Origin of the sequence: Methylovorus sp. MM2 (assembly GCF_001648895.1) — a bacterium.
Classification (GTDB): Bacteria; Pseudomonadota; Gammaproteobacteria; order Burkholderiales; family Methylophilaceae; genus MM1.
On sequence record NZ_LXUF01000001.1, the window covers coordinates 1207068 to 1264738 of the forward strand.

Annotated in this window: 59 protein-coding genes and 3 tRNA genes (1 of these 62 only partly in view); 42 read left to right on the plus strand and 20 right to left on the minus strand. The window is 45.9% G+C overall.

The genetic code is table 11. The annotated features are described in order from the left end of the window. The first annotated feature begins 147 nt into the window (after nt 1-147). The 12 genes from A7981_RS12075 to A7981_RS05820 all read left to right on the plus strand — a co-directional run bounded on the left by A7981_RS12075 (nt 148) and on the right by A7981_RS05820 (nt 11103). On the plus strand, nt 148-303 hold the full coding sequence (locus A7981_RS12075; protein WP_165595543.1) for a hypothetical protein: 156 nt from the start codon (nt 148-150) through the stop codon (nt 301-303). A 10-nt stretch (nt 304-313) separates the two neighbouring features. Beyond that, nucleotides 314-508 carry a hypothetical protein gene (locus A7981_RS12000; RefSeq protein ID WP_131800942.1) on the plus strand — a complete coding sequence of 65 codons (195 nt, stop codon included), beginning with the start codon at nt 314-316 and terminating at the stop codon, nt 506-508. A 152-nt stretch (nt 509-660) separates the two neighbouring features. Continuing rightward, the gene (locus A7981_RS05775) at nt 661-1014 is read left to right on the plus strand and encodes a hypothetical protein (RefSeq protein ID WP_067265251.1); all 354 of its coding nucleotides are present in this window, start codon (nt 661-663) and stop codon (nt 1012-1014) included. A 15-nt stretch (nt 1015-1029) separates the two neighbouring features. Continuing rightward, on the plus strand, nt 1030-2037 hold the full coding sequence (locus A7981_RS05780) for a site-specific integrase (RefSeq protein ID WP_067265255.1): 1008 nt from the start codon (nt 1030-1032) through the stop codon (nt 2035-2037). Nucleotides 2038-2279: 242 nt separating this feature from the next. Further along, a complete protein-coding gene (tig, locus tag A7981_RS05785; RefSeq protein ID WP_067265259.1) occupies nt 2280-3584 on the plus strand; it encodes a trigger factor in 1305 nt (434 codons plus the stop codon). Nucleotides 3585-3590: 6 nt separating this feature from the next. Beyond that, on the plus strand, nt 3591-4229 hold the full coding sequence (gene clpP / locus A7981_RS05790; RefSeq protein ID WP_371440343.1) for an ATP-dependent Clp endopeptidase proteolytic subunit ClpP: 639 nt from the start codon (nt 3591-3593) through the stop codon (nt 4227-4229). Between the two features lie 45 nt (nt 4230-4274). Then, the gene (gene clpX, locus A7981_RS05795) at nt 4275-5540 is read left to right on the plus strand and encodes an ATP-dependent Clp protease ATP-binding subunit ClpX (RefSeq protein ID WP_067265265.1); all 1266 of its coding nucleotides are present in this window, start codon (nt 4275-4277) and stop codon (nt 5538-5540) included. A gap of 152 nt (nt 5541-5692) precedes the next feature. Continuing rightward, nucleotides 5693-8128: an endopeptidase La gene (gene lon / locus A7981_RS05800; protein WP_067266617.1), complete on the plus strand. Its 2436-nt coding sequence runs from the start codon at nt 5693-5695 to the stop codon at nt 8126-8128. Nucleotides 8129-8249: 121 nt separating this feature from the next. Beyond that, nucleotides 8250-8525: an HU family DNA-binding protein gene (locus A7981_RS05805; RefSeq protein WP_067265268.1), complete on the plus strand. Its 276-nt coding sequence runs from the start codon at nt 8250-8252 to the stop codon at nt 8523-8525. Between the two features lie 21 nt (nt 8526-8546). Then, nucleotides 8547-8622 (plus strand) — tRNA-Val (locus A7981_RS05810). A 51-nt stretch (nt 8623-8673) separates the two neighbouring features. Next, nucleotides 8674-8750 (plus strand) — tRNA-Asp (locus A7981_RS05815). A 451-nt stretch (nt 8751-9201) separates the two neighbouring features. Then, nucleotides 9202-11103 (plus strand): SurA N-terminal domain-containing protein, encoded by a 1902-nt coding sequence (locus A7981_RS05820; protein WP_067265271.1) that lies wholly within the window; start codon nt 9202-9204, stop codon nt 11101-11103. A gap of 80 nt (nt 11104-11183) precedes the next feature. On the opposite strand, the gene fabI is transcribed toward A7981_RS05820, so the two are convergent. The 6 genes from fabI to gloB form a co-directional block, all read right to left on the minus strand. Further along, nucleotides 11184-11969, minus strand: coding sequence for an enoyl-ACP reductase FabI (gene fabI / locus A7981_RS05825; RefSeq protein ID WP_067265274.1), 786 nt, complete (start codon nt 11967-11969; stop codon nt 11184-11186). A gap of 23 nt (nt 11970-11992) precedes the next feature. Further along, on the minus strand, nt 11993-12832 hold the full coding sequence (locus tag A7981_RS05830; protein ID WP_067265277.1) for an ABC transporter permease: 840 nt from the start codon (nt 12830-12832) through the stop codon (nt 11993-11995). After that, a complete protein-coding gene (locus A7981_RS05835) occupies nt 12829-13848 on the minus strand; it encodes an ABC transporter permease (RefSeq protein WP_067265280.1) in 1020 nt (339 codons plus the stop codon). Before A7981_RS05835 ends, A7981_RS05830 begins: the two co-directional genes overlap by 4 nt. After that, a complete protein-coding gene (locus tag A7981_RS05840; RefSeq protein WP_088178050.1) occupies nt 13841-15349 on the minus strand; it encodes a peptide-binding protein in 1509 nt (502 codons plus the stop codon). Before A7981_RS05840 ends, A7981_RS05835 begins: the two co-directional genes overlap by 8 nt. Before the next feature lie 177 nt (nt 15350-15526). Next, on the minus strand, nt 15527-17164 hold the full coding sequence (locus tag A7981_RS05845) for a LysM peptidoglycan-binding domain-containing protein (protein WP_067265284.1): 1638 nt from the start codon (nt 17162-17164) through the stop codon (nt 15527-15529). 123 nt (nt 17165-17287) lie between these two features. Further along, nucleotides 17288-18040, minus strand: coding sequence for a hydroxyacylglutathione hydrolase (gloB, locus tag A7981_RS05850; RefSeq protein ID WP_067265287.1), 753 nt, complete (start codon nt 18038-18040; stop codon nt 17288-17290). A gap of 29 nt (nt 18041-18069) precedes the next feature. Between gloB and A7981_RS05855 the strand changes: the two genes are divergently transcribed. Genes A7981_RS05855 through dnaQ form a run of 3 tightly spaced genes read left to right on the plus strand, consistent with a single transcriptional unit; the run spans nt 18070 to nt 19941 of the window. Then, nucleotides 18070-18792: a class I SAM-dependent methyltransferase gene (locus A7981_RS05855; RefSeq protein WP_067265290.1), complete on the plus strand. Its 723-nt coding sequence runs from the start codon at nt 18070-18072 to the stop codon at nt 18790-18792. Then, nucleotides 18785-19243: a ribonuclease HI gene (rnhA, locus tag A7981_RS05860; RefSeq protein WP_067265294.1), complete on the plus strand. Its 459-nt coding sequence runs from the start codon at nt 18785-18787 to the stop codon at nt 19241-19243. Before A7981_RS05855 ends, rnhA begins: the two co-directional genes overlap by 8 nt. Next, the gene (gene dnaQ / locus A7981_RS05865; protein WP_067265297.1) at nt 19240-19941 is read left to right on the plus strand and encodes a DNA polymerase III subunit epsilon; all 702 of its coding nucleotides are present in this window, start codon (nt 19240-19242) and stop codon (nt 19939-19941) included. The genes rnhA and dnaQ overlap by 4 nt, the downstream gene beginning before the upstream one ends. A gap of 38 nt (nt 19942-19979) precedes the next feature. On the opposite strand, the gene queD is transcribed toward dnaQ, so the two are convergent. From queD to A7981_RS05880, 3 genes are all read right to left on the minus strand, one after another. Further along, nucleotides 19980-20420, minus strand: a complete 441-nt coding sequence (gene queD, locus A7981_RS05870) for a 6-carboxytetrahydropterin synthase QueD (protein WP_067265300.1) — start codon at nt 20418-20420, stop codon at nt 19980-19982. A gap of 68 nt (nt 20421-20488) precedes the next feature. Then, nucleotides 20489-21385 (minus strand): ribosome small subunit-dependent GTPase A, encoded by an 897-nt coding sequence (rsgA, locus tag A7981_RS05875; protein ID WP_254258506.1) that lies wholly within the window; start codon nt 21383-21385, stop codon nt 20489-20491. Further along, nucleotides 21385-22665, minus strand: coding sequence for a M48 family metallopeptidase (locus A7981_RS05880; protein ID WP_067265303.1), 1281 nt, complete (start codon nt 22663-22665; stop codon nt 21385-21387). Before A7981_RS05880 ends, rsgA begins: the two co-directional genes overlap by 1 nt. Before the next feature lie 101 nt (nt 22666-22766). On the opposite strand from A7981_RS05880, the gene orn reads away from it, so the two are divergent. After that, nucleotides 22767-23315 (plus strand): oligoribonuclease, encoded by a 549-nt coding sequence (gene orn, locus A7981_RS05885; protein ID WP_174545137.1) that lies wholly within the window; start codon nt 22767-22769, stop codon nt 23313-23315. A gap of 230 nt (nt 23316-23545) precedes the next feature. Here orn and glgA read toward each other — a convergent pair whose 3' ends face one another. Beyond that, entirely contained in the window at nt 23546-25003 is a 1458-nt protein-coding gene (glgA, locus tag A7981_RS05890; RefSeq protein ID WP_174545138.1) for a glycogen synthase GlgA, read from the minus strand. Between the two features lie 126 nt (nt 25004-25129). On the opposite strand from glgA, the gene crcB reads away from it, so the two are divergent. From crcB to radA, 8 genes are all read left to right on the plus strand, one after another. After that, on the plus strand, nt 25130-25513 hold the full coding sequence (crcB, locus tag A7981_RS05895; RefSeq protein ID WP_067265313.1) for a fluoride efflux transporter CrcB: 384 nt from the start codon (nt 25130-25132) through the stop codon (nt 25511-25513). A 135-nt stretch (nt 25514-25648) separates the two neighbouring features. Continuing rightward, complete coding sequence (gene rpsF / locus A7981_RS05900) at nt 25649-26026, plus strand: 30S ribosomal protein S6 (protein WP_067265316.1); 378 nt, start codon at nt 25649-25651, stop codon at nt 26024-26026. Beyond that, on the plus strand, nt 26027-26323 hold the full coding sequence (priB, locus tag A7981_RS05905) for a primosomal replication protein N (protein WP_067265318.1): 297 nt from the start codon (nt 26027-26029) through the stop codon (nt 26321-26323). A 12-nt stretch (nt 26324-26335) separates the two neighbouring features. Continuing rightward, entirely contained in the window at nt 26336-26563 is a 228-nt protein-coding gene (gene rpsR, locus A7981_RS05910) for a 30S ribosomal protein S18 (protein WP_067265321.1), read from the plus strand. A gap of 10 nt (nt 26564-26573) precedes the next feature. Next, a complete protein-coding gene (gene rplI, locus A7981_RS05915) occupies nt 26574-27023 on the plus strand; it encodes a 50S ribosomal protein L9 (protein ID WP_067265324.1) in 450 nt (149 codons plus the stop codon). A gap of 114 nt (nt 27024-27137) precedes the next feature. Beyond that, nucleotides 27138-28508, plus strand: a complete 1371-nt coding sequence (dnaB, locus tag A7981_RS05920) for a replicative DNA helicase (protein ID WP_067265328.1) — start codon at nt 27138-27140, stop codon at nt 28506-28508. 14 nt (nt 28509-28522) lie between these two features. Beyond that, on the plus strand, nt 28523-29590 hold the full coding sequence (gene alr / locus A7981_RS05925; RefSeq protein WP_067265331.1) for an alanine racemase: 1068 nt from the start codon (nt 28523-28525) through the stop codon (nt 29588-29590). Further along, nucleotides 29590-30948: a DNA repair protein RadA gene (radA, locus tag A7981_RS05930; protein WP_067265333.1), complete on the plus strand. Its 1359-nt coding sequence runs from the start codon at nt 29590-29592 to the stop codon at nt 30946-30948. The genes alr and radA overlap by 1 nt, the downstream gene beginning before the upstream one ends. A gap of 12 nt (nt 30949-30960) precedes the next feature. Here the strand turns inward: radA and A7981_RS05935 are convergent, their stop codons facing one another. Genes A7981_RS05935 through hpnC form a run of 4 tightly spaced genes read right to left on the minus strand, consistent with a single transcriptional unit; the run spans nt 30961 to nt 34362 of the window. Continuing rightward, the gene (locus tag A7981_RS05935; protein WP_067265335.1) at nt 30961-31356 is read right to left on the minus strand and encodes a phage holin family protein; all 396 of its coding nucleotides are present in this window, start codon (nt 31354-31356) and stop codon (nt 30961-30963) included. Further along, entirely contained in the window at nt 31353-32714 is a 1362-nt protein-coding gene (gene hpnE / locus A7981_RS05940; RefSeq protein WP_254258507.1) for a hydroxysqualene dehydroxylase HpnE, read from the minus strand. Before hpnE ends, A7981_RS05935 begins: the two co-directional genes overlap by 4 nt. Further along, nucleotides 32681-33517, minus strand: a complete 837-nt coding sequence (gene hpnD, locus A7981_RS05945) for a presqualene diphosphate synthase HpnD (RefSeq protein ID WP_067265339.1) — start codon at nt 33515-33517, stop codon at nt 32681-32683. The genes hpnE and hpnD overlap by 34 nt, the downstream gene beginning before the upstream one ends. Next, a complete protein-coding gene (gene hpnC / locus A7981_RS05950) occupies nt 33514-34362 on the minus strand; it encodes a squalene synthase HpnC (protein WP_067265343.1) in 849 nt (282 codons plus the stop codon). Before hpnC ends, hpnD begins: the two co-directional genes overlap by 4 nt. Nucleotides 34363-34458: 96 nt before the next feature. Between hpnC and A7981_RS05955 the strand changes: the two genes are divergently transcribed. From A7981_RS05955 to A7981_RS05965, 3 genes are all read left to right on the plus strand, one after another. Beyond that, nucleotides 34459-35205, plus strand: a complete 747-nt coding sequence (locus A7981_RS05955) for an S-methyl-5'-thioinosine phosphorylase (RefSeq protein ID WP_067265346.1) — start codon at nt 34459-34461, stop codon at nt 35203-35205. Continuing rightward, entirely contained in the window at nt 35195-35728 is a 534-nt protein-coding gene (def, locus tag A7981_RS05960) for a peptide deformylase (protein WP_067265349.1), read from the plus strand. Before A7981_RS05955 ends, def begins: the two co-directional genes overlap by 11 nt. A 25-nt stretch (nt 35729-35753) precedes the next feature. Continuing rightward, a tRNA-Ser gene (locus tag A7981_RS05965) sits at nt 35754-35843 on the plus strand. A gap of 62 nt (nt 35844-35905) precedes the next feature. On the opposite strand, the gene A7981_RS05970 is transcribed toward A7981_RS05965, so the two are convergent. Both A7981_RS05970 and map read right to left on the minus strand, forming a co-directional pair. Then, entirely contained in the window at nt 35906-38491 is a 2586-nt protein-coding gene (locus A7981_RS05970; RefSeq protein ID WP_067265352.1) for a [protein-PII] uridylyltransferase, read from the minus strand. A gap of 9 nt (nt 38492-38500) precedes the next feature. After that, entirely contained in the window at nt 38501-39298 is a 798-nt protein-coding gene (gene map / locus A7981_RS05975) for a type I methionyl aminopeptidase (protein WP_067265356.1), read from the minus strand. Between the two features lie 338 nt (nt 39299-39636). Between map and rpsB the strand changes: the two genes are divergently transcribed. The 15 genes from rpsB (at nt 39637) to rnhB (ending at nt 54101) form a co-directional block, all read left to right on the plus strand. Continuing rightward, on the plus strand, nt 39637-40386 hold the full coding sequence (gene rpsB, locus A7981_RS05980) for a 30S ribosomal protein S2 (protein ID WP_067265359.1): 750 nt from the start codon (nt 39637-39639) through the stop codon (nt 40384-40386). Between the two features lie 108 nt (nt 40387-40494). After that, the gene (tsf, locus tag A7981_RS05985; protein ID WP_067265362.1) at nt 40495-41370 is read left to right on the plus strand and encodes a translation elongation factor Ts; all 876 of its coding nucleotides are present in this window, start codon (nt 40495-40497) and stop codon (nt 41368-41370) included. Between the two features lie 150 nt (nt 41371-41520). Continuing rightward, nucleotides 41521-42237: a UMP kinase gene (gene pyrH, locus A7981_RS05990; protein WP_067265365.1), complete on the plus strand. Its 717-nt coding sequence runs from the start codon at nt 41521-41523 to the stop codon at nt 42235-42237. A 68-nt stretch (nt 42238-42305) separates the two neighbouring features. Beyond that, on the plus strand, nt 42306-42863 hold the full coding sequence (gene frr / locus A7981_RS05995) for a ribosome recycling factor (RefSeq protein WP_067265368.1): 558 nt from the start codon (nt 42306-42308) through the stop codon (nt 42861-42863). 70 nt (nt 42864-42933) lie between these two features. Next, entirely contained in the window at nt 42934-43686 is a 753-nt protein-coding gene (locus tag A7981_RS06000) for an isoprenyl transferase (RefSeq protein WP_067265372.1), read from the plus strand. A gap of 1 nt (nt 43687) precedes the next feature. Then, on the plus strand, nt 43688-44521 hold the full coding sequence (locus A7981_RS06005) for a phosphatidate cytidylyltransferase (RefSeq protein WP_067265377.1): 834 nt from the start codon (nt 43688-43690) through the stop codon (nt 44519-44521). Continuing rightward, complete coding sequence (gene ispC / locus A7981_RS06010) at nt 44521-45738, plus strand: 1-deoxy-D-xylulose-5-phosphate reductoisomerase (protein ID WP_067265386.1); 1218 nt, start codon at nt 44521-44523, stop codon at nt 45736-45738. The genes A7981_RS06005 and ispC overlap by 1 nt, the downstream gene beginning before the upstream one ends. Further along, nucleotides 45735-47087 (plus strand): RIP metalloprotease RseP, encoded by a 1353-nt coding sequence (gene rseP / locus A7981_RS06015; RefSeq protein ID WP_067265389.1) that lies wholly within the window; start codon nt 45735-45737, stop codon nt 47085-47087. The genes ispC and rseP overlap by 4 nt, the downstream gene beginning before the upstream one ends. Nucleotides 47088-47092: 5 nt before the next feature. Next, the gene (gene bamA, locus A7981_RS06020) at nt 47093-49480 is read left to right on the plus strand and encodes an outer membrane protein assembly factor BamA (protein WP_067265392.1); all 2388 of its coding nucleotides are present in this window, start codon (nt 47093-47095) and stop codon (nt 49478-49480) included. 71 nt (nt 49481-49551) lie between these two features. Continuing rightward, nucleotides 49552-50031, plus strand: coding sequence for an OmpH family outer membrane protein (locus A7981_RS06025; protein ID WP_174545153.1), 480 nt, complete (start codon nt 49552-49554; stop codon nt 50029-50031). 26 nt (nt 50032-50057) lie between these two features. Then, the gene (gene lpxD / locus A7981_RS06030; RefSeq protein WP_067265399.1) at nt 50058-51113 is read left to right on the plus strand and encodes a UDP-3-O-(3-hydroxymyristoyl)glucosamine N-acyltransferase; all 1056 of its coding nucleotides are present in this window, start codon (nt 50058-50060) and stop codon (nt 51111-51113) included. Nucleotides 51114-51122: 9 nt separating this feature from the next. Further along, nucleotides 51123-51584: a 3-hydroxyacyl-ACP dehydratase FabZ gene (fabZ, locus tag A7981_RS06035; protein WP_067265402.1), complete on the plus strand. Its 462-nt coding sequence runs from the start codon at nt 51123-51125 to the stop codon at nt 51582-51584. 10 nt (nt 51585-51594) lie between these two features. Continuing rightward, nucleotides 51595-52377, plus strand: a complete 783-nt coding sequence (lpxA, locus tag A7981_RS06040; protein WP_067265405.1) for an acyl-ACP--UDP-N-acetylglucosamine O-acyltransferase — start codon at nt 51595-51597, stop codon at nt 52375-52377. 5 nt (nt 52378-52382) lie between these two features. Next, complete coding sequence (gene lpxB, locus A7981_RS06045) at nt 52383-53519, plus strand: lipid-A-disaccharide synthase (protein WP_067265409.1); 1137 nt, start codon at nt 52383-52385, stop codon at nt 53517-53519. Between the two features lie 3 nt (nt 53520-53522). After that, entirely contained in the window at nt 53523-54101 is a 579-nt protein-coding gene (rnhB, locus tag A7981_RS06050; protein ID WP_067265414.1) for a ribonuclease HII, read from the plus strand. Here rnhB and A7981_RS06055 read toward each other — a convergent pair. The 4 genes from A7981_RS06055 to oadA all read right to left on the minus strand — a co-directional run. Next, on the minus strand, nt 54093-54782 hold the full coding sequence (locus tag A7981_RS06055) for an SAM-dependent methyltransferase (RefSeq protein WP_254258508.1): 690 nt from the start codon (nt 54780-54782) through the stop codon (nt 54093-54095). The two genes, rnhB and A7981_RS06055, sit on opposite strands and share 9 nt — an antisense overlap. A 17-nt stretch (nt 54783-54799) precedes the next feature. After that, the gene (locus tag A7981_RS06060) at nt 54800-56248 is read right to left on the minus strand and encodes a DUF4139 domain-containing protein (protein WP_067265421.1); all 1449 of its coding nucleotides are present in this window, start codon (nt 56246-56248) and stop codon (nt 54800-54802) included. 31 nt (nt 56249-56279) lie between these two features. Next, nucleotides 56280-56867, minus strand: a complete 588-nt coding sequence (locus tag A7981_RS06065) for a Maf family nucleotide pyrophosphatase (RefSeq protein WP_067265425.1) — start codon at nt 56865-56867, stop codon at nt 56280-56282. A 149-nt stretch (nt 56868-57016) separates the two neighbouring features. Then, a protein-coding gene (gene oadA / locus A7981_RS06070) for a sodium-extruding oxaloacetate decarboxylase subunit alpha (RefSeq protein ID WP_067265428.1) crosses the window boundary here: on the minus strand, nt 57017-57671 show its 3' portion. The gene runs 1184 nt beyond the window's last position; 655 of the gene's 1839 nt are visible here — the last part of the coding sequence; its start codon lies off the right edge, out of view; its stop codon occupies nt 57017-57019.

Below are 57671 nucleotides of genomic sequence, written 5' to 3' on the forward strand. Positions count from 1 at the left end.
TGGCCTCTGAGGGTGCTGATGAATTAATCGAAGCTATCAAAGAGGGTACAACCAATGTTTGCCTCGGCTGAAGTGACTGAGGTAAGGCACCTAAAGAAACACGATGTGGTTATGCATCAAGGGCTACGAAAGACTGTGGAAACAGTTATGCATCCTGAAGATTCACCCATCGTGCGCCTGTACTTCAAGGAGCCGCAATACAAATACTTTGAGGCAGAGGCATCAACCCGAATAGTTACGGTGCCTAAGGAGCTTCCAGCGCCTAAGAAGCGGTACCCATCCATCATGCAATCTAACGTATAAAGGGCACCACATGAAACTAACTGTTATAGCTTTAGCCTTGATACTATCCGCTTGTGTCTCCACACCTAACTACGAGTGTGCAGCATGGGAGGCGCACGAGGAAACACAAACAATCCAGATAGGCTCAGGGGCTAACTACAATCGGGTGGATTTTCCGAAGGTAGAAGGTAAGCACTGCGTTAAATGGTCAAAGATTGGCAAGTAACACCAAGATAGTAAAGTAACAGGGGGAGTTAGTGTAGCGATTTTACACTGGGACAAAGTGAGTGATGGGGAGTCCCGAAGGGTTATGAATTGCGATAGAATCAATACCTCAGGGTATTTAATAATTTAAAGCATAATAAAAGGGACTTCATTATGAATACAAAGTTATTGCGTATCGTCATCGACTCACTAGAGGCACTTAAGGATGAAACAGGACGTGAAGACCTTAGGTTGCCTTTAGTTCTCACCTTGCTACACGTAGCGGATAGAAAAGAAGTGTCACACCAAGAACTGAGCAAGTTAACACGGGTATCTCAATCAGCGACAGCTAAGAATCTGATGACGCTAGGAGAGGGTACACCAGCTAAGGGATTGGAAGGTTTTGGGCTAGTAGATTCATTTGAAGACCCATTAGAGCGCCGGAGAAAGCTGGCAAGATTAACAACCAAAGGAAAGGAGGTAATGAAGGCAATAGAAACTAAAGCCGGAAGGTTCATCAACGCTTAAACATAGGAGGTATTTATGTTAGTTTTGAGAGAAGGTTTTTGGTACATAGACCTAACTCACCCAGTAACAAGTAAGCGGGTTCGGAAGTCCACCAAGACGACCGATAAGAAACAGGCCGAAGCTCTACACGCTAAGATTCAAAACGATATGTTTATGAGTCAGTGGGAAGGGGATAAGCCTAAAGAGTGTGAACTGACGCTACAGGAGGCTTACGATAAGGCCGTTAAACAACGCTGGAGCAGGAGCGGTACCCCTGACACAGTGCAGTATAACTTCAACCGACTTGTAAGGTTTCTGGATAGAGCTACGTTGATAAGGGATGTCACCAGCCCTTTGATATGGGAAGTAATCGGAGAGTTAAGGGATGACAGTTACCCTGATTCCACGATCAATCGAAGTCTAGCCGTACTCAGTACAATCCTAAAGATGGCAAGGGATGATTGGGAAGTGTTAGGCAAGATACCCAAGGTTCCTAAACTAGACGAAGGTTCGGGAAGGCTCAGGTGGCTCCAAGAAGGGGAAGAAGAGGTAATCACTGATTGGTTCAGAGCTAAAGGTGACAACGATATGGGCGACCTAATCGAAGTACTGTTAGATACTGGGTGCAGAGTTAGTGAAGTGTTAGAGCTTCGGAACAATGATGTTCTACTCGATGACCGTATGCTGGTGCTAAGAAAGACCAAGAAAGGGTCATGGGATACACAGCCTTTAACAAATCGTGCATTGCAGATATTCGCAAGACGCACTAAAATGTTTGACTTGCCCTTCGGAGGACTAACAAGACACGCAGCAATCCATAGGTTTCACACTATGAAGAAACACTGCGGGTTTGAAAGCGACAAGGAACTAATCCTACACACGATGAGACACACTACAGCGTCCCGTCTAGTGATGAAGGGTACAGACCTCAAGCGAGTCCAAGAGTTTATGCGTCACGCGGACATTAACACTACGTTAAGATATGCGAAACTCTCTACCAAAGAGAAGCTGAAAACAGCCGAAGTATTAGAAATAGTAGTGTGACGTAAGTGTGTCACAAGCATTGGCAGTGTGGCTAAAACTGGCAGTGTAATATAGTGGGTGTTTATACCAAGTTTATAATACAAGTTGTTGAATTAAGACAACTAATAGAGATGGTCATAAAGGTAAACGGTAGTGTTCCACTGGATTTAGGTTCCAGCGCCGCAAGGTGTGAGAGTTCGAGTCTCTCCGTCCCCACCATTTATTTAATGACATCAAAATTCATGATTTAAGGAACTCAGCACATGGTCGCAACCGTTGAAACCATCAGCAGTCTTGAGCGTCGCATTACAGTCACCGTCCCGTTAAAACCAATCCAAGAAGAAGTCAGTCAGCGTATTAGCCGTTTATCACGCACGGTGAAACTTTCTGGTTTCCGTCCGGGTAAAGTGCCGCTAAAGCTTGTCGAACAGCAGTTTGGTCCACAAGTGCGTGATGAGGTACTTTCAAGCACTGTTGAGCGTACTTTTGGTGAAGCCGTGGAAGAAAATAAGCTACGTGTGGCTGGCTTCCCTGATATCGAACATAAGCCATTCTCTGAGACTGCTGAGCAGTTTGAATATACCGCTACTTTTGAAGTATTCCCGGAAGTGCAAATTGGCGATCTGAGCAAAGTGAAGATCGAACGTCCAGCGCTTGAAGTGGCAGAGGCTGATGTTAAAAGAACGATCGATGTATTGCTGCGTCAGCGTGCTACTTATGAAGCGGTAAAACGCGCTGCCAAAAAAGGCGATAAAGTGACAGTAGCACTGACTGCTTCTGTTGATGGTCAGGAAGTCGAAAGCACCGGCGAAGAAGGTATTCAGTTGGTGCTTGGTGAAGGTGGTCGCGTGCCTGAATTTGATGACAGCATCATCGGTAGCAAGGCTGGTAGCGATAAAACCTTTGAAATTACATATCCTGCAGATCACAAGCCGGAACAATTAGCGGGTAAAACGGTCTCTTATAACGTAATCATCAAGAATGTCGAGCAAGCTATACTGCCTGAACTGAATGCTGATTTTGCTCGTGGACTTGGTGTTGAAGATGGCGATGTGGAAAAGATGCAAGCTGAAATCAAGCAAAGCTTGGTTCAGGAAGTAGATAAACGTATTCGTGCAAAGCTTAAAGAGCAAGTATTCCAAGCGCTGATCGAGAATGTCACTGTTGATTTGCCAAAGGCGATTATCAACGCTGAGATCAACCGTTTGATGGGTGCTACACAAAAAGATTTAGAGCAACGCGGTGTTGATTTGAGTAATGTAACGCTTGAGCCAAGCATGTTTGAAGATCAAGCTAAACGCCATGCGAGCCTGCGATTGATTCTTTCAGAGGTAGTAGTAAAGAATGAGTTGCAAGCGAATGCAGATCAAGTGCGTGCGATGGTTAATCAGTTCGCACAAAGTTTTGAGCGACCAGAAGATGTAGTACGTTGGTATTATGATGATAGCAAACGTCTGGATGAGCCTGCAGCATTAGCAACTGAAGAGAATGTCGTAAGTTGGGTTTTGGCTGCTGCCAAAGTAGCAGACAAAAAAGTGAAATTTGAAGAATTGATGGGAAATTCCTAAATGGTCATGCAAAACCGTACTGACTTCCAAAGCCAATGGGAACCGCAAGGTCTCGGCCTTGTTCCGATGGTTATCGAACAAAGCGGCAGAGGCGAGCGCGCTTATGATATCTACTCACGTTTATTGCGTGAGCGTATCGTGTTCCTAGTCGGTCCTGTGAATGATATGACAGCTAATCTTGTCGTAGCGCAATTGCTATTCCTGGAAGCTGAGAATCCAGATAAAGATATCTCGCTCTATATCAACTCACCAGGTGGTTCGGTGACTGCTGGTATGGCGATCTATGACACGATGCAGTTCATCAAACCTGATGTCAGCACACTTTGTATCGGTCAGGCAGCCAGCATGGGCGCATTCCTGTTGACTGCTGGTACTAAAGGCAAGCGTTTTAGCTTGCCTAACTCACGCATGATGATCCATCAGCCTCTTGGCGGTTTTCAAGGCCAGGCTTCTGATATCGAGATCCATGCGAAAGAGATTTTATATCTGCGTGAAAAGTTGAATGGCATCATGTCTCATCACACAGGTCAGCCAATAGAGGTTATCGATCGTGATACAGATCGCGATAACTTCATGAGCGCTGAGCAATCAGCCACATACGGCTTGATTGATAAGGTGATTGCCAATCGCGCTGATGCCGCATAAGATAGAAGCGTCAAAAAAACCACTCGTATTCATTGGGAATATTGCATGAGCGACAAAGAAAGCGAAAAATTACTTTATTGCTCTTTTTGCGGTAAGAGCCAGCATGAAGTAAGAAAGCTAATAGCAGGGCCATCCGTATTTATCTGTGATGAATGCGTAGACCTATGCAATGACATCATCCGTGAAGAGGTGCAGGGCGAGAGCGGCCTGAAAGCACGTGATGGTGGTCTTCCCACCCCTAAAGAAATCTGCGACATCCTTGATCAGTATGTGATCGGTCAATCTCAAGCCAAGAAAAATCTGGCGGTCGCAGTCTATAACCATTACAAACGTCTTGACCAAAGTGCTAATAAAGACGATGTCGAGATCGCCAAAAGTAACATTCTTATCATCGGGCCGACTGGTTCCGGTAAGACATTGCTCGCACAAACCTTAGCGCGTTTGTTGGATGTGCCTTTTGTGATGGCAGATGCAACGACGCTGACAGAAGCAGGTTATGTCGGTGAAGATGTCGAGAACATCATGCAAAAGTTATTGCAGAAATGTGATTACGACATTGAAAAAGCACAGCGCGGCATTGTGTATATCGATGAAATCGACAAGATTTCACGTAAGTCTGATAACCCATCTATTACGCGTGATGTATCCGGTGAGGGTGTGCAACAAGCATTACTCAAACTTATTGAAGGTACGATTGCTTCAGTGCCGCCTCAGGGTGGCCGTAAGCACCCAAATCAAGAGTTCGTTCAGCTTGATACGAAGAACATACTGTTTATCTGCGGTGGCGCTTTCGATGGCCTAGATACAGTTATTCGTCGTCGCTCTGAAAAGGGCGGTATCGGTTTTGGTGCAGAAGTTAAAAGTAAGAGTGATGCACGTGCAATCGGTGAAGTCTTGCGAGACGTAGAGCCTGAGGATTTGATCAAGTTTGGTTTGATTCCAGAATTCGTAGGCCGCTTGCCAGCGATTGCGACTTTGGAGTCTCTGGACGAAGATGCTTTAATGAAGATTCTCGTTGAACCAAAGAATGCGCTGACCAAGCAATATGCCAAATTATTCAAAATGGAAGGTGTTGACCTCGAGTTCAGAGAGTCTGCATTGAAGTTGATCTCTCAAAAAGCGCTGGAAAGAAAAACCGGCGCACGTGGTTTACGTTCGATCATGGAACATTCATTGCTTGAGATTATGTTCGATCTGCCATCGATTCCTAACTTAAGTAAAGTTGTGGTCGATGATGGTGTGATTCGTGGCGAAACGCCACCGATTATGATCTACTCTGATGAAGGCCGTCTGGCTGAATCAGCAAGCTGATTTTATTTAAGCTGGTTCTATCCTAGTTTAGTAGTTGAAAGCTTAGTAGTTGAAATAGTGCGCTGGCACTTGAAGCACCAGTGTTTGCCCCCACTTGAAAAACATACGCGCATGGTATGTTGCCATGCGCGGCCAACACTGAAGGTTTTTCCATGACAGAACAGACTTTGCCAGTTTTTTCCGCCGACTCTGGCTTGATGCCACTGCTTCCATTACGTGATGTAGTGGTCTACCCGCATCTTGTTATCCCGCTATTTGTTGGCCGTGCCAAATCTGTTAAAGCGCTTGAGCTCGCCTCAGAAAATGACAAGCAGATATTGCTTGTTGCGCAAAAATTCCCCAATAAAGATGAGCCGGATGCTTCTGACCTCTACGAGGTAGGCACTATCGCTACGGTTCTGCAAATGCTCAAGCTGCCAGATGGCACCGTAAAGGTGCTTGTTGAGGGTATTGATCGCGCAAAAGTCATTAGGTTTGTTGAAACTGAAGAGTGCTTTGCGGCTCAGGCTGAGCGTATCGATAATGCAACCGATGATGATAATGAACTACAAGCGCTCATGCGTACTGTTTTTACGCAGTTTGATCAGTACGTCAAACTGAACAAGAAGATTCCCCCCGAGATTCTTACCTCGCTTGCAACCATCGATAATGCAGGCCGCCTTGCAGACACGATCACTGCACATCTCACATTGAAATTGGAAGAGAAGCAAAGCATTTTGGAGATGTTTAGTGTCTCTGAACGTCTTGAACATCTATTGAGCTTGCTCGAAGCTGAGATCGATATTCTTCAGGTAGAAAAACGTATCCGTGGCCGTGTTAAGCGCCAAATGGAAAAAAGTCAGCGCGAGTACTACTTGAATGAACAAGTGAAAGCGATTCAGAAAGAACTTGGCGAGCAGGACGAAAGTGCCGAGATCGATGAGCTTGAGAAGAAAATCAAGATGGCGCATATGCCTAAAGATGCGGCTATCAAAGCGAATGCTGAGCTTAAAAAACTTAGGTTAATGTCTCCCATGTCAGCCGAGGCAAGTGTGGTGCGTAATTACATTGATACGCTCGTTAATCTGCCGTGGAAGAAAAAGACCAAGATCAGTAAGGATCTATTAGTCGCTGAGAATATCCTGGACGAAGATCACTATGGTCTTGATAAGGTAAAAGAACGTATCGTCGAATATCTTGCTGTGCAGCAGCGAGTAGACAAGTTGAAAGCCCCCATCTTATGTCTAGTTGGCCCTCCTGGCGTGGGTAAGACTTCGCTTGGCCAAAGTATCGCTAAAGCAGTCAACCGTAAGTTCGTGCGTATGGCATTGGGCGGTGTACGCGATGAGTCTGAGATTCGCGGGCATCGTCGTACCTACATCGGCTCTATGCCGGGTAAGGTATTGCAAAGCATGACCAAGGTAGCAGTCCGCAACCCATTATTCCTGTTGGATGAAGTGGATAAAATGGGGCAGGATTTCCGTGGAGACCCATCCTCAGCCTTGCTTGAGGTGCTTGATCCTGAACAGAACCACACATTTGTCGATCACTACGTCGAAGTCGAATATGACTTATCCGATGTGATGTTCGTTGCGACGGCTAACTCATTGAATATTCCAGGCCCGTTATTGGATCGTATGGAAGTGATTCGTCTTGCCGGTTATACAGAGGCTGAAAAAGTGAATATCGCGATGCGATATTTATTGCCGAAGCAGCTTAAGACGCATGGCTTGAAAGAAACTGAAATCAATGTATCTGAAGCTGCTGTAAGAGATATCGTGCGTTATTTCACTCGCGAGGCGGGTGTACGTAGTCTTGACCGTGAAATCTCAAAAATTGCGCGTAAGGTCGTCAAAGAACTGCTGACGGCTAAGGCAAAATCAAGCAAAGTGGTGCGTAAAATCACTGTTACGCCAAAGAATCTTGAGAAATATCTTGGTGTACACAGATTTGATTATGGCGTTGCTGCTAAAGATAATCAGGTCGGACAAGTCACAGGCTTAGCTTGGACAGAAGTGGGCGGCGAATTGCTGACCATTGAATCGGTACTATTGCCCGGTAAAGGTAAAGTAATCACCACAGGTAAACTCGGTGAGGTCATGCAAGAGTCTATTCAAGCCGCAATGAGCGTGGTACGTAGCCGTGCGAAATTGTTAGGTATCTCTGAAGACTTTTATGAGAAGAGTGATATCCACATTCACTTGCCTGAAGGCGCAACGCCTAAAGATGGTCCGAGTGCGGGTATCGCCATCTCTACTGCGTTGGTATCAATCCTGACCAAGATTCCAGTGCGGGCTGATGTTGCCATGACAGGTGAGATCACTTTGCGTGGCGAGGTATTACCTATCGGTGGATTAAAGGAGAAGCTTCTGGCGGCACACCGTGGTGGCATTAAGACCGTCTTGATTCCTGATCAGAATGTGAAGGACTTGATCGAGATTCCAGATAACATCAAGGATCATCTTGAGATACATCCAGTAAAATGGATCGACGAGGTCTTAGAGTTTGCGCTGGAAAGAATGCCGCATGCCATTGAAAGTGAAGTGCCGGTGGCGGATGTTGCAGCAGAAGCAAAACCAGCAGATTCTCTGCTTGTCACTAAACATTAAATAATAATTAGCGGGAAAGGCTTGACACGGCCTTTCACCGCTTGCTATAAAGCCAAACACAGGTGCAGTATCCTGTCTTCTTAAACAAATAGTCTTTAATAATGCCCAAAAGGGGATTCACATGGCAAATAAGTCTGAATTGATTGATCAAATCGCAAAAGCTGCTGGAATTTCAAAAGCTGCTGCTGGTCGTGCTTTAGATGCAACTACTGCTGCAATCACCAAGTCTTTGAAGAAAGGTGAGCTCGTTACTCTGATTGGTTTTGGTACATTTTATGTAGGTAAGCGTGCTGCTCGCAATGGTCGTAATCCACGTACAGGCGCAACTATTAAGATCAAGGCTGCAAATTCTCCTAAATTTAGGGCTGGCAAAGCGCTCAAAGATGCTGTAAACTAGCGGTCTTCGTTGGTGATGAACGGGTGCTTAGCTCAGTTGGTAGAGCGTCGCCCTTACAAGGCGAATGTCGGCGGTTCGACCCCGTCAGCACCCACCAAATCATCAACAGAAAGTCGTAGTAGTCTAAGTAGCTACCGCGCATAGTTTTGGAGTGGTAGTTCAGTTGGTTAGAATACCGGCCTGTCACGCCGGGGGTCGCGGGTTCGAGTCCCGTCCACTCCGCCAATGACGATAAATCCCGTTTTACTAGACTTTTAAATAAGTCATAGGAAACGGGATTTTTTCGTTTCTGCTAATGAGGCACTAAAAATAGTGAAGCAATACAATCGAAAATGTAAGGCTTTGTCCTACAAATGTATCAGACAAACTCCACTTAGCTAATGTGGTAGAACCCGATATCATGTCTTCACATCATCTCCCCTGATAGATGTGTGTTATTTTATGCCCGTATCGTTTCCCCGCGATGCGGGCATTTTTTTGCCTACAGAATGTGAAATGTTTAAGCGGTTCTATTATTCATAGTCGATGTTTCAAATCCTGCTGTACAAGACCTGTTATATCAGCCTGTCATGACCTATCTGAGTATGGTATATTGACCGACTAATTTTATTGGCTGGGCAAGCGCTTTGTCGCATTTTCAGCTGTTTTTTGGCATCGAATTCAGAAGGTGTACGTTATGTTGGACGCAATCCGTGAACATTCCAAAGGTTGGCTGGCTAAGGTAATTCTTGCAGCGATTACTATTCCATTTGCATTGGTCGGTATAGATACATATTTACGTGACGCTGGATCAAACGTACCGATAGCTAAAGTCGGTAGTGAGTCGATCTCAGTACAGGAATACGGAAATTCGCTGCAAAAGTTACGCAATCAATTACAGGAGGAAGGTAAGACTGATCCTTCTGTACTGGATAACCCGGATGTTAAGCGCTCGATACTTGATCGCTTGATTGCGACCAAGTTGATTAACGCTGAGGCAAATCATTTGCGCTTTATTATTAGTGATGATCAGGTGCATCAATACCTGCTCAATATGCCTCAATTCCAGCAAGATGGCGCATTCTCGGAAGACCTGTACTATCGTTTGCTTTCAAGCAACCGTATGAGTGCATCACAGTTTGAGAACTCCTTACGTGCAGACATGTTGTTGCAACAAACGCGTCAAGGGATCGTGGCTACGGCCTATAACACTAAAGCGGCGGCTGAGCATGCTTTGAGTATTGAGCATCAGCAACGTGAAGTTAGCGTGGCTGAGATCAAGACAGCAGATTTCTTAACGCAAGTAAAAGTGGATCCTGCTGAAGTAAAAGCATTTTACGATAAGCACCAAGATAATTTCCGCGTACCAGATCAAGTGAAGCTTGAGTTTGTCTTGATGTCAGCGAGTTCTTTGATTCAAGGTATTCAAGTGACTGATCAGGAAGTAAAACAAGAGTTTGAAAAAAACGCTTCAAAATTCCAAGGTGATGAGCAGCGGCAGGCTAGCCATATCCTGATTGGTTTCGGCGTAAGCGCTACACCAGAGACAAAGCAGGCTGCGAAGAAGAAAGCCCAGGAAATATTGGCTGAGGTTAAGCAATCTCCAACTAAATTCGCAGAACTCGCCAAAAAATATTCACAAGATCCTGGTTCAAAAGATAAAGGTGGTGATTTAGGTGCATTTGGCCGCGGTATGATGGTTAAGCCTTTTGAGGATGCTGTTTACTCAATGCAACCGGGGCAGGTGAGTGATCTTGTTGAGTCAGAATTTGGTTATCACATCATCAAATTGACCGGCATTACAGGCCAAGCACAAAGTTTTGATGCGGTAAAAGCGCAACTCAAGGGCGATTTGTTATATCAAAAGGCCTTGGCAAAGTTCTCTGAGCAGGCTGAGAATTTCAGCAATATGGTATATGAGCAATCTACCAGCTTGCAGCCTGTGGCGGATGCGTTTGGTATACAAGTACAAACGTCAGCATGGCTGACGCGTGCTGATGGCGCTAAATTCTTCAAGAGCGATAAGTTGATGAATAGCGTATTCAGTGATGAGGTATTAAAAGACCGCCGTAATACTGAGGCAGTTGAAGTGTCATCGAATAATCTTGTGGCAGCACGTGTTGTTGATTACAAACCTGCTTCACCTCGTACATTTGATGAGGTAAAAGCTGGAATTGAGGATTACCTTAAGCTTGAGAAGGCTTCTAAACTGGCAGCAGAAAAAGGCGAGGCTGCGCTTGCAGGCTTAAAGCAAGGTAAAGATGCAGATCATTTGGAGTGGATTCCACCTGTGACAGTTGATCGTAAGAATGCACAGGGCTTGACTGAGTTGACTATGTCAAATGTATTCAAGATCGACACAAGTAAGCTACCAGCTTACACAGGTGCGCTTAATAGCAACAAGGGATACCAGTTGATTAAAGTCACCAAGGTGAGTTCTGAGTTGGCTGAGGATGATAGTGCCAAGAAAGCGGCCGCTGCGGAATTGAAGTCGGCATTGGCAGCTGAATATCTTGCCGCTTATGTCGAATCTTTGAAAGCAAAGGCTAAGGTTAATATCAATGAGCAATTGCTAAGTGCAGGTTCGCTTACTCAGTAATAACTGAATTTAGCAGAAATAAAAAAGGCGGATTAGATATCCGCCTTTTTTATTGTGTGCCGTTATTGAATGACGATGCGTTAATCAATAACACCAGCAGCGGTGATATTCATACCGCCATCAACGTAAGTGATTTCTCCGGTTACGCCTGATGCCAGGTCGCTACATAGAAATGCGGATACGTTGCCGACTTCTTCTATCGTTACATTGCGGCGTAGTGGGGCATGCTTCACGTTAAAGCCTTGCATCTTGTCGAAATCTGCAATGCCTGATGCGGCCAATGTCTTGATCGGGCCTGCGGATACAGCATTAACTCGGATACCTTTAGGGCCAAGGCTTTGTGCCATATAGCGCACATTGGCTTCCAAGCTTGCTTTGGCTACGCCCATGACGTTGTAATTAGGCAGTGTGCGTTCTGCACCAAGGTAGCTAAGGGTGAGCAGACTGCCGTTGCGTCCTGCCATCATCGGCTGTGCAGCTTTTGCTAATGCAGCAAAGCTGTATGAGCTGATGTCATGAGCGATACGGAAATATTCGCGCGTGACAGCATCCAGATAGTCTCCATCCAGCGCGACTTTGGGGACGAAAGCAACGGAGTGCACGACGATATCGATACCATCCCAATGTTTACCTAGTTCCGTGAACAGGTTTTCAATCTGGTCATCTTCTGCGACATCACAGGGTAACACAATGCTGGAATCGAAATCGGAGGCCAGTTTGGTCACACGATCTTGAAATTTATCGATCTGATAGGTAAATGCAAGTTCTGCACCTTCACGTTTCATGGCTTCCGCAATGCCATAGGCGATAGAGCGGTTGCTAAGTAGACCAACGATAAGTGCACGTTTTCCGGCGAGGAATCCCATGTAGTACTTTCCTTAATTGATAACTATGATGATTTGTTGGCAGTTCTTGGATCTAGAGCGTCTCTCAGCCCCTCCCCAAGCAAATTATACCCTAACACGGTAATGAGGATGGCAAGACCGGGGAATAGCGATAGCCACCATGCGAATTCGATATATTCTTTACCATCTGTGAGGATGTTGCCCCATGAAGCTTGCGGTGCCTGAACGCCAAGACCAAGAAAGCTAAGCCCGGATTCGATGAGTACTGCGCTGGCAACGCCAAGTACTGAACTCACAATAATGGGGGTTAGGCTGTTTGGCAGTAGATGCTTGAATATTAAACGCCCATCTCTTGCGCCAAGCGCCTGTGAGGCCAGAACGAACTCACGCCCATGCAAGCTCATGAACTCAGCGCGAACGAGCCTTGTAACCCCCATCCAGGACGTCAGGCCTATCACGATCATGATGTTCCATATCGACGGTGTTAGAAAAGCGATGACTGCCAGAATGAGAAAGAATGTGGGGATGGATAACATTACATCGACGAGTCGCATGATGAGGACATCTACCCAGCCTCTGTAATATCCTGATATCGCGCCTAATACGATGCCTATGATGGTGGCAATGCCAACTGCCACAATACCGACTAATAAAGATATACGTGCCCCAAACAGCATGCGTGAGAATACATCGCGGCCTAGGCCGTCTGTACCCATCCAATGTTGTGGTGAAGGAGATAGCAGGATCGATTTGACATCGATGGCATCTGGATCGAATGGCGCAAGCACTGGCGCGAATAGGGCGAACAGTAAAACCGCAGCAATGATGATAAAACCAAGCATTGCCAATGGATTGGATAGCGATTTAATGAGCATTGCCCTCATTGCGAAATTCCTCTGCGTACACGCGGATCAGCCCATGCATAAGCTAGGTCAGCCAGCAGATTACCAACGAGCGTAAGCGCTGATCCTATCGTGAGGATGCCCATAATCACTGGGAAATCACGCATGAGCACTGCATCATAGAATAGCTTGCCCATGCCGGGTATAGCGAAGATGGATTCCGCAATCACTGATCCGCCAATGAGGCCGGGAATCGATAGGCCAAGGATTGTTATAAGGGGCAGCAGGGCGTTGCGTAAGGCGTGTTTGTAAACAACGGTATTTTCCTGTAATCCCTTTGCACGGGCAGTGGTAATGTAATCCTGATGCAGCACATCAAGCATGCCATTACGTATAAAGAGTGAAATGCCCGCCAAACCTCCTAGACTAGAGATGAACACGGGTAACACTAGATGTTTAAGGGTATCCCAGCCTTGTGCGAGAAAAGCCATTTTTTCATATCCAACACTATGCAGGCCAGATATCGGTAACCAGTTATTTGATACACCTGTCCAATACATCAGCATCAATGCTAACCAAAAGCTCGGGATAGCAAAACCGATGAAAACAAAAAGTGTGATTGCGCGATCAGGCGGCCTATTCTGCGTAACAGCTGATATTACGCCTAATGGCAATGCAACAGCGATAATGAGCACTAAGCTAAGCACGTTGATCAATAGCGTGATGGGTAATGCTTGCTTGATCATGCCTGAGGAAACATTGCCTTTGTCGTCTTTTTTATCCCAGAAAACAGGGCGTTGATGGGTCGCAAATGAAGTACCGAAATCCAGAGCGGCGATACGTTTGACCCATAAGCCGTACTGCACGAGTACGGGCTCATCCAGATGGTAAAGTGCGCGCAGTTTTTGGCGTGACTCTTCGCTTGCCTTGGGGTTAAAGCTCGCTTCAGTTGTCGTGATATCACCGGGCGCTAGGTGCATGATCAGAAAAGAGATCAGGCTGATACCCACCAACAGCGGCACCATCCAGAATAGACGTTTGAGAAGATATTTAGTCACTGCTCATCTCCGTACGTCTGAGTGGTTTAGGGATGTACCATTCGTATGAGTTATGACCGATACCAGCGGGCGGGGCAGGGTTATCGATACCTTTGACTCGCTTATGGATAGCGGGCAAGCCGTATCCTGCAAATAGGTAAACAATCGGGCTATCTTCTTGCAATACGCTGGCAAATTCATGATATATCTTCATGCGCTTATCAGGATCAAGTTCCATGCGACCTTGTTCTAATAATTTATCCACTTGTGGATTGTTGTAGCCGATGAAGTTAAATTGCCCCGGACCTTGCTGGGATGAGTGCCAGATGCTGAATTGATCAGGGTCTAGTGACAAACCCCAGCCTAGTAGAACAACATCAAAATCACCTGTTTTGATAAAACGGCCTACAAAACTGGCCCATTCCATTACGCGAATCTTGGCATCGATCCCTATCTCTTTAAGTCTGCGCTGGATAAGCACTGCGCTCATTTCCCGTTGTTTGTTTTGGTTGGTGAGAATCTCGAATGCAAGCGGTTTGCCATCGCGAATTAGTATGCCATCCCTGTTGTGGTCTTTAAATCCCGCTTCTTTTAATAAGGCGATTGCTTTGGCGGGGTCATATTTGTATGGTTGTAGATTGGGATTGCTCCAGCGTGTGCCAGGTTTGTATGGCGAGGAAACTGGCTCACCTAGACCGAGTAGTACGCCATCGATGATCTCCTGTTTATTGATCGCGTAATTGATGGCTTGTCTGACGCGGATATCATCAAATGGTTTGTGTTTGAGGTTAAACCCCAAGTATGTGTAGTTATTACCCAACTCTTTATATAGGCCGATTTTCTTGATTAACTCAGGTCTGGCAGGAAATATCCGCGCGTACTGTATCGGGTTCAGGTTCATGGAGTCGATGTTATCTGCGAGTAACTCCAGAAACTGTGAGGCTGCATCAGGGATGAAGCGAGAAACCAGATGCTCGATCTTTGCTGGGCCTTGCGTGGAATTGGCGTTGCGCACTAGGGATATGCGTTCACCATTGCGCCAGCTTTCCAGCTTGTAATAGCTGCTACCTACAGGTTGACGTGCAAAAGCGGTGGTATTGATATCTTGGCCTTCGAGCAGGTGCTTTGGCAATATCTGTAAGCCTGCCCATGAATCCATCGCAGGGGCATATGGCTGTGCATACGTCACGCGAAATGTTTGCGCATTAGGGGTTTCTGCCTTGGTAACTAACTTATAGTCAGAAGCATAGGGGGTGCGTGTATTGTCATCGGTTACCAGTTTCCATGTGAAAAGTACATCTGCACTGGTTAGTGCTTTGCCATCTGCCCATTTAAGGTTTGGCTTTAATGTGAACGTAATAGTTCTTTGATCTGGCGATACCAGCCATGATGTTGCAAGCTCGCCTTCAAGCTCAAGGTTCTTGTCGTATTTAAGTAAGCTGTTGAATATGTTGCCTGCAACGGCAGAGGCGGCAGACTCACCGGCAATCATTGGAATCAACCCGCTTGGTTCACCTGTCATGGCATCTACCAGCGTTCCGCCAGCTTCTGGGGCGTAAACAGTCTCCAGATTTACATCGTTTTCAGTCTTTTGTTTGCCGCACCCTGCCACTAAAAAAACCAGCACAAAGGCGCTGGTCAAGCGATGCGATATGGCATGTTTTCTTTGGATGTTTTGCACAGCAACGCTCAAGGGGCGTTAAGCCTCATCCGACGTAATGACTGTCAGCTTTAGGCCAGGTGCTATATGGGAACCACTAATCTTGTTCCAGCGTTGCAAATCGTCACGCGCAACATCGAATTTTTTGGCGATGCTATCCAGTGTGTCACCGCGCTTGACGACGTATTGAATCTTCTTATTAGTAGTTTTCTTGGCTAACTTTGTTTTAGCTGGGGTTTGTTGTTTTGCAATCTGTGTGCTTGGTGAAATATTGAGTATTTGGTCAGCTTTGAGTTTTGCATTCTTGAGTTGATTCGCCGCCATGAGCTGTTTAGGGGTAACGCCATAACGTTTTGCGATGGCGGCTAAGGTCTCATTACTTTTGACGGTATGTTGTTTTGTGTTTTGTTTGTTTGAAGTCGCGACTGACTGATCAGTGAATGTATGATCATCCATGACGATGGGCGTATCAGAGAGATTTGCACTAGGGACAAGGATCGGCTGTGCGTTGCTTAACATCTTTTTGGATGGCAGATCATTGACATCCCGCAATTGGGCAAGCCCGATACCGAATTTTCGCGCTATGTTTTCCATGCGCTCGCCACGTTTTGCATGGTAAGTCTGCCAACTGACAAGCGGCTTATCGTAAGCTGCGAGATTCGTCTTGAATTTATCAGCAGCCCCAACTGGCAGTAATATCTCGTGGACACTACCATTGGCTGTAATCACAGGGCGATTGTACTCAGGGTTTAGCGATACAAACTCTTCAAACGTGACTTCTGCCAATTTTGCGGCGAGATGTGAGTCTATCTGTTCTGGCGCGGTAACTTTGGTGAAATAGGGGCGGTTGGCGATTGCTTGGATGCGAAGACCATAATCTTCAGGATGGGTCATGATGTTTTTGATGGCTTGCAGCTTAGGCACGTAATTTCTGGTTTCAGGTGGTAGCTGTAAACTTTGATAATCAGTAGGTAAGCCTTGCGCTCGATTACGCTCGATGGCGCGTCTGACGGTACCTTCACCCGCGTTATATGCAGCAAGTGCCAGATCCCACGAGCCGAACATCACATGTAGTCTTTGCAGGTAAGTCAATGCGGCATTGGTTGCTGCTGTGACGTCACGGCGGCTATCTACCCACCAATTCTGTTTTAAGCCAAAATCTTTGCCTGTTGCCGGTACGAACTGCCATATCCCCGATGCCCTGCTGGTTGAATAGGCTTGCGGATTAAAAGCACTTTCCACCATGGGTAGCAGAGCGATTTCCGTGGGCATGCCACGCTTTTGGACTTCTTCAACGATATGGAATAGATATTTCTGGCTTCTATCTACCATGCGCCTGACATAATCAGGCCGCGCGGCATACCATGACTCATGGTTGGCTGTGTAAGCTGAATCAAGGTCGGGCATCGCATAGCCATCTTTGATGCGTTGCCATAAGTCTTCAGACACCAGTATAGATGTGCTGTCTTTAGTGCTGTAATTAGGCTGTGCGGGTGGGTTGGGCAGATAGTTTAAAACGGGATCTGTTGCATTACCTGAACTGATGCCTACGCCGTTATCTACCGGACTTTCATTCAGGATGATGATCTCATCTCCTGCGAGATTGGTATCAGCATAAACTGGACTTGCTAAAGGGATTGCCAAGAGTGCGATGTTCAGCAGGGACTTTACAGTCATGAGGAGCTTCTTCACGAACTAGAATTCATTCGATAGTAACGAATTAGCGCGTTGCGCGTCAAGCCAAAATTAGGCCTAGAACTAGGGATTGCCTCAGGGATTCTGCAAGTGAATGAGAAACGCCTAAAAACTATTTCTCATCTTTCTTATGGCTGTAAATACGGCTAGCGCTGATGCATCCTGAAGTCCCGTTACGGCTTTAATCGCGATATCGTCACATCTTAAAAATGGATTGGTTTCTAACTCGAGTGCTATGGTGCTTGGTAAGGTAGGTAGATTGGCTGCACGTTTTGCGGCGGCATCTTGCTGACGTTTTACGATGGCTTTGTTATTGGTATCCAGCATGTGTGCAAATCTCAGATTATGCTCAGTGTACTCATGCGCGCAATATACGGCGGTATGGCGGGGTAATTTGGCGAGTCTTTGTAATGAATCGAACATTTGTTCGGGCGTGCCCTCAAATAGCCTGCCGCAACCTGCTCCAAAGAGGGTATCCCCACAAAATAGGTGATTTGCGCCATAATAGGCCACATGTCCAAGTGTGTGGCCAGGTATATCCATGACGCTGAATTCAAGCTCGATACATTGAAGTTGAATCTTGTCATTTTCGCTCACCGGAATATGTGGAAAGTTGAATCTTTCTTTCTCAGGCGCATATACCGTCGGGTGGTATCTTTCGATTAACTCGGATACGCCGTCAATATGGTCTGAGTGGTGATGTGTAATCAGAATGGCATCAAGTGTTAGCGATTGATTAGTTAATACTTTAATCACTGGGGCAGCATCGCCAGGGTCAACCACAACTGCATGTGTGCCATTATGTAAAAGCCAGATATAGTTATCGGTGAATGCAGGAATGGGTAAAATCTCTAACATAAGATGGATGATTGGTTTTAAGCCTTTAAATGTCAATACTTACTCGAGATGAATGGTTGGCAAGCCCGGTCGGGCGCTATCTTTTAGATAGAGAGCAGGCGCTATTCGATCAGGCGGTTGGTGATCTCTTCGGCTTTAATGCTGTGCAGTTGACTCTGCCGCAGGCGGATATGCTGCGTAACTCACGCATTCCTTTCTTATGTCTTGCAGATTTAACGCGGGGCGATGTAAATTGCCAGCCGCATCAAATGCCGTTTCTAACAGGAAGCATTGATCTGCTAGTGATGCCGCATGGCTTGGATTTTAGCCAAAATCCGCATGAAACATTGCGTGAGGCCGAGCGAGTACTTGTCCCTGAGGGGCATGTCGTGATCACGGGATTTAATCCGCTGAGTAGCTGGGGCATCAAACGATCCATCAGGCGGCGCCATGGATTCCCGTGGTATGGCAGTTTTTTGCCTATGTTACGTATTAAGGATTGGCTTGCCTTACTAGGCTTCGAGATAGTCGAATGCCGCATGACCTGTTATGCACCACCATTCAACAATGCTAAATGGCTGCATCGATTCAATTTTTTGGATAGATTAGGCAATCTTTGGTGGCCAATGGGCGGCGGCGTCTATTTTATAGTCGCCAAGAAACGTGTGGTTGGAATGCGCCTAATTAAACCCGGCTGGAAAAAACCTAAGTTAAAATCAAGACTCGTCGCAACACCCACACAGAAAACAGATAGCAAAGGCAATAATGAGTAACAAGGAATACGTGGAGATTCACGCTGATGGCGCATGCAAAGGCAACCCTGGCCCGGGCGGGTGGGGTGCTTGGCTGGCATTTGATGGCAAAGAGAAAGAGTTGTGCGGCGGAGAGGCATTGACGACGAATAATCGTATGGAGCTTACGGCGGTTATCCGTGCATTAGAGGCCTTGAAAAGAAGTTGCAAGGTAAAAGTATTTACCGATTCAGTGTACGTTCAAAAAGGAATTACGGAGTGGATACATGGCTGGAAGATGCGCAATTGGCGTACCAGTGATAAAAAACCGGTCAAGAATGATGATTTATGGCGAGCGCTTGATGTGCTCGCCCAGCAACATGATGTTGAGTGGCAATGGGTTAAAGGGCATGCAGGGCATGCTGGTAATGAGCGTGCCGATATGTTGGCCAATCGTGGAGTGGAAGAGTTTATGAATGGTGTAAATCAATGAGGCAGATATTTCTCGATACAGAAACTACAGGGCTTTACCCTGCGCAAGGGCATCGAATCATCGAAGTGGCGGGCGTAGAGGTCATCAATCGTCGCATTACGAATAATCATTTTCATATGTACTTGAATCCTGATCGCGAGATCGACCCTGCAGCACAAGAGGTGCATGGCATCACCTTGGAGTTCTTGCAGGATAAACCTCATTTTGAGGATATCGTGAATGAGTTTCTCGATTTTGTGCAAGATTCAGAGCTGGTTATCCACAATGCACCTTTCGATATCGGCTTCTTGAATGCAGAGCTAGGCAAGATAGGGCGTCCTGATATCCAAGGGTCTATAGCGAGTGTTGTTGATACACTGAAAATGGCCAAAGAGCTGCGCCCAGGCCAAAGAAATAACTTAGATGCCTTATGCCGTCATTACGGCATCAATAACTCCCAACGTACTTTGCACGGTGCCTTGCTAGATGCGGAATTGCTCGCGGATGTTTATCTTGCAATGACACGTGGGCAGGAAAGCTTGATGATCGATATGATGGATTCATCAAACACAAATGCTGATTTTGCAGTCACCCGACATGAAGGCTCGTTGAAAGTGGTGTTGGCGCAAGAAAATGAGCTCACTGAGCATCGAGCCTATCTTGATGCGTTAAGCAAGGGTGAGCCTTGCCTGTGGGATAAGTTGCAAAAGATAGATTAGCCTTGAAGTAGGTTAGATCTGTTACGTTAACGCACCAGTTAAGCTAATGCATCTGCCCAGCTATTAGGCGTTTCATAAAGTCTTACGCGCTCTAATTTGAGGTGGTTGCCGTATGTATCCTGATAGTAGCTGTTCAAAATTTTGAATGCTTCAGCTGCCATATTTTCTGCGGTCGGCACGCTATTCATTACAACTGTCTTGTGGTCAGGCAGGCTGTTCAAAAATGTTAAAACCTCTTTATCATCTTTGTAGACCAGAAAAGCGTGATCCCACACGTCGACGACTGCTTGGCGAGCGATAGATTTCACATCTGAGAAATCCATGACCATGCCATTTTCTGACGCATCTTCTTTTTGAATGATATCGCCAGATAACGTGATCTCGATCGCATAGCGGTGACCATGCAGGTTACGGCATTGACTTTTATGACAAGGGATACGATGACCCGCATCGAACTCTAAACGTGTAGTGATTTGCATGTACCAATTATATCAGCACTCGGCAGCTTAATTGTGGTGCGTTGCCAAGGTTGCCTCTGAAGGCAGGTTTATCTACCTATTTCGCCTAACAAATCCTGATAATAAGTTTGGCGTTGAGATGAGATCTTACCTTCGATAACAGCGTTGCTGATGGCGCAATCAGGCTCTTTTAAGTGTTTGCAATTGTTAAAGCGACATTTGCCAAGATATGGCCTGAATTCAATAAAGGCATGCTCTAGTGCTTCTATATTTAGGTGGTTAAGGCCAAACTCTTGTAGCCCTGGCGAGTCAATCAATCGTGTACCTTCGTCGATGTGGTACAAGTGGGCTGCGGTCGTTGTATGTTTGCCACTATCTAGTACGGCTGATATTTCTTGCGTTCTGATCGCGATAGCACTTTCCGGCAACAATGCATTTACGATGGTCGATTTCCCCATGCCAGATTGCCCAACAAGTACACTCGTGTGGCCTCGTAATAACGGTTTTAACGGTGATACATCGGTCGTGGCAGAAAGTAATTGCACTTTGTAGCCCAAGCCCGAATACAAAGCCAACCGTGCTATGGCAGTCGCATTGTCCGTGATATCACATTTGTTCAGTACTATCAGGGCCTGAATGTTGGCCGCTTCAGCAGCAATCAGGCATCGGTTGAGTAGCTCTTCATAAAAGCTTGGACTCGTCGCTAATACAATGACAATTTGTGTGACATTGGCTGCCAGAAATTTACTTCGATAAGCATTGCTTCGATATAGCAAGCTAGTGCGAGGTAGGTTCTTCTCTACCACCCCTTCATTGCTGTCTGTAAGTCGTATCTCGACCTCATCGCCACAGGCTAAGTCAGTTTTTTTCCCACGAGTAACGCAACTGATTTCGCTCCCTTGTATCCCTTTGAGTTCGACACCATAGCGCTTGCCATAGGCTGCAACTACAGTGCCTAGCTGAATATCAGACCGTAAAGCCCTCACTATTTGGTCAGGCTTGCGATTGGCAGACTGGTACTTGAAAGGCTAGTTAGTCGTGCGATTCGTATGCTTGCTGGCGGATGTGAGTCGTAGAACGCTGAATGCAGGGGGTCTGGTGTCAGCGTCGATGCGTTATCGCGGTAAAGCTTTACCAGCGCCTCAACCAAATAACGCGCATCAGCATTCTTGGCTGCATATTCATCGGCCTCAAATTCATTTTTGCGGGAATAGCTCGCCATCAAGGGACGTAGCAAAAAGAGGAATACAGGTGAAACCAGCATGAATAATAGCAATGCCATGTAATCGCTAGTTTCTGTAACACCTAAGCCTGTATAGAACCAAGCCTGTTGCTTCAGCCAGCCAAGCAATGCCAAGCCAAGGAATGTTACAAAGAACATCAGGGCGATACGTTTTACTACATGGCGATGTTTAAAGTGACCAAGTTCATGGGCAAGTACAGCCTCAATCTCATTTGCATCAAGGCGATCTAGTAGCGTATCGAAGAACACCACGCGTTTGCTGGCGCCAAAGCCAGTAAAGTAGGCATTGCCGTGGCTGCTACGTGTCGAGCCATCCATTACAAATAAGCCTTGAGATTTAAAACCACATTTTCTAAGCAAGGTTTCAATCCGCGTCTTAAGCGACTCATCTGCCAACGGTGAGAATTTGTTGAAGATAGGCGCAATGAATGTCGGGTAAATGGCGAGCATCAGTAAATTGAACACACTCCATACAACCCATAGGTATAGCCACCAATATTCCCCAGCACCTTGCATCAGCCATAAGGCTGCAAATAACAACGGCACACCTAATGCAAAACCGACAAGGCTATGTTTTACCATATCACTAAAGAACATGGCAGGTGTCATTTTGTTAAAGCCAAAGCGCTCATCAATAATGAATGATTTGTAGTAATCGAAGGGTAGCTCTACGAGGCTGCTAACAAGCAGCGCCGTTAATATAACGAAAGCACCACGAATAATCTCATGGTTGCTCAACATCTCGCGCCATGCACTATCGATAAGTTGTAAACCGCCACCAATGGTGAACACAAGCAGCAATGCAGCCTGAGCAAGGCCCTCTATTAGGGATAAACGTGTTTTTGCGGAAGAGTAGTCAGCCGCTTTCTGGTGTGCGTCGAGACTGATGTTCTGATCGAATGCGGATGGCACTTTACTTCTATGCGTTTGAATATAAGCCACATGGCGGCGACCAAGCCATAAGCGGGTTATGGTGGTGAGGATAAGTAAGCTGACGAATAAAGTAGTGAGTGTTGAAGCCATAATTTTAGGATTTTTAAGTTAAACTATATTTCTTTAAGAAGCATTAGATTCGGTAAGGTTCACCAAGTCTAGTGTATTAGTACATTTTAATGGAAATCATTATGGCACAAGATAGCAACAACCTTATCTGGTTGGACATGGAAATGAGTGGTTTGTTACCAGATAGCGATTGGATTCTGGAACTCGCTGCAGTCGTCACTGATGCAAACTTAAATGTATTGGGTGAATCCCCAGTGCTTGTTGTGCACCAAAGTAATGCGGTGTTGGATGGCATGGATGCGTGGAATAAAGGTACGCATGGACGCTCTGGTTTGATCGATAAGGTAAAAGCTTCCACGCTGGATGAAGCTGGTGCAACAGTGCAAATGATCGAATTCCTGAAGGAATTCGTGCCGGCGGGCAAATCTCCAATGTGTGGCAACTCTATCTGTCAGGATAGGCGTTTTATGGCGAGATATATGCCTGACCTGGAAGCTTATTTTCATTATCGTAACTTGGATGTGAGCGTATTTAAAGAACTTGCCAGGCGCTGGAAACCTACTGTTTACTCTGGTTTCAAGAAAAGCAGCAAGCATGAAGCTTTAGCTGATATCTATGAATCGATTGATGAGCTTAAGTATTATCGTGAACACTTTATCAAGCTCGATTAATCAGTTTTTGATATTGGTAAGGCGTACTAAAAAAAGCGGGTGCGACTAGCGCACCCTAAGGGAGGAGAAGTAAAGCTTTAGAGAAAGCTCATGTTTACTTAAGCAGTAAACATGCCAATTAAGTCGCTCTACTTACCTGAGTAATCTAAAGTTGATTTGTTACAAATAAATGAAAAAGCCCGAGATAATTCTCGGGCTTTTTCATTGGTATGCATTGAATTGATAGGGGGCTATTTCTTTACCAGTGTCTGTGAATAGAGTTCCATATATTTCCCGGCACTTTCCTTCCAACTTAAGTCACGACGCATGCCATTGCGCTGTATCCTCTTCCAAGTCTTTACATCAGCATAATAGGTGAGCGCATGTTCTATGGTATTTAATAATTCATGGGCAGTAGGGCTCTTTAATACAAACCCAGTGGCTGTATTGTGACGTAGATTTTGAGTATTCGTGTCGGTGACCGAGTCTGCAAGCCCGCCAGTGCTGGTGACGATAGGTGGCGTACCATAACGCATGCCATACATCTGATTCAGCCCGCAGGGTTCAAAGCGTGACGGCATGACGAACATATCAACCCCCGCCATGATCTTGTGCGAGAGTGGCTCGTTATATCCAATGACGGCACTGACCTTTTGTGGGTACCTCACCGCAAGTGACTTGAAGCCGTTTTCAAGTTCGCGTTCACCATTTCCTAATACTGCAAGTTGGCAGCCTTTTTCCAGTAACGGCCCAGCTATCTCTAACAGCATATCAAGCCCCTTTTGATGGGTAAGCCGACTTACAACGCCTAATAGTGGTGCTGTATCGTTAACGGTGAGGCCAAGCTGAGTTTGTAGTGCCTGTTTAACATGTTTTTTGCCGACAAGATTTTTATCGTCGTACGGTTTAGCGATATGCGGGTCAGCTGCCGGATTCCACTCATGTGTCTCAATGCCATTGAGAATGCCATGCACTTCGTGACTGCGGGATGCGATCAGGCCTTGCATGCCAAATCCATAAGCTTCCGTCTGCATTTCAAGTGCGTAGGTTGGACTAACTGTGGCGATAGCGTCCGCGTAATATGCGCCAGCTTTCAAAAATGACATGCGGCCATAGTATTCCAGTCCATGCATCTGGTAACTTTCGGCAGGGAGTTGGAGTTTACTCACCCATTCCGCAGAGTAAGTGCCTTGAAATGCCATGTTGTGTATGCTGAAAATCGATTTTGCACGCACTTGATCCATAAAACGCAGATATGCAGGGGTAAGCCCCGCCTGCCAATCATTACAGTGGACGATATCGGGTATCCAATCACTTACTGGACTATCTTCGCAACTGAGTTGTGCCGCTACTAAAGATAAAATGCCAAATCTGAGCGGATTGTCATCCCAGTCTTTACCATGCGAATCAACATATGGGCCACCATCTCGCTCATATAAAGCTTCACATTGAATAGCGATGACGGGCACCTTTGTATCAGGCATCTCGCCTAGTAAAAGGGTTGCTGATTCTATGTAAGGCAATCCACTCATCGTGGCGAGGGGTTGGGTATTGATGAGATTTTGCAGAACGGCAGGGTAGCCCGGTATTAAAATACGGATATCCGCACCTAATTCGCGGAGAGCGGCTGGAAGAGATCCGCTTACGTCTGCTAATCCGCCAGTTTTAATTAAGGGATACGCTTCAGAGCTAACAAATAAGATACGCAAGCTGTTAATCTTTATACGATTGTAAGTTTTAGTTTTAATGGCTTGCCAAATATAATGCTTGCCTAAACGGCCTCATCATACTGACGAGTAGCGTATCAAGCAATATACGGAATGCAAAGGAAAAATATGGGAATTAATGGATTTATAGTGGTTGGCTTAGGGGCTGCGGTCGGCGCATGGGCGCGGTGGTTGTTGGGTTTGGCGTTGAATGCGACTGTCCCTGCTTTGCCTATGGGTACTTTGGTTGCCAACCTGATTGGTGGTTATTTGATCGGATTATTCATGGGGCTATTAGATAGCGGTACGCAAATAACGCCCGAAGTTCGGTTGCTAGTAGTGACAGGCTTTCTAGGTGGTTTGACTACGTTCTCATCTTTTTCGGGCGAGGCAGTAGGCTTATTGTCTAGAGGTGAGTATGGCTGGGGTCTTCTGCATATTTCCAGTCATGTGATCGGCTCTTTGCTGATGACGGTATTAGGCATATTGACGGTCAACTTGATCAGACAATGAAGGTAAGTGGCTTGATATGAGGGTTTAAGTTGGGAAAAGAATTGATTCATTAAGGTTTTTTGCATATAATCGCGGGTTTTCCACCTTGCCTTACTGTTCGCATAACAGAAGGCTGTTAATCCAAAAGGAGTATATATGCGGCATTATGAAGTAGTATTTATCGTCCATCCGGACCAAAGTGAGCAAGTGCCAGCGATGATCGAGCGTTATCGCACTCTGGTAACTTCTAACGGCGGTACTATCCACCGTCTTGAAGACTGGGGTCGTCGTCAACTGGCTTACCCAATCCAGAAAATCCACAAAGCACACTATGTGCTCATGAATATCGAAGCTAGCCAAACTGTGCTGGATGAGCTTGAGCATGCATTCAAGTTCAATGACGCTGTATTGCGTCACCTGACACTTGGCACTAAGGTTGCAGCTATCGAGCCTTCCCCAATGATGAAGGAAGAAAAATCCAAGTCAGTACTGGGTAAGGAAGAGACTGCTCCTGCTGAGGAAGCATCTGCTTAAGTGAGTTTAAATACGCTGGAGTTGATCGGCGAAGTCGTTCAAATAGAAACGCTTCGTTACACACCAGCAGGAATACCGTTGTTGAGTTTTACATTAAGGCATATGTCGGAGCAGGTTGAAGCCGGTATGCAGCGTAAGGTTGAATGTAATGTTCCTGTGATGGCCATCGGGCAGATCGCAGAAAAAGCAAAGCATATACAATCCGGCGCGAATCTACGTGTATCTGGATTTATCGCTCAACGTAGCCTTAAAAGCACACAACTGGTTTTGCACATTAATATATTAGAGATTATTTGAAGGGTTACTGACATGGCACGTGATATGTTCAAACGCCGCCGCTACTGCCGTTTTTCAGCAGAGGGCATTAAAGAAGTAGATTACAAAGATGTTGATCTATTAAAAGATTTTATCAATGAGAACGGCAAGATCATTCCTGCACGTATCACTGGTACAAAAGCAAAATATCAACGTCAACTGACATCAGCAGTGAAGCGTGCGCGCTTCCTTGCTTTGTTGCCATACACTGACAAGCACTAAGGGGATTGCCATGCAAATTATCTTATTAGAAAAAGTAGTCAACCTTGGCAGCCTTGGCGATATCGTTAAAGTTAAAGACGGCTATGGCCGCAATTTCCTGATCCCTCAAGGCAAAGCTAAACGTGCAACTGAAGCCAACAAGGCTGAGTTCGCTGCACGCCGTGCTGAGCTTGAGAAGCAACAAGCTGAACTTCTAGCTGCTGCACAAGCCCGTGGCGAGAAACTTGCTGGTTTTGCATTGCAAGTGTCACAAAAAGCGGGTGTTGATGGTCGTTTGTTCGGCTCTGTTACTAACGGTGACATCGCTGAGGCATTGACTGCTAAAGGCAATGAAGTGGCTAAATCAGAAGTGCGTTTACCTAATGGCCCATTGAAGGTCATTGGTGATCATGCTGTTAGCATCGCGTTACATCATGACGTAGTTGTTGAAATCACTGTAACTGTTGTTGGCGAAGCTTAATAATTAGCACGCGTTAATATCAAGAACAATAAAAAAGCTGCTTCGGGCAGCTTTTTTATTGCCTGTTAGTTGTGATTGGCCTCACTAAAAATTCCGCCCTTGTTATAATGGGCTATGGCTGATGACTCTCTCGAATTATTAAAACTCCCTCCGCACTCAATAGAAGCCGAGCAATCGGTGCTTGGCGGCTTGCTGCTTGAAAATGAGGCGCTGGATAAGATAGCCGATATCCTGACCCCCTCGGATTTCTACCGTCATGATCATCGCTTGATCTATGATCATATCAATAGATTAATTGAACATAACAAACCTGCCGACATCGTCACTGTTGCCGAATCCATGGAGATCGCTGCAGAGCTTTCAGGTGTCGGTGGTATTGCTTATCTGGGAGCATTGGCTCAGAACACACCAACGGCTGCCAATATCCGCCGTTATGCCGAGATTGTGCATGAGCGTTCCGTGATGCGTAAGTTAGTCGAAGTGGGGTCTGGTATTGCTGAGAGTGCCTATAGCCCACAAGGCCGTGATGCACAGCAATTACTGGATGAAGCCGAAGCCAAAATATTCCAGATCGCTGAAGGCGGTAAACGCAGCACACAAGGCTTTTTGGATATGAAATCCATTCTGCCAAAAGTAGCTGACCGTATCGATTATCTATATCAACGCGAGAACCAAGGTGACGTCACTGGTATTCCAACTGGATTTAGCGACCTTGATGCCATGACTTCGGGTTTTCAGCCAGGCGATCTTATTATCGTCGCGGGTCGCCCATCGATGGGTAAGACTGCTTTTTCATTGAATATCGCTGAGAATGTTGCACTGGATTCTGGCTTGCCTGTGGCTGTTTTCTCTATGGAAATGGCGGCCACGCAGCTCGTTACGCGTATGATCGGTTCGGTAGGTCGGCTTGATCAGCATCGTATGCGTAACGGTAACCTTGAAGATGAGGATTGGGTGCGCTTGACGACTGCATTGGGCAAGTTGAATGATGCGCCAGTGTTTATTGATGAAGGTGCGGGCTTATCTTCATTCGATGTGCGTGCACGTGCGCGTCGTCTGCATCGCCAAACCGGAAAACTGGGTTTGATCGTTATCGATTACTTGCAGTTAATGTCAGCACCTTCTGGGCGTCAAGGTGAAAACCGTGCGACGGAGATATCAGAAATATCTCGCTCCCTTAAAGCGCTAGCAAAAGAGCTTGATGTGCCAGTTGTAGCACTCTCTCAGCTTAATCGAAGTGTTGAACAACGTCCTGATAAGCGACCTGTGATGTCGGATTTGCGTGAGTCTGGCGCTATCGAGCAGGATGCGGATTTGATTTTGTTTATCTATCGAGACCAAGTGTATAACCCTGATAGTGAAGACAAAGGCACGGCTGAGATCATCATCGCCAAGCAGCGTAATGGCCCCATTGGCAAGGTGCGGATGACCTTCCTGGGTGAAAATACTCGGTTCGAGAATTTTGTATCGAATGCGGCCTATTAGGTCGGTGGCAGAGTATGAGGCCGATTCAAGCAACTATCCATCTTGATGCTTTGCGTCATAACCTTGCGGTAGCAAAACATAGGGCACCAAACTCAAAAGTCATGGCGGTTGTAAAAGCCAATGCTTACGGGCATGGTTTATTGCGCGCAGCCGAGGGCTTAAGTCAGGCGGATGGTTTTGCTGTACTAGAACTTAATGAAGCGATATCGCTTCGTGAAGCTGGTTATTTGCAAACCATATTGCTGCTAGAGGGTTTGTTTGATCGTACTGAATTAGTTGATGCAGCAAAATACGATATAAGCATCGTTGTGCATTGTGAACAGCAGATCGAGATGCTTGAGCAAGTGAATCTCTCAACTTCTACTCATGTATTTCTCAAGATGAACACGGGTATGAATCGCCTTGGGTTTATCCCTGAAACCTATGCTAGTGCACTGACTCGATTGGAAAAAATAAAGAGTGTCGCTGATATTACGATGATGACACATTTTGCAACTGCTGATGAAGATGCAGGTATCGTTGCGCCCTTGGCACGATTTAAAGAGGTAACCAAAGGATTTGATTATCCAACATCACTTGCAAACTCAGCGGCCTTATTACGTTATCCCGCAAGTCATAGTGATTGGGTGCGCCCAGGCATTTTGATGTACGGGGCTTCACCTGTCAGTGGGCAGTCTGCACATGCGCTTGGTTTGCAGCCTGCGATGACTTTTACCTCTGAGCTGATTGCAGTGCAAGTATTGCAAGATGGCGAAAGCGTTGGTTATGGACAGAAGTTCACCGCACATAAGACTACCCGTGTTGGTGTCGTTGCGTGTGGTTATGCAGACGGCTATCCGCGTCACACTCCAAGTGGCACGGCGATAGCTGTAGATGGACAGCTGACAAGAACGTTAGGGCGAGTCTCAATGGATATGCTATTCGCTGATATTACGGATATTCCCGACGCTGCTATTGGTAGCCAAGTCGAATTGTGGGGTGCACAAGTCCCTGTCGATGTTATCGCTGAAGCTTCTGGTACGGTGGGGTATGAACTCCTATGTGCGGTTGCACCGCGTGTACCTTTTAAGGTGATTGGTTAATGGCCAAGCAAAAAACCGTCTACACCTGTACTGAGTGTGGTGGGCAATCATCCAAATGGCAAGGCCAATGCCCAAGCTGTATGGCTTGGAATACATTGGTTGAGACCATAGCCGAAGCGCCAGTCGCTAACCGCTACGCGGCTTTGGCGCAAACAACAGGCTTGCAGAAGCTCGCTGATGTTGAAGCGGCTGAGGTGCCACGTCAGCCATCAGGCGTCAGTGAGTTTGACCGTGTATTGGGTGGCGGTTTTGTGCCTGGTGGTGTTGTGTTGATCGGTGGTGATCCCGGCATTGGCAAATCTACACTGCTATTACAGACCATGTGCCATGTTGGTGTGACCAGAAAAGCCATTTATGTGAGCGGTGAAGAATCCGCACAGCAAATCGCTATGCGCGCAAAACGTTTAGGTTTGGATGCAAGCCAAATAGAACTTCTTGCCGAGATACAGTTGGAGAAGATTCTGGCGATCTTGCAAACGCATAAGCCGGATATCGCCGTTATTGATTCGATTCAAACTGTATATTCAGAGGCGCTGCAATCTGCCCCCGGTTCGGTAGCGCAAGTGCGCGAATGTTCTGCCCAATTGACTCGCTTGGCCAAGCAGCTTGGCATTAGCGTGATATTAGTCGGGCACGTGACGAAAGAGGGTTCATTGGCTGGCCCGCGTGTGCTTGAACATATCGTAGATACGGTCCTGTATTTTGAGGGTGATCAGAATTCAAGTTTTAGGCTGATACGCGCATTCAAGAATCGTTTTGGTGCGGTAAATGAGCTAGGCGTGTTCGCCATGACAGAAAAGGGCTTGCGTGAAGTCAGCAATCCCTCTGCCTTGTTCTTGTCGCATCATGCCGAACAGGTAGCAGGTTCTTGTATTACCGTGACCCAAGAGGGTACTCGACCTTTATTGATCGAGATTCAGGCATTGGTCGATGAAGCGCATGCGCCTAACCCAAAAAGGTTGTGTGTGGGGTTGGAGCAAAATAGATTGGCGATGTTGTTGGCGGTATTGCATCGCCATGCAGGGGTTGCATGTTTCGATCAAGACGTCTTCATCAATGCCGTCGGTGGGGTCAAGATATCAGAGCCTGCGGTCGATCTGGCAGTTTTAGTATCAATAGTTTCTTCATTAAAAAACAAACCATTAGATAGTAAACTTATAGTATTTGGTGAGGTTGGTTTGGCTGGAGAAGTGCGTCCTGTACAACGTGGGCAAGAGCGTTTAAAAGAGGCTGCTAAACTTGGGTTTACGAAAGCCATTGTGCCTAAAGCCAATAAGCCAAAACAGGCAATTAGTGGAATTGAGGTGATTGGTGTTGATAGGCTAGAGCAAGCATTAAACCATCTGCGTAATGCCTAACTTCGTAAGTTCCTAGATTGAGACAGTCTCAGGATTGGCTATGATGGAAATTCCCTGACTTGGCAGCATCATCTCAATAAAAAAGCCAAATAGCGCAATAAAGATACTGGCAAAGAATGCAGTCCAGAATCCTGAGAGTTTAAACCCATCCACGATCTTCGCTACCAGCATGATCATCAATGCATTGATCACCAATGCGAATAAACCAAGTGTAATCAGTGTTAACGGAAATGTCAGCAATAGTAATATTGGTCGCAATATTGCATTTACAAAGCCAAGCACAAGTGCAGATACAAGCAGTGCAGATTTGCTTGAGAACTTGATACCGTTGAATAGATAGCTTGCTACCCACAGAGAAAATCCCATGATGGCCCAATGGATCAGAAAATTGCCGAGTTCGGAGTTCATGGGGTGGTTCCTTGTTGAATAGATTCAATGATGTGGTTTGCGCATAGTACGCCACTACGCACTGCACCTTCAATGGTGGCTGGGTAATCACCTTCGGTGTAGTCGCCAGCAAGATACAAATTAGCTAATGCTGTTTTCTGTGCAGGTCTTTGTATGATGTATGTGCAGGAGAATGTCGCCCGTTTTTCTGCGATCACTTTATGCCATAGTGGCTGCCCTAATTCAGGGAATGCAACGGATAGCTCTTCAGCGATTTCTACGGCTAATTGTTCTTGCGTCAAGGCTTGGTGATCACCTTCAGCGCTGATGACAACTGCTAGCAGCCCATGCTGCCCATACAGTAAGCCGCGATCAAATACCCATTGGCTTAAGCCTTGTGCGAAACCTATCATCGGCATCGTTAGCTTGGCATCTTCTGAGTATTGCAAATACACGGTATAGATGGGTTGGTATGTCAGTTTTTTAGCAAGTGTAGCGGCGTGGTTAAGCTCAGTCAGTTTCTCGAAGAGCGGTGCAGCGCGAAAAGGTGATGTAGCAACGATCACATGACTAAAATGGAATTCTTCGCCACCTTCGGTTTTTACTATAAAGCCCTGATTATTTTTAACTTGAGTATCTTTAGTAATCTCACTAATGGCGGTAGCAGTTCTGATGTTGCCACGATGGTTTTGAATATAATTAGCAACGGGTTCTGCAATAAGCGTCGATAAATCTTCCTTTGGCAGCAGCATATCGCTATTGCTCTTAACCTTGGTGAAGCTATCTCGTAACACATTCAAAAACACTTGGGTGCTCGCTTGTGCAACTAATGTATTCAGTGCTGCCAAACATAAGGGTTCCCATAGCAGCCTAACAAGGCGTGGTGATTGTTTATGCTGGATTAAATATCGCTCTAAGGGCATATCTTGTGAGATTTTAAATCCGGATAATCTCATCCATGTCATGATGCGTAATGCCGAAAAACGGTCTTTCCAGGATAATCCAGTAGCGCTGAGTAAGCCAAAGAGAATATGTAGCGGCGCTGGTAGAAAAGAAGGTGCGGTAAGCTCGAATTCGCCATGCATTCTGAGTTTTAAAGGCAGCCTCACCAGTTTTTGGTCTATATCTACGCCAGCCTGCTTTAGCAAAGATAACGTTTCTTGATAAGCTCCCAGCAGAATGTGCTGGCCATTATCTAGACGTAAGCCTTTCCAGTCGACGCCACGAGCGCGGCCACCAAGGTTTGGACTAGATTCAAACAATGTGACTTGTAGTCCATGCTCTGCGAGTTTCGCCGCTGCAGCTAAGCCCGCACAGCCGCCGCCGATTACAGCGATATGCGGCGCTAGTTTTTCACCCATGTCGTCCAAGCCAGCCATAATTTACGTAATGGAGTGAGTGATGTACGGGAGTTCAATACTTTTTGAGCACCATCCGCTTTAATCTCGTCTAAGACTGCACGATAGATCGCCGCCATGATAAGCCCTGTACGCTGTGCTTTGCGATCTTCATTTGGCAAATAAGCGAATGCGCTGTCGTAAAAAGTCTCAGCGCGCGCTATCTGGAAATCCAGTAGGTTCTTTGCTTCCTCGGATTCTTTGCCATGCAATATATCGTTTTCACTCACACCAAATCGAGCTAACTCATCTAGAGGTAGATAAATGCGGTCGCGTCTGGCATCTTCGCCCACGTCACGCGTGATGTTGGTGAGCTGAAAAGCCATGCCTAGATCGTGCGCGTACTTAAGCGTTTCAGGGTTCGTAAAACCAAATATCGATACGGATAACAGCCCGACAACGCTAGCAACGCGGTAGCAGTAAAGCTGCAGGTCTTTGAAGTCAGCATAACGGTTTTGATCAAGATCCATTTCCATGCCGTTAATGATCTCTTGAAATTGCTCTTCACTTAGTCGGTAAGCTAGTATCGCTGGCGCTAAAGCTTTAGTCACCGGATGTTGCGGATTACCTTGGTAAAGATTGGTGATTTCCACTCGCCACCAAGCAAGCTTAGTACGTGCGATATTGATATCCTGGCACTCATCAGCAATATCATCTACCTCACGGCAAAAAGCATATAAAGCTGTGATCGCTTCGCGACGCGGCTTTGGTAAAAACATAAAGCTATAGTAAAAGCTGGAACCGCTCGCAGCCGCTTTTTGTTGGCAATATTCTTGTGGACTCATTTTGCGCGTATCGCTCGATATGACATATATAACCAGTCACGCGGTTTCAGCACAGGCCTTTTATTAAAGACATCGCCGCGTACCTTGTGTGTTTTATGCAGAATGCGTTCGCCGCCTGCGATGATCATGCGCATCTCAAGCCCGATCCGGCCTTTCAATACCAAACCTAGCGGAGCGCCAGACTGTAATAATCTTCTTGCACGGTTGATGCTAAACTCCATGAACATGCCCCATGTGCCATGCGTATCACCATTTGCGATTTGCTTTTCAGTGATGTGGTATTTTTGCATTTCATCTAAAGGAAAGTAGATGCGGTCTTTCTTATAGTCGATAGCGACATCCTGCAAGAAATTGATGATCTGCAATGCAGAGCAGATAGCATCTGACATGCCGATATTGCGTGGTGTGGCTTCTCCATAGAGATGTAATAACAAGCGCCCGATCGGGTTTGCCGAACGCCTGCAATAATCGATGACTTCGCCAAAATTCTCATAACGTGACTTCACGACATCCTGACTGAATGCATCGAGCAGGTCATAAAATGGGGCAAGAGGTAGCCCCCATCTTTTAATCATCTCTTCCAATGTCACAAAGAAATCAGTTTCTGGCTTCTCGTTAGCAGCTATATGATCAAGCTCTCTCTTAAAGCCATCTAGGAGAGCCAATCGCTGCTCAGGCGTGAAGTCGCCTTCATCGGCAAAATCGTCCGCTTGGCGCGCAAAAGAATAGATAATTCCGATAGGTTCGCGTAAGCGTTTTGGCAGTAGCACAGAAGCTACTGGAAAATTCTCGTAATGCGTATTGGCAAGCCTGAGGCTGTCTTGTGTGACGGATTCGGTATTCATTGGGAGCTAAGTATGCCATAAAATAAGCGCTCAGCGGCTCGTAAAGAGGCTTTAAGTTTGCGTTACAATCAACATATTCAGGTTTTAGGAAGAAACATGTTAGGAATCATTGGCGGCACAGGCTTGACTCAGCTTGAAAATCTTAAAATAACCCGCCGTCAGCTTATACGTACGCCCTATGGTGAGCCATCTGGACCGCTAGCATTTGGGGATATTTGTGGACATCCCGTGATCTTCATGCCGCGCCACGGCAATGGGCACACCATACCACCACATGCCGTCAATTATAGGGCTAATATCTGGGCACTTTATTCTGAAGGTGTGCGAGATATCGTAGCCGTTGCTACTGTAGGTGGTATTCGTGAAGATTTGCATCCTGGTGTCGTCACACTACCTAACCAGATTATCGACTATACCAATGGGCGTAAAAACACCTATTACGATGGTAAAGACCAATTGGTTAAGCATATCGATTTTACTGAACCATATTGCCCAAGGCTGCGCGCACTATGTAAAACAGCCGCCGAGAAAGCGGGGGAATCATTGATTCAGGACGGGGTCTATGCCTGTGTACAGGGCCCGCGACTCGAAACGGCTGCTGAGATCAATCGCCTAGAGCGTGATGGCGCAACGATGGTGGGTATGACTGGCATGCCTGAAGCCGTGCTGGCGCGAGAGTTAGAGATGAGTTATGCCGCCATATGCCCCGTAGTCAACCATGCAGCAGGGCGGGGCAATAGTGTGAACGGAATACGTTATGAAGAAATCGACAAGATATTGGATGCAACCATGCAACGTGTACGTAATTTGATAGAGCAGGTGGTGATACTTCATGCCGATTAAACCAGTACTTCGCATGGGTGATTCGGTATTGTTGCAAAAAGCGCTACCGGTTGAGAAGTTCGATACTCTCGAGCTGCATGCGCTTATTCAGGATATGGAAGACACCATGGAAGCCATGAATGGCGCTGGTATTGCGGCACCTCAGATTGGTGTAAGTCTACGTGTGGTGATTTTTGGTGTTGGAAGCAATCCGCGTTATCCTGATGCTGAGCAAGTGCCTTACACGGTACTCATCAACCCAGTATTGTATAAAGTCGATGATGAATTAGAGGGCGGATGGGAAGGCTGTCTATCAGTCCCCGGAATGCGTGGTATCGTTCCGCGCTTCACTAAGCTGAGGTATACAGGTTTTGACCAATATGGCACCCCAATAGATAGAGAAGTCAGCGGGTTTCATGCGCGTGTCGTGCAGCATGAATGTGACCATCTGGATGGTATTCTGTACCCGATGCGCATCGAAGATATGCGCACTTTTGGGTTCACTGATGTACTTTTCCCCGATATGGATATAGCTGACGATTAATGTCTGTGCTAAAATGCGTGCCGTTGGAAGAGTGGCAGAGCGGTTTAATGCTACAGTCTTGAAAACTGTCGTGGGTTCACGCCCACCGTGAGTTCGAATCTCACCTCTTCCGCCAGAATTCTCTCTTAAAGTTAATTTCTTTAACTTTATCAAAATCTTAGTAACTAATATCAAAATTTAGCTGAGCTGTGTCGCTAGCTCCTGCTTTAATATTTCTATATTTCTTTCGCCCAGACTTTCTCCTGCTTTTGCTGAGATAAAAAAGGTATCTTCTACACGATTGCCTAATGTATTAATTTTGGCTGTATGCAGGTGTATGCCGTTATCCAGAAATATATGAGATAGCTTTGATAGCAAGCCAGGGCGGTCTGCTGCAATAATATTAAGTATATGGTTCTCGCTATATTGATCGTTTTGGATTGATATCGTGGTTTTGAAAGGCGTATGTTTTATTTGACGATTTACCCGCCCTTGCAGTGGTGCTTCTGGCGGGGTGCTCTCAAGTAATTTTTGTGTCAGTTCATACTCAATAAAACTTAATAAATCACGGTAGTTAATCGCGTTATCATTTTGATTTAAAATAAGAAAACTATCTAATGCATAACCGTGTTGCGTTGTATGTACTTTTGCTTCGAGAATCGAATAGCCGATTCTTTCAAAAAATCCGCAGATGCGGGCAAATAGGTCATCACGGTCTTTTGTGTAGATCATTGTCTGTATGCCATCGCCAGCAGGGCTAAGGCGTGCGCGTACGATTGGGGATTTTGTGTTCAGGTGTGTCAATAGCAATCGGCTATGCCAAGCGATTTCCTGGCTTTCATAGCGTAAGAAGTAAAATTGCCCTAGCTTCTCCCAGAGCTTCGCATAGGCATCCTTGGTTACCCCGTAATGGCTTAAAGTCACAGCCGCCTGTGCTTGTCTCGCCTTGACTTCAGTTTCAATGCCTGAAGTCGAGCCTCTTAATAAGCGTCGTGACATGAGAAAAAGGCTTTCTAAGAGCTTGCCTTTCCAAGCATTCCATACTTTCGGGCTCGTGCCTCGAATATCCGCCACAGTGAGCAGGTAGAGCGCAGTTAAGTGTCGCTCGTCCTTCATGAGTTTTGCAAAGTTTTCTATCACAGTGGGGTCAGACAAGTCCGATTTTTGCGCGGTGCTAGACATGATCAGGTGCGCACCTACTAGCCATGCCACAAGCTCGCTATCTTCTTTGGATAAGCCATGTGACTTGCAGAACCTGCGCGCATCTATGGTGCCCAGTGTTGAGTGATCACCGCCCCGGCCTTTGGCAATATCATGAAAAATAGCCCCCAGATACAGTAGGTAAGGCGAATCAAACTCCGCAAATAACTGACTGCACAGTGGAAATTCATGCGAGTGATCTTCAATCGCAAAGCGCCTCAAATTGCGTAATACATTCAGGATATGCTCATCTACCGTATACACATGAAACAGGTCATGCTGCATTTGCCCGACGACTTTGCCAAATGCAGGGATATAACTACCCAGAATTCCGTAGCGATTCATGCTACGCAGCGCATGCGTGACCCCGCTTGGTTGTTTGAGAATATCCAGAAACAGGCCTTTGTTTTTGGTGCTTTTTCTGAAATCCCTGTTGATCAGGCTTTTTGCCCTGTGCAATGCGCGCAATAGTTCAGCGCTTATTCCATCCAATTCTGGATGCTGTGCTAGCAGCAGAAAACATTCCAGGATTGCTGATGGGTTTTCTTCCAGTAGTCTAGGTGATTTGGCCTCTAAGCGGCCATTCGTGATCTGAAATCTTGCGTTGATCGCATGATGGTCGTGTTTGTCTGGGTAAATCCTGTTTTTTAAAAGCTGCAATAATATTTCATTGATGAGACTGACAAACTTAGCACTCCGATAAAAGCCGTGCATGAGGCGCTCGCTGGCACGCTTTTTACCGCAAGTAATATGCCCGAGTTGACGTGCGAGATCATTTTGAAAGTCAAAGATGAGCCGATCTTCTCGACGATTTGCAAGATAATGCAGTCTTACACGCAAGGTTTGCAGATGGAGTTCATGACGCCTTATTTGGCGGGCTTCAGTCAGCGTAATCAGCCCTTGTGTAGCGAGTGCTTGCCAATTCTCACCTAATTTAAGGCTGCGTGCTATCCACAAGATGTTTTGTAAGTCGCGTAAACCACCCGGACTCTCTTTGATATTAGGCTCAAGGTTGTAAGTCGTATCGTTGAAGCGGGCATGACGTTGTTCTTGTTCATGCATCTTTGCCAGATAGAATTCTTTGACGTCCATCCCATGGCCGATTCTTATCTGGAAATCATCATAAAGCGGTTGGTTGCCAATCAAGAAGCGGGTTTCTAACAAGTTGGTTTGTACGGTAACGTCTTTGGCGGCTTCATCTATGCATTCGCTTAGCGTGCGAACACTGTGGCCAACAGCTAGGCCAATATCCCAGAAAATGCCAATGAGTGCTTCGATGCTTGAGTTGAATGTCTCATCTACCTGATCTGGCAGGAGGATCAGTAGGTCGATATCGGAGTAAGGGAATAACTCGCCTCGCCCATAACCACCAACAGCGATTAGTGATATCTGGTTGGATATATTAAGCTTGCCCCACAGGTCGCGCAGCAAGTCATCGACCAGCTTCGATTGGGTTCTTAATAACCTTGCTGTGTCGGCAGTTCGCTCAAAACTGCTCCGCAATCGCGCTTGTTCTTGCTGTAAGTGTTCGCGCCATGATTTTGTCAGGCTTTCAGCTGATTGAGGAGTCAAGGTCGCGAACATGTGGAGTGTTTAGATGATGCCAGGAATGGCAGGCGTGCCAGCAGAAACAGTCAGCACTTCATATCCTGTTTCGGTCACTAGCACCATATGTTCCCATTGCGCGGATAAGCTATGGTCCTTCGTTACGATGGTCCAGCCATCACCCAGCTGTTTGATGTCTCTTTTGCCAGCATTAATCATCGGCTCTATGGTAAAAATCATACCCGCTTGCAATTTCACCCCCGAATTGGGTTTGCCGTAATGTAATACCTGAGGGTCTTCGTGAAACTTCTTGCCAATACCATGACCACAAAATTCACGCACGACGCTATAGCCATTCTTTTCCGCATAGGTTTGAATCGCATGGCCGATATCTCCCAGCGTTGCGCCAGCTTTGACTTGCGCGATCCCCAGCCACATGCATTCATAGGTAATCTCACAAAGACGTTTTGCCTGAATCGAAGGCTCGCCGACATAAAACATACGGCTGGTATCGCCGTGATAACCATCTTTAATCACCGTGATATCGAGGTTGACGATATCACCATTTTTCAGTACTTTTTCGCCCGGAACGCCATGGCAGATCTGGTGATTCACTGAAGTACAAATTGATTTAGGGTAGGGTGTATGCCCATGTGGTGCGTAATTGAGTGGTGCAGGGATCGTCTTTTGTACGTTGACCATATAGTCATGACAAAGCTGATCCAACTTTTCGGTAGTCACGCCGGGCTGAACATAAGGCGTGATAAAATCCAGCACTTCAGAACCTAGCCTGCCTGCCACGCGCATCTTTTCTATATCTAATTCATTTTTTATTGTAATTGCCATAGTGCTTATTTCTTTATGAGGCCTTTTACGCGATAAACCATTGAGAATCAGGAGCGAATTAAGTGCGTAGCCAAAATATTGGCTACCTAATGTCTGACTAGTTGGTTTGATTTGTAAAAGGAATCAGTGGTTTTCCTTGAGTTCGAACAGGTGCTTATGTTAACATATTGCACCCGTTTAGCAGGCAAGACATTTGTCTTCGACTATGTTGTTCTAAACGGTAAACATGCAAGCAAATGGTTGCTTGCAAAATCTGCACACATGCGCCGTACAGGGTGTCCGGTTTACCGGATGTGTTTTGGGCATGTGGAAGAGCGTAACCCTTACTGGAGACTATTATGTCCGTTACTATGCGTCAAATGCTGGAAGCTGGAGTTCACTTCGGCCATCAAACCCGTTACTGGAACCCAAGAATGGCACCGTACATTTTCGGTGACCGCAACAAGATTCATATCGTCAACCTAGAAAAAACCCTGCCACTATTTGAAGATGCGCTTAAATTTGTGCGTCAACTGGCTGCAAACAAGGGTCGTATCCTGTTCGTTGGCACAAAACGTCAAGCACGTGAAATCGTAAAAGAAGAAGCCGAGCGTTCAAATTGCGCTTTCGTTAACCACCGTTGGTTAGGCGGAATGCTGACTAACTTCAAGACAGTTAGACAGTCTATCAAGCGTCTTAATGATTATGAAATGATGCTTCAAGACGGTAGCTTGGAAAAATTTGGTAAAAAAGAAGCTTTAGGCTACAAGCGCGAAGTTGAGAAGTTGACTCGCTCAATCGGTGGTATCAAGGAAATGGGCGGTTTGCCAGACGCTATTTTCATCATTGACGTAGGTCATGAGAGTGGTGCCGTTACTGAGGCTGCTAAGCTTGGTATCCCTGTGATCGGTGTTGTTGATACTAACAACTCACCAGAAGGTGTTGCTTACGTTATTCCTGGTAATGACGACTCAAGCCGCGCTATTCGCTTGTATGCACGTGGTATCGCTGATGCAGTTCTTGAAGGTCGTAGCCAAACGATTTCTGAAATCGTTAAGTCTGCAACTGAAGAAGAATTTGTAGAAGTTGAAGAAACTGCTGCAGAGTAAAAACCCTTAAAAAAAGGGGCGTGAGCCCCTTTTTTTGTACCTATTAGTACTGTGTATCCCAGTAAATTTAGCTTAATTAGCTAAAAGTAAAAATTCAAGGAGTAGGAAATGGCTGAAATTACCGCAGGCATGGTGAAAGAACTGCGTGAGCGCACTGATGCGCCTATGATGGACTGTAAGAAGGCATTAACAGAAGCTGAAGGCGATATGACACGTGCTGAAGAGATTCTTCGCGTACGTTTCGGTAATAAAGCCAGCAAAGCAGCTGGCCGTGTTGCTGCTGAAGGTACTGTTGGTATCAGTATCGCTGCCGATGGCAAGTCTGGCGCAATGATCGAAGTTAACTCTGAGACTGACTTCTGTGCCAAGAATGATGATTTTCTTAAATTTGTGAATGATGTAGCCACCGCTGTTGCTGCTGGCAATCCTGCTGATCTTGACGCTGTTGCTGCATTGCCATTGCGTGATTCAACAGTTGAAGACGTACGTACTCAGTTGGTAGGTAAGATCGGTGAAAACATCACGCCACGTCGTTTTATTAGTTTGAATGCACAAGGTAAGCTTGCTAGTTATGTACATGGCAGCAAGATCGGTGTTTTGGTTGATGTCGTTGGTGGCGATGAAGCGCTAGGTAAAGATATCGCTATGCATATCGCTGCGGCAAAGCCTAAGTCACTGGATGCAAGCGGCGTTGACCCTGCATTAATCGAAGCTGAGCGTCGTGTTGCTATTGAAAAAGCAAAAGAAGCGGGTAAGCCAGAAGCCATGCTTGAGAAAATTTCTGAAGGAACTGTGCAGAAATTCTTAAAAGAAGTGACTTTGTTAAGTCAGCCTTTTGTTAAAGATGACAAGCAAACGATTGAACAACTGTTAAAATCCAAGGGCGCTAGCGTCGCTTCATTCACGATGTATGTCGTAGGTGAAGGCATTGAGAAGGTTGTGACTGACTTTGCTGCTGAAGTGGCTGCTGCTGCCAAGCTGTAATCTGTTTTATCTAGATTAATTCTTTCTGGAATTTAATCTACAATAGTTGCAATCGCATGCAAAACGATGATGATCCGTTGAAGACATCATCGTTTTGTTTGCATAATGATCCTGAATTTTACTATCTGGATTCTAAATCATAGGAGCCTCATGACTGCCCCCACCTACAAACGTATATTGCTCAAACTGTCTGGTGAAGCCCTAATGGGTGATGATAGTTATGGCATCAATCGTGCAACTATCTCACGTATTGTTGGCGAGATCAAAGAGGTTGTAGACCTAGGGGTGCAAGTAGCAGTAGTGATCGGTGGCGGTAACATCTTCCGAGGTGTAGCGCCTGCTGCAGAAGGCATGGATCGCGCTACCGCTGACTACATGGGCATGATGGCGACTGTCATGAATGCTTTGGCACTACAGGATGCCATGAAGCATATCGGTTTGGTTAGCCGCGTACAATCCGCATTAAATATCGAGCAGGTAGCTGAGCCTTATATTCGCGGCAAAGCGATTCGTTATCTTGAAGAAGGGCGAGTGGTTATTTTCGGTGCGGGCACAGGTAACCCATTCTTTACGACCGATACCGCCGCAGCTCTGCGTGGTATGGAGATGAATGCCGATATCGTACTTAAAGCCACCAAGGTAGATGGTATCTATACCGAAGACCCCAAAAAGAATCCCGCAGCAACGCGTTATAAAACAGTGAGTTTTGATGAAGCGATCAGCAAAGATCTTAAAGTCATGGATGCCACTGCATTTACCTTATGTCGTGACCAAAAATTGCCGATTCTTGTATTCAGTATTTTCAAGCAGGGTGCGTTAAAGCGTGTAGTGATGGGTGAAGATGAAGGCACTAAGGTTTTACCTTAAGGTTTCTTGGTTATGGTCTTAAAGCATTTGCCGTAATAATGAGCCCGATTGCATAGTTAGGAGAAAAAATGATTGATGATGTGAAGAAAAACGCTGATCAGAAGATGCAGAAATCTCTTGAAGCATTGAAGAGCGATTTAGGTAAAGTCCGCACAGGGCGTGCGCATACAGGCATACTTGATCATGTGATGGTTGAATATTATGGATCACTTGTGGCAGTGAATCAGGTTGCTAACGTCACGTTAGGTGATGCACGTACCATCAATGTACAGCCATATGAAAAAACTATGATTTCTAAAGTCGAGAAAGCCATTCGTGATGCTGATCTTGGCTTGAATCCTGCGACCAATGGGGATTTGATTCGTGTGCCGATGCCTATGTTGACTGAAGAGCGCCGTAAGGATTTGATTAAAGTTGTTCGCGGCGAAGCCGAAAATGCAAAAGTCGCATTGCGCAATGTGCGCCGTGACGCTAACGATGCTTTGAAAAAGCTCATCAAAGATAAAGAGATCAGTGAAGATGACGAGCGTCGCGCGCAAGATGATGTCCAGAAATTGACTGACAAATATGTAGCCGAAGTAGAGAAGATGTTGCAAACCAAAGAAACAGATTTGCTGGCAGTTTAACTTTCGTATAACTTGATTTGATCAATCTGGATTCTATTTTGCAGTTTTTCATATCACTGGGGCTTTAAGATTGGCACTTTTTTCCAGCTCCACACAATCCATACCTTTAACCGGTGAAATTCCGCGCCATGTCGCTGTGATCATGGATGGTAATGGCCGCTGGGCGAAGAAACGCTTTCTCCCTAGAATCGCGGGACATAAGCGTGGTGTAGAAGTTGTGCGTGAACTGGTTAAACAAAGCGCGACATTGGGCATTGAATACCTAACTTTATTTGCGTTTAGTAGTGAAAACTGGCGGCGCCCCGCTGAAGAGGTCACGTTTCTGATGGGCTTGTTTATGGAAGCGCTAAAGCAGGAAGTCTGCAAGCTCCATGAGAATAATATCCGGCTGGTCATGATTGGTGACCATGCACGCTTTGATGAAGCGCTATGTGCTCAAATAGCTGAGGCCGAAAACCTAACACGCGCCAATACAGGTTTAACTTTAACGATCGCAGTCAATTACGGTGGTCGTTGGGATATCGTTCAGGCCTTGCAAAAGATGCAGCGTGCTAATCCGCAGTTGCAAGAAAACTTCACTGAAGAAGATATCACGCCTTATCTTTCAATGCACTATGCACCAGAGCCTGACTTATTTATTCGCACCGGTGGCGAGCAGCGCATCAGCAACTTCCTCCTCTGGCAGCTAGCGTATAGCGAGCTGTATTTCACTGACACCCTCTGGCCTGATTTTGATGAGCATGCCTTTAAGCTTGCAGTTAAATCCTATCAGCAGCGCGAGCGTCGTTTTGGGCGAACCGGCGAACAGCTTAAGACGAATTAATATGCTCAAAACACGTATCCTTACCTCACTTGTTATCACTCCTCTTTTTTTAGCGGCGTTATTTCTCCTACCGGATATTATCTGGGCGCTGTTTATGCTTGGCATTATCGCTATTGGCGCTTGGGAATGGAGCGGTTTAGCTAAGTTAAAATCAGTTGCACGTAAGATATATGTCGTAGCGACCATCATCTTTGGGCTGGCGGTTATCTTCCCTAATACCAGTATTGATCTCGCTTTACTGCAAAAACAAGTCATTTTACTGGGTATTCTATTGGCGGTGATTTTCTGGGTCTTTGCTGTTCCAGTCTGGCTTAAAGTACGCAAGCCAATTAATAGTCACTTAGCTTATATATTAGCAGGATGGCTTATCCTGCTTGCCACATGGTTTAGTCTGGTCATTCTTACGCTAAAGAATCCTTGGATATTATTGGGCATCATGATGACAGTATGGATTGCAGATAGCGCTGCTTATTTCTCAGGAAAACGTTTTGGCAAGAATAAGCTGGCTCCGTCAATCAGCCCAGGAAAAACATGGGAGGGCGTGTTGGGTGGATTGATAGCCGTGACGGTGTATGGCATTTTGATATGCTGGTTTTTGCATCTGGATTATCTTTTGATTATCGGGCTTTGGGTCATCGCAGCCTTGAGCGTAGTGGGTGATCTATTTGAATCTTTGGTAAAGCGCCATGCTGGCGCGAAAGATAGCGGCAGCATATTGCCCGGCCACGGTGGTATTCTAGATAGAATTGATGGATTAACCGCTAGCTTGCCTTTGGCTGCGCTATTCATCTACATGGGCGACTACTATGCGCTTTGGATAAGTTACGTACAATAATGAATATCGCCGGATTCACCGTTCCACAACCTTTAGCTACTGGTGTGCAAAACATCACCATTCTTGGTGCAACTGGAACGATAGGCCAAAATACCCTAGACGTTATTGCGAGGCATCCAGATCGTTTTCGTGTGTATGCATTGACTGCCTATTCCCGCGTTAATGAGTTATTTGAGCAGTGCTGTAAATTCTTGCCGACATACGCCGTCATGTTGGATGCCGATGCCGCTGAAGCACTTAGCATTAAACTGAAACAGGCGGGGCTTACAACGCAAGTGCTATTTGGCGTCGAGGCACTTGAGCAGGTATCTTCAGATGTTACTGTGGATGTCGTGATGGCAGCGATTGTAGGTGCGGCTGGACTAAAACCCGCGATGGCAGCAGCAAAAGCAGGTAAGCGTATTCTTTTGGCTAACAAAGAAACCTTGGTGATGTCGGGCAGCCTGTTTATGCAGGCTATTGAGCAGGGCGGTGCAACGTTATTGCCTATCGATAGCGAGCATAATGCGATTTTTCAGGTAATGCCTCAACGCCAACTGTCATCGCATGGGGGTGTTAAGAAAATACTGCTTACTGCCTCTGGCGGGCCATTTCGCCAATCTACCGCGTCAGAACTTGAAGCCGTTACATTGGCACAGGCCCTTAACCACCCGAATTGGGTGATGGGGCCTAAGATCACGATTGACTCAGCTACTATGATGAATAAGGGGCTTGAAGTCATTGAAGCACATTGGTTATTCAATGCGCCACCTGAGTCCATCGAGGTGATTGTCCATCCACAAAGTGTGATTCACTCCATGGTTGAGTATATTGATGGCTCCGTGCTTGCTCAAATGGGGAATCCCGATATGCGCACGCCGATTGCCTATGCACTTGGTTATCCAGATAGGCTGGAAAGTGGTGTAAGCTCTCTGGATATGTTTAAAATCGCCCGCTTGGACTTTGAAAAACCAGACTCTGTGCGTTTCCCATGTTTGAAATTGGCATTCGACGCATTGAAGTTGGGTGGTACCGCGCCGACGATATTGAATGCTGCCAATGAGGTTGCTGTTTCAGCCTTTATCGCCGAAAAAATAGGCTTTATGGATATTCCGCGCATCATTGAGTCGGTGCTGGAGGATTCATCCATTCATCCAGTATCCGACCTGCAATCAGTTATTGATGCCGATGCGCATGCTCGGGTTACTGCTTCTGAAAGGATGCTAGCTTACTCATGATTACCATTCTGGCATTTCTCGTTACCCTTGGCATACTGATTACTGTGCATGAGTACGGCCACTATCAAGTTGCGCGCTGGTGTGGCGTTAAGGTATTGCGATTCTCCATCGGTTTTGGCAAAGCTTTAGTGTCAAAGCGGTTGGGTAAAGATAATACTGAATATACCTTGGCAGTATTGCCACTAGGCGGCTATGTCAAAATGCTAGATGAGCGCGAAGGGCCTGTTGACCAAGCTGATCTTCCACGCGCATTTAATCGTCAGCCGGTATGGAAGCGTATTGCGATTGTTTCGGCTGGCCCCGCAGCTAATCTAATACTGGCGATTGCTTTGTATTGGGTATTATTTATCCAAGGCATTACCGGCATGAAACCCATGCTTGGGGAAATTGCTGCAGATACACCCGCTGCGCAGGCTCACATCAAATCAGGCCAAATCATAAAAAGCATTGCAGATACACCCGTCACAACATGGCAAGATGTGCGCTGGGTATTGCTTAACCAGACCTTCAAAACATCCGATGTCGATATTGAAACCTCTGATGGTAATGATCTTTACTTATACCGACTTTCCTTAGCAGGCCTTTCTAAAGAAGATATCGACGAGAACTTTCTTGAAAAACTCGGCCTTACGCCATTCCGCCCGCAAATGCCTGCCAATATCGGGGAAATTATTAAAGGTAGTGTGGCCGAAAAGGCTGGATTAAAGGCTGGCGATAAAATCGTATCGGTCAATGATGTAAAAGTCGCCCAATGGGAAGATTTTGTTTCGATCATACGCCAGAATCCTGGCAAGCCTATTTCATTAAAACTGGTGCGTGAAGGTAAACCGCTTGAGGTTGCTGTGGTGCCTGATGCCACAAAAGAACATGGGCAGCTGATAGGGCGTATTGGTGCGGGATACCGCATAAATGAATCGGAAATGAAAGATTTGCTGATTGAAGTGAAATACAGTCCTTTAGCTGCACTTGGCCAAGCAACTCAGAAAACTTGGGATACCTCACTTTTTAGCTTGAAAATGCTTGGCAGTATGATTACCGGTGAAGCCTCGTGGAAAGGTTTAAGTGGCCCAGTTACCATTGCCAATTATGCAGGCCAGAGTGCTCAAATAGGGTTTAAGGCCTTTATTGGGTTTCTTGCTTTATTGAGCATCAGCCTCGGCGTGTTAAATCTCCTGCCGATCCCAGTGTTAGATGGCGGCCATTTGTTGTATTATATGGTAGAAATTTTGAAGGGCAGTCCCGTATCCGATAAGGTCATGGAAGTTGGCCAGCGTATCGGGTTCGCAGTGCTGGGTTTATTAATGGCCTGCGCTTTTTATAACGATATCAATAGATTAATTACAGGCTAATTTTAATGAAGTTAGGCATCACGCTTAGACATATCCTGCTGTTTGTTGTGGCTTGTTATACGACATCAGCGATGGCTTTAGAGCCATTCATCGTTAAGGATATACGCGTTGAAGGTATTCAACGTACTGATGCCGGCACCGTATTCAATTACTTGCCAGTCAAAGTCGGCGATACGATGACTGATGAGAAAGCCACGCAGGCGATTAAATCATTGTATGGCACTGGCTTCTTTAAAGATGTACGCATCGAAGTTGATCAAGATGTCCTTGTAATTACATTGCAAGAGCGTGCTGCAATTGCAGATATCACATTCAGCGGTAACAAGTCCTTCCCCAGTGACAAAATGAAAGACGGCCTCAAGCAAATTGGCTTGTCTGAAGGCCTTATCTTTGATCGCTCGATGCTTGATAAAGCCGAGCAGGAAATCAAACGTCAATACCTGTCTCAAGGTAAGTATGGTGCTAGCGTAAAAACAGTGGTTAGCCCGATGGAACGAAACCGCGTTGGTATTCGTTTCGATATTGAAGAAGGCGCTGTATCCAAGATTCGTAGTATCAATATTGTAGGTAATCAGTCTTTTGAGACCAAGGCGCTTTTGGAGCAATTTAAGCTCACTACGCCTGACTGGTTAAGCTGGTGGAATAAGAATGACCAATACTCCAAGCAAAAGCTGACTGCAGATTTGGAAACCTTGCGGTCTTTTTATATGAATCAAGGCTATCTTGAATTCAATATTGAATCTACACAGGTATCGATTACCCCTGACAAACGCGATATTTACATCACGGTGAATATCAGCGAAGGTGAAAAATATACGGTGACCGATGTAAAACTGGCAGGTGAAATGTTATTGCCAGAAGATGAAGCACGTAAATTAATCTCGGTTGAGTCAGGTGAAGTATTTAATCGCCAGAAAGTCACGGATTCCAGCAAAGCGATCAATGATCGCCTAGGGAATGATGGTTATGCGTTCGCTAACGTCAATGCTGTACCGGATGTGAATAAAGATGCACACACTGTTGCCTTTACCTTCTTTGTTGATCCAGGTCGCCGTGTGTATGTGCGCCGCATTAATCTGACTGGTAACACCAGAACGCGTGATGATGTACTACGCCGCGAAATGCGCCAATTGGAATCAGCTTGGTATGGCGCTGATAAGATCGAGCGTTCAAAACAACGTCTTGATCGCCTTCAGTTCTTCTCTGATGTTAACGTTGAAACGCCTGCTGTTCCTGGTACAACTGACCAAGTTGACCTGAATATCAATGTCACGGAGAAATCGACCGGTAGTGTGATGTTTGGTGCTGGTTTATCTAGCGCTGAAGGTGTGGTTTTTGGTGTGACCGTTAATCAGAATAACTTCCTAGGCACTGGTAATCGTGTTTCTGCCCAAGTGAATACGGGTAAGGTGAATACAGTGTATTCATTAAGTTATACCGATCCATATTTCACTCCAGATGGTATCAGTCGTGGATTTGACGTGTATCGTCGTGATGTTGATACGTCTAGGTTGTCTGGTAATATCGGCTCATATAGCACATCCTCTTACGGTACAGGCGTACGCTTTGGTGTGCCCTTGAATGAGCGTGATTCCGTTGGTGCTGGTTTAACCTTTGACTATACATCAGTTGATTTAACCTCAAGTAGCCCAATTCAGTATAGAAGATATTGTAATGGTAATAATTCAAACAGCACGGACGGATGTGAAAACAACAGTCTGTTGCTTAATCTAAGTTGGGCACACGATACACGTGACAATGTATTGTTCCCGAACAAAGGTGTTTATCAGCGAATCAGCAGTGAAATTGGTCTGCCAGGGTTAGACCTGCAATACTATAAAATAGAATATAAGCACTCGTGGTATAAAGATGTTACCCCAAGTGTGACGTTGATGTTGAACGGTGAAGCTGGATATGGAGACAGTTATGGTGACAATCCGTTTCCCTTCTTCAAGAACTTCTATATCGGTGGTGTGAATAACGTACGTGGTTATCAAACGAGCGCAATCGGCCCTCGTTTCTACGATAGCGTAAATGATAGAGGTTATGCTGTCGGTGGTACCAAGCGTTTAATGGGTAATGCCGAATTGTTCTTCCCTGTGCCTGGTATGAAAGATTCCAAGCAATTGCGCTTGAGTACGTTCTTTGATGCAGGTTCTGTCGCTGGTGATTACAAGTACCAGGTTGGTGGTGTTGATAGAACACTCTCTACCAGTGTGACGGATTTAAGATACTCTGTTGGTTTAGGCGTGAGCTGGTTCTCACCGTTTGGTCCAATCAAGCTAGTCTTGGCCAAAGCTTTGAATGCTAAGAATGAAACCGAAGACCCGAACAAGCCGTATAACGACGATAAGACTCAAATCCTCCAGTTCCAAATGGGATCGCAGTTCTAGACGTAACGTAAAGACAATTTAAATTTACTGAATATTTGGAGACACAATTGAATAAATTATTAAGAAGTTTGATGGTAGTAGCTAGTTTTGCCATGGTTTCGCAAGCAATGGCTGCAGATTTAAAAGTAGGTTATGTCCAAGTGGATAAGATTCTTCAAGAAGCCCCACAAACTGCAGAAAGCGGCAAAAAGCTCGAGAAAGAGTTTAGCCCTCGTAGCCAAGATCTTGATCGTATGCAAAAGCAGATCAAGGATCTTGAAACATCGCTTGATAAAGATAGCTTGACGCTTTCTGAGAATGATCGCCGCAATAAAGAGCGTGATGTTTCAAATCTGAAGATTGAGTTCCAGCGTAAACAGCGTGAATTGCGTGAAGATGTCAATCTTCGTAAGAATGAAGAGCTTGGTGCGCTTCAGGATCGCATCAATAAAGCGGTGACAGAAGTTGCTAAGACTGAAGGATATGATCTTGTCATCTATGGTGGCGTTGCGTTTGCAAGCCCTAAGATTGATCTTACAAGCAAAGTACTTCAATCTCTGGGTAAAAAATAATACATCACTAGACGATCTTTAGCCGGATGACTTTGCACTACTCCTTGCAGGAGATCGTTTCCCGATTTGGGGGCGAACTGATAGATGGCAATGCTGTTTCTATTTCCAGAGTCGCTTCTCTTGCTAATGCAGAAGAAGGACAGATCAGTTTTTTAACGGATTCTAAGTATCGCGCTTTATTAGCAACTACCCGCGCAAGTGCTGTGATCTTAAGCCATGATAATAGTGGCATCACAAATCTGCCACGTATTGTCACAGATAACCCGTATGCTTATTTTGCCAAAGTATCAGAGCTGCTTAATCCTGCCGTTAGCTATCAGGCAGGTATAGACCCCAGCGCGAACATTGCTGCTAGTAGTAAAATCCCTGAAACCTGCACAGTGCTGGCCAATGCCGTTATTTCAGCGGGCGTTACATTGGGTGACCATATTGTTATCGGGGCTGGTTGTATTATTGGTGAGGGCGTGCACATTGGTAGCGGTACTATTTTACAAGCAAATGTTGTGGTGTATCGCAACTGTGTGATTGGTCGCCATTGTATTATCGCGGCAGGTGTTGTGATCGGGGCTGATGGCTTCGGGTATGCAAATGATCAGGGGCAATGGGTGAAAATTCCCCAAGTCGGGCGCGTGATTATTGAAGACCATGTGGATATTGGGTCTAACACCAGCATAGATCGTGGCGCTCTAGATGATACGGTGATAGAAACAGGCGTGAAGCTGGATAACCTGATTCAGATTGGACATAATTGCCGTATTGGGGCACATACTGTCATCGCTGGTTGTGTGGGGGTTGCAGGTAGTGCACGTATCGGGAAGAGATGTCGTATCGGTGGAGCCGCCATGATACTAGGGCATCTGGATGTTGCCGATGATGTGACTATTTCGCCTGGCAGCATGATTACAAGGTCGTTGACTAAAGCAGATACTTATACAGCGCTGATGCCATTTCAGGCGCATGATGACTGGTTAAAGACAGCAGCAAATATACGGCGTCTCGGTGATATTTCAGAGCGCGTAAAAGAGCTTGAGCGAGAGCTCGAAAAACTTAAATTAAAAGCTAACCAGACAGATAAAAATTGAGGCGCAGAAATGAATGACACCGTCATTACCAGTATGGATATCCATGAAATTCTAGAGCATTTGCCGCATAGGTATCCATTTGTTTTGGTTGACCGTGTATTGTCTTTGGAAGTTGGCAAGGAAATCACAGCGATTAAGAATGTGACGATCAATGAGCCTTATTTCCCTGGGCATTTCCCATATCACCCAGTGATGCCAGGTGTTTTGATTGTAGAAGCGCTCGCACAAGCCGCTGCTATTTTGTCTTTTAAGACGATGAACACCAAACCTAGTGATGACTCAGTTTATTACTTTGCAGGCATAGATAGTGCACGATTCAAAAAACCGGTTTCTCCTGGGGATCAGTTGGTTCTCAAGGTCAGCATCGACCGTATACTACGCGGTATCTGGAAATATAAAGGCCAGGCATTGGTCGATGGTGTTGTTGTGGCCGAAGCCGAGATGATGTGTATCTTAAAAGCGATTGAATAACGTAATCAATATGACGCAACCTAAAATCCACCCAACTGCCCTTGTTGATGTATCGGCTGAGATTGATTCAAGTGTAGAAATTGGCGCCTATTCGATTATCGGACCCAATGTAAAAATCGCCAGTGGTAACCGTATCGGTAGCCATGTGGTGATTAAAGGGCCTACGACGATAGGCCGGGATAATCAGATATTTCAATTTTCATCCTTAGGTGAGGCACCGCAGGATAAGAAATATCGGGATGAACCTACCCAGCTTATCATCGGTGAGCGCAATACTATTCGAGAATTCTGTACATTCAACCGTGGCACGATCCAAGACAAAGGCATCACTAGTATTGGTAATGACAACTGGATCATGGCTTATGTGCATATTGCGCATGATTGCCAAGTCGGTAATAACACCATATTAGCGAATAACTCTTCGTTAGCTGGTCATGTAGACATGAACGACTATGCGATTCTAGGTGGGTTTACCTTGGTGCATCAATTCTGCAAAATCGGCTCACATGTCATCACTGCAGTGGGTTCGGTGGTGTTCAAGGATATTCCGCCTTATGTCACGGCTGCCGGTTATGATGCTAAGCCTCATGGCATCAATTCTGAGGGCTTGAAGCGTCGCGGATTTTCACCTGAGGCTATGTTGCAGATCAAGCGTGCTTACAAAGCTTTGTACCGTAATGGATTGACACTGGAAGAAGCAAAACAGGAAATCGCCAAACAGCATGTTGATTGCCCTGAGTTAGGCATCTTGGTTGATTTCCTCAATCATACAACACGCGGTATTGTCCGTTAAACACCATGCCGACTATTGGAATAGTGGCCGGAGAAGCATCCGGTGATTTACTTGGCAGTCACCTGATCCAGGCTTTAAAAAAGCATCGTCCTGATCTTGATTTTGTTGGTATCGCCGGACCTAAAATGATCAGCGAAGGTGCGCATTCGCTATTCCCGATGGAGCGTCTTTCTGTGCGCGGGTATATCGAAGTGTTAAGGCATTTGCCTGGATTGCTGAAAATACGCAAACAGGTGCTGCAGCATTTCTTGAAGAATCCGCCGGATATTTTCATTGGTATTGATGCGCCGGACTTTAACTTTGCATTAGAGCGCAAGCTTAAACGGAGCGGTATCAAGACATTCCATTACGTCAGCCCCTCAATATGGGCATGGCGCAAAGGGCGGATGGGGAAAATTAAACGGGCAGTTTCGCATATGCTGGCTTTGTTTCCTTTTGAGCCAGCCCTTTACGAGAAGGCCGGTGTTCCTGTGACTTATGTCGGTCATCCGCTGGCAGATATTCTGCCATTAGATCCCGATAAAAAAAATGCAAGAGAACACCTAAAGATCAAACCGCAGACAGTGGTTGTCGCGATGTTGCCGGGTAGCCGTCAAAGTGAAGTCAAGCAGCTAGCTGATCTATTTGTTAAAACCGCGAAGAAGATGCTCGAAACTAATGAAGATATACAGTTTCTTGTACCGCTCATTACGCGTGAAACCAGAACGATATTCGAACGTGCTATTTATGATAATCAGGATGAAGTGGCTCTGCCGATAAACATTCTGTTTGGGCATGCGCATATGGCAATGGAGGCCGCAGATGCAGTCGTTGTCGCATCAGGTACAGCCACATTAGAAGCAGCGTTGCTTAAGCGTCCTATGGTGATTACTTACCGTATGCCGTGGTTAAGCTGGCAGATACTCAAACGTATGAATTATCTCCCTTATGTCGGTTTGCCGAATGTGTTGGCAGGGCGCTTTGTCGTGCCAGAGTTATTACAGCATGATGCAACCCCTGAGAAATTAGCAGAAGCTACGCTCAAGGTATTAAGCGACAAAGACTTGATTAATGATATTCGCAACGAATTCATGAATATACATCATGCGTTGCGGCAAAATACCGAAGAGAAAGCTGCGCAGGCTATTTTAGCCCACCTCTAAGCCATGAATGAGGCTCATATGCTGATATGTGGCGTCGATGAAGCTGGGCGAGGGCCGTTGGCTGGTGCGGTATATGCCGCCGCAGTGATTCTTGACCCAGCTAGACCTATTGCAGGCTTAGCCGACTCAAAAAAACTTTCAGAAAAAAAACGTGATTTTCTAGCCCTACAGATCAAGGAGTTTTCTTTGTCATGGGCGATTGCCAGTAGTAGTGTTGAAGAAATTGATGAGATCAATATCCTTCAGGCCAGCCTATTGGCAATGCAGCGTGCGGTTGAGAAATTACATATCGTACCTGAAAAAATTATGGTCGATGGCTTGCATTGCCCTAAAGTCAGCATGCTTTCCGAAGCTATTGTAAAAGGGGATAGTAAGGTGCAGGAGATTGCAGCGGCCTCAATTCTAGCGAAAACGGCACGAGATCAGGCGCTGTATGCGTTGGATAAAATCTACCCTCAATATGGTTTTGCGCAACATAAAGGCTATCCAACTACAGAGCATATGCAGAAACTCATGCAATATGGGGTTTCGCCTATACACAGGCGCAGTTATGCCCCCGTCAGAAAGTTATTGCTAGGCTAGCAATAAAAACACACTAAGTTGCTTGTGCAGGTCAGGTAGAGGATTCTTTTTCCACTCTACGATAGTTTTGCTGATGATAGATTCAGTTCCCAAACTGATATTAGATGCTACGCAAAGCCTAGTTTCTGCATGGCAACTGGATAAGATATCTTCCAACATGTGCTGATTGCGATAAGGGGTCTCGATGAAAACCTGGGTTTCTTTATGCTGTCGTGAAGTCTTTTCTATCTCTTTTAGTTTATTGATGCGTGCGTTCTTTTCGCTTGGTAAATATCCCAAAAACGTAAAGCGCTGCCCATTGAAACCCGATGCCATAAGGCTTAGCAATATTGAGGACGGCCCAACCAGTGGCGCTACTCGGATATTTCTTTTATGCGCTAAAGCGGCCAGATTCGCCCCGGGATCGGCGATTCCCGGACAACCAGCATCTGACATGAGCCCGACATTTTTGCCATCCATTAACGGGCGCAACAATAGAGCTAATTCTTTTTCTTCAGTATGTTCATTGAGCGTTAGCAAAGTCAACTCACGGATAGGTGTGGGGTGTTTAATAGCACTCAAAAAACGCCGTGCAGTTTTTTCATCCTCAACGATGAAAGTATCCAGACTTTGTGCAATCGTGACGACATCTGGGGGCAGTGCCTTGCTAATAATGTCATCTCCCAGCGTAACTGGGATCATATAAAGAGTGCCTGCCATCAGTATTTAACTTGTACGCGATAGCTAAGTGTCGTTGAACCTTCAGCGGGTACTTCAACTTTCCATAAGGCAGTATTGCTGGTTGCTTTCGTGCTGGATTGGCTTTCTTTTAGAATCTTCCAGTCACCCGGAATCGGTTCCTGCACAGATATAATCACGCGCTCTTTCTTTGCATTCTTCAAAGTGATCTCATAAGCACTCTCATATAGATTATTCCCCTTTGCTGGGTTAGGTAGCTTTTTGAAGTCTGTTTGCTTTTTATCTGCTGTCACGTCAAAAGCTTCTCCGAGTTTTAAGCGAACGGTTTCATTCTTGGGAGTGTGGTCAATAGCATCTTCACCCACAAATTGGGCATTACCCGCACTGTCTTTTTTATAAACGCGTAAGATACCTTTAGGGAGTGGCATGCCGAGCTTAGATGACTCCTTGTTATCAAACTCGACAAACACGCCGACTTTCATTTTCTGTCCTAGATCGCCATAGCTGGATTGGTAGTAATAATCCGTACCTCGCAGTACAAGCTCCTTGCGTGCCGGTACGTTAGTGGCTGATAGTAAGGCGACTTGTTTCGTTTGGTTTTCTGACAGCGTAGTAGGGCGATCTAATGTATAGAGGTGATACTCTAGCAACGACTCTTCCGCCATTGGCACGACATCTGCCATCATCATCTCGGTTTTCCTTAAGGCTCTGATTGCTGGAGCATGTTGGGGAGCAACACGATTCACGTCGCCTGCAACCAACTGTAGTTTTGCATTACGATAGCTTGCACCACTTGAGTTCGTTAAGGTGACCCAGCCTGATAAATCCAGTTTATCTTCTGCGGGATTAAGCTCTGCTACGTAGTCGGCTTTCCACCCTAGGCCAGTTGTTAAATAACTAAGCTCTACATTCTGCTCATTAGTGTTCTTATTATTTAACTGAACGACGAGTGTAGGGCGGTCTCGGAGGTTTGCAGGGACGTCGTTGTAAACGATTCTACCTGGAACACCTGTTTCTATGCGGTTGCCTATCTTCAGAACAACGCCATTATTGGCCGAGAGTACTTCGGCCTGCTCAGTACTTTCAACACCTGTCGCAGGATTCGTTTTGATAATACTAACGGTCTTGCCTACATATTTCTCTAGTAGCTTTTCAGGCGTAAGTAGATCGAAATCGAAATTCTGTTCAAGTACAGAAAAACTACCTGCATTGCTTAAGCTGCGCAATAAGGCTGTCTCTGGCTGGATTTGTGCACTTACATCCCTCAAGGCCAAGCTATTCAAGCCACTTTTTAGCTTGACCTTGCGCTGGTCTTTGACTAAAGCAAGGTCGTTGTTGTAGATGGTAACGGCGACTTCTTGTTGATCCTGCAACGTATTCCGAACTTCGTCGGCATCTGCTGCATAGATGGATGTTGCATAAATAGCGGCTACACAACAAACAATCGCTGAAAGGGTAAATTTGAACATGATGATCTCCGTATTAGGCTTGCTTACTACGTTATATGACGTTTATGCCTTCATTGTTGAACATATTGATTAACGCAATGAGTGGTAGTCCGATTAATGCATTGGGGTCGGTGCCATGCATCGCTTTGATCAGTGAGATACCTAAGCCCTCTGATTTTGCGCTACCTGCACAATTGTAAGGCTGCTCGATGCGTAAATAATTCTCTATTTCTGCATCGCTTAGCTCACGGAAGTCGACGGTAAATGGCACTACCGCTGCCTGCATATTTTTTGTTTTTGCATTGTAAAGACATAGGGCACTATGGAATATCACACTGCGGCCACGCATCATCTGCAACTGTTTGACTGCATTCTCATGCGTGCCCGGTTTGCCTATTTGCATGCCATCTAGCGTGGCAACCTGATCACAGCCAATAATGAATGCCGCAGGGTAGTTTAAAGCAATCTTTAATGCTTTTTCTTGAGCTAGTCTCAAGGCGGTTTCTTCCGGTTTCTCAGTGTCTTTTGCGCGCTCATCGATCTCTGGCGAAACCGATATGAACGGTATTCTTAAGCGTTGTAGAAGCTCTTGCCGAAAAGGAGATGAAGACGCAAGAATGAGTTCAGTTGATGAGGACATAATGTATAGCGAAAGACAAAGTGGTATTTTGCCATACTACCAAGTTGACTGCTTCGATTGCTGCAAGCTTATCAGTGAGGGCTGCAAATAACAAAAAAGCCGACATCTGAGAACGTCGGCTTTTTTGTTTGCTTAATTACGGCTAATAATCAGGCAGGGCGTATTTCTAGTAAGGATTCATCTGGAGTGACTGTATCGCCTTTTTCCACATGAACAGCAACCACAATGCCTGATTTTGGCGCCTGAATCTCATTCTCCATCTTCATGGCTTCAATCACCAAGACGGCATCGCCTGCATTTACTTTGTCGCCAGCTTTGACTTTAACTTCTACAATACTGCCTGGCATCGCCGTTGTTACACAGCCTTCATGAGAAGGGCGTGGTCTGCCGCTGCTAGTCACGGCGGCAGCTTTTTTCTTAACACCACCGTTGCCGCCGGAAACTTCGATTTCACTCAAGGTCTCGACAACTACTTCCTCGGCTACACCGTCTACAGATACGTAGAATGGGCGTTGCTCTTCGCCTTGATGGCCGCTGCCGGTAAGTTTGATATGAAAAGTCTCGCCATGTAACGTGACATTGAACTCATTAGGGGCATAGCGTGCCGCAGTTGTAGAGGCTGCTTCTTTAGTGAGTAATGGGTCGGCTTTCAGCGTGCCTGCATTTCGCTCTTGCAAGAAGGTTTTAGCAAGGTCAGGGAACATCGCATAAGTCAGGATATCTTCTTCTGATTTAGCCAGGCCTTCAGTATCAAGCTTAAGCTTTTCCATTTCATCACCCAGTAAGTCAGCTGGGCGGCACTCG

What these genes read in the sequence shown, in the direction of transcription:
- dnaB (WP_067265328.1), top strand. Translation starts at nt 27,138, where the DNA reads ATGGCTGATGACTCTCTCGAATTATTAAAACTCCCTCCGCACTCAATA.
- lpxA (WP_067265405.1), top strand. Translation starts at nt 51,595, where the DNA reads ATGACGCAACCTAAAATCCACCCAACTGCCCTTGTTGATGTATCGGCT.
- hpnD (WP_067265339.1), bottom strand. Translation starts at nt 33,517, where the DNA reads ATGAGTCCACAAGAATATTGCCAACAAAAAGCGGCTGCGAGCGGTTCC.
- ispC (WP_067265386.1), top strand. Translation starts at nt 44,521, where the DNA reads ATGAATATCGCCGGATTCACCGTTCCACAACCTTTAGCTACTGGTGTG.
- bamA (WP_067265392.1), top strand. Translation starts at nt 47,093, where the DNA reads ATGAAGTTAGGCATCACGCTTAGACATATCCTGCTGTTTGTTGTGGCT.
- A7981_RS05820 (WP_067265271.1), top strand. Translation starts at nt 9,202, where the DNA reads ATGTTGGACGCAATCCGTGAACATTCCAAAGGTTGGCTGGCTAAGGTA.
- dnaQ (WP_067265297.1), top strand. Translation starts at nt 19,240, where the DNA reads ATGAGGCAGATATTTCTCGATACAGAAACTACAGGGCTTTACCCTGCG.
- rnhA (WP_067265294.1), top strand. Translation starts at nt 18,785, where the DNA reads ATGAGTAACAAGGAATACGTGGAGATTCACGCTGATGGCGCATGCAAA.
- rpsF (WP_067265316.1), top strand. Translation starts at nt 25,649, where the DNA reads ATGCGGCATTATGAAGTAGTATTTATCGTCCATCCGGACCAAAGTGAG.
- lpxD (WP_067265399.1), top strand. Translation starts at nt 50,058, where the DNA reads ATGACTTTGCACTACTCCTTGCAGGAGATCGTTTCCCGATTTGGGGGC.
- gloB (WP_067265287.1), bottom strand. Translation starts at nt 18,040, where the DNA reads ATGTTAGAGATTTTACCCATTCCTGCATTCACCGATAACTATATCTGG.
- fabZ (WP_067265402.1), top strand. Translation starts at nt 51,123, where the DNA reads ATGAATGACACCGTCATTACCAGTATGGATATCCATGAAATTCTAGAG.
- A7981_RS05830 (WP_067265277.1), bottom strand. Translation starts at nt 12,832, where the DNA reads ATGAGGGCAATGCTCATTAAATCGCTATCCAATCCATTGGCAATGCTT.
- clpX (WP_067265265.1), top strand. Translation starts at nt 4,275, where the DNA reads ATGAGCGACAAAGAAAGCGAAAAATTACTTTATTGCTCTTTTTGCGGT.
- A7981_RS12075 (WP_165595543.1), top strand. Translation starts at nt 148, where the DNA reads ATGCATCCTGAAGATTCACCCATCGTGCGCCTGTACTTCAAGGAGCCG.
- def (WP_067265349.1), top strand. Translation starts at nt 35,195, where the DNA reads ATGCCGATTAAACCAGTACTTCGCATGGGTGATTCGGTATTGTTGCAA.
- hpnC (WP_067265343.1), bottom strand. Translation starts at nt 34,362, where the DNA reads ATGAATACCGAATCCGTCACACAAGACAGCCTCAGGCTTGCCAATACG.
- A7981_RS05955 (WP_067265346.1), top strand. Translation starts at nt 34,459, where the DNA reads ATGTTAGGAATCATTGGCGGCACAGGCTTGACTCAGCTTGAAAATCTT.
- A7981_RS06005 (WP_067265377.1), top strand. Translation starts at nt 43,688, where the DNA reads ATGCTCAAAACACGTATCCTTACCTCACTTGTTATCACTCCTCTTTTT.
- rseP (WP_067265389.1), top strand. Translation starts at nt 45,735, where the DNA reads ATGATTACCATTCTGGCATTTCTCGTTACCCTTGGCATACTGATTACT.
- A7981_RS05970 (WP_067265352.1), bottom strand. Translation starts at nt 38,491, where the DNA reads ATGTTCGCGACCTTGACTCCTCAATCAGCTGAAAGCCTGACAAAATCA.
- A7981_RS06060 (WP_067265421.1), bottom strand. Translation starts at nt 56,248, where the DNA reads ATGTTCAAATTTACCCTTTCAGCGATTGTTTGTTGTGTAGCCGCTATT.
- pyrH (WP_067265365.1), top strand. Translation starts at nt 41,521, where the DNA reads ATGACTGCCCCCACCTACAAACGTATATTGCTCAAACTGTCTGGTGAA.
- lon (WP_067266617.1), top strand. Translation starts at nt 5,693, where the DNA reads ATGACAGAACAGACTTTGCCAGTTTTTTCCGCCGACTCTGGCTTGATG.
- tsf (WP_067265362.1), top strand. Translation starts at nt 40,495, where the DNA reads ATGGCTGAAATTACCGCAGGCATGGTGAAAGAACTGCGTGAGCGCACT.
- A7981_RS05845 (WP_067265284.1), bottom strand. Translation starts at nt 17,164, where the DNA reads ATGACTGTAAAGTCCCTGCTGAACATCGCACTCTTGGCAATCCCTTTA.
- rpsB (WP_067265359.1), top strand. Translation starts at nt 39,637, where the DNA reads ATGTCCGTTACTATGCGTCAAATGCTGGAAGCTGGAGTTCACTTCGGC.
- alr (WP_067265331.1), top strand. Translation starts at nt 28,523, where the DNA reads ATGAGGCCGATTCAAGCAACTATCCATCTTGATGCTTTGCGTCATAAC.
- orn (WP_174545137.1), top strand. Translation starts at nt 22,767, where the DNA reads ATGGCACAAGATAGCAACAACCTTATCTGGTTGGACATGGAAATGAGT.
- radA (WP_067265333.1), top strand. Translation starts at nt 29,590, where the DNA reads ATGGCCAAGCAAAAAACCGTCTACACCTGTACTGAGTGTGGTGGGCAA.
- A7981_RS06025 (WP_174545153.1), top strand. Translation starts at nt 49,552, where the DNA reads ATGGTAGTAGCTAGTTTTGCCATGGTTTCGCAAGCAATGGCTGCAGAT.
- queD (WP_067265300.1), bottom strand. Translation starts at nt 20,420, where the DNA reads ATGCAAATCACTACACGTTTAGAGTTCGATGCGGGTCATCGTATCCCT.
- A7981_RS05880 (WP_067265303.1), bottom strand. Translation starts at nt 22,665, where the DNA reads ATGGCTTCAACACTCACTACTTTATTCGTCAGCTTACTTATCCTCACC.
- A7981_RS05855 (WP_067265290.1), top strand. Translation starts at nt 18,070, where the DNA reads ATGTCAATACTTACTCGAGATGAATGGTTGGCAAGCCCGGTCGGGCGC.
- A7981_RS05780 (WP_067265255.1), top strand. Translation starts at nt 1,030, where the DNA reads ATGTTAGTTTTGAGAGAAGGTTTTTGGTACATAGACCTAACTCACCCA.
- A7981_RS05840 (WP_088178050.1), bottom strand. Translation starts at nt 15,349, where the DNA reads ATGACAGGTGAACCAAGCGGGTTGATTCCAATGATTGCCGGTGAGTCT.
- A7981_RS06055 (WP_254258508.1), bottom strand. Translation starts at nt 54,782, where the DNA reads ATGATCCCAGTTACGCTGGGAGATGACATTATTAGCAAGGCACTGCCC.
- A7981_RS05775 (WP_067265251.1), top strand. Translation starts at nt 661, where the DNA reads ATGAATACAAAGTTATTGCGTATCGTCATCGACTCACTAGAGGCACTT.
- A7981_RS12000 (WP_131800942.1), top strand. Translation starts at nt 314, where the DNA reads ATGAAACTAACTGTTATAGCTTTAGCCTTGATACTATCCGCTTGTGTC.
- rnhB (WP_067265414.1), top strand. Translation starts at nt 53,523, where the DNA reads ATGAATGAGGCTCATATGCTGATATGTGGCGTCGATGAAGCTGGGCGA.
- tig (WP_067265259.1), top strand. Translation starts at nt 2,280, where the DNA reads ATGGTCGCAACCGTTGAAACCATCAGCAGTCTTGAGCGTCGCATTACA.
- lpxB (WP_067265409.1), top strand. Translation starts at nt 52,383, where the DNA reads ATGCCGACTATTGGAATAGTGGCCGGAGAAGCATCCGGTGATTTACTT.
- fabI (WP_067265274.1), bottom strand. Translation starts at nt 11,969, where the DNA reads ATGGGATTCCTCGCCGGAAAACGTGCACTTATCGTTGGTCTACTTAGC.
- hpnE (WP_254258507.1), bottom strand. Translation starts at nt 32,714, where the DNA reads ATGGCTGGCTTGGACGACATGGGTGAAAAACTAGCGCCGCATATCGCT.
- rplI (WP_067265324.1), top strand. Translation starts at nt 26,574, where the DNA reads ATGCAAATTATCTTATTAGAAAAAGTAGTCAACCTTGGCAGCCTTGGC.
- crcB (WP_067265313.1), top strand. Translation starts at nt 25,130, where the DNA reads ATGGGAATTAATGGATTTATAGTGGTTGGCTTAGGGGCTGCGGTCGGC.
- map (WP_067265356.1), bottom strand. Translation starts at nt 39,298, where the DNA reads ATGGCAATTACAATAAAAAATGAATTAGATATAGAAAAGATGCGCGTG.
- A7981_RS05935 (WP_067265335.1), bottom strand. Translation starts at nt 31,356, where the DNA reads ATGAACTCCGAACTCGGCAATTTTCTGATCCATTGGGCCATCATGGGA.
- clpP (WP_371440343.1), top strand. Translation starts at nt 3,591, where the DNA reads ATGCAAAACCGTACTGACTTCCAAAGCCAATGGGAACCGCAAGGTCTC.
- A7981_RS06065 (WP_067265425.1), bottom strand. Translation starts at nt 56,867, where the DNA reads ATGTCCTCATCAACTGAACTCATTCTTGCGTCTTCATCTCCTTTTCGG.
- A7981_RS05805 (WP_067265268.1), top strand. Translation starts at nt 8,250, where the DNA reads ATGGCAAATAAGTCTGAATTGATTGATCAAATCGCAAAAGCTGCTGGA.
- rpsR (WP_067265321.1), top strand. Translation starts at nt 26,336, where the DNA reads ATGGCACGTGATATGTTCAAACGCCGCCGCTACTGCCGTTTTTCAGCA.
- frr (WP_067265368.1), top strand. Translation starts at nt 42,306, where the DNA reads ATGATTGATGATGTGAAGAAAAACGCTGATCAGAAGATGCAGAAATCT.